53 protein-coding genes and 1 pseudogene (2 of these 54 running past the window's edge) are annotated in these 55574 nt (G+C 72.4%); 27 read left to right on the top strand and 27 right to left on the bottom strand.

The window, feature by feature from the left end:
- Positions 1-1041, bottom strand: partial view of an MFS transporter gene (locus tag ACGFRF_RS21915; RefSeq protein WP_393742334.1) — the 5' portion only. 612 nt of this gene lie to the left of the window's left edge; the window shows 1041 of its 1653 coding nt (coding positions 1-1041); the start codon lies at positions 1039-1041; its stop codon lies beyond the left edge, outside the window.
- A 194-nt stretch (positions 1042-1235) separates the two neighbouring features.
- Here ACGFRF_RS21915 and cpt point away from each other — a divergent pair, with 194 nt between their 5' ends.
- Complete coding sequence (gene cpt, locus ACGFRF_RS21910; protein ID WP_393742690.1) at positions 1236-1757, top strand: chloramphenicol phosphotransferase CPT; 522 nt, start codon at positions 1236-1238, stop codon at positions 1755-1757.
- A gap of 52 nt (positions 1758-1809) precedes the next feature.
- Here the strand turns inward: cpt and ACGFRF_RS21905 are convergent, their stop codons facing one another.
- The 4 genes from ACGFRF_RS21905 to ACGFRF_RS21890 all read right to left on the bottom strand — a co-directional run bounded on the left by ACGFRF_RS21905 (position 1810) and on the right by ACGFRF_RS21890 (position 5737).
- Complete coding sequence (locus ACGFRF_RS21905) at positions 1810-2547, bottom strand: YoaK family protein (RefSeq protein ID WP_393742332.1); 738 nt, start codon at positions 2545-2547, stop codon at positions 1810-1812.
- Positions 2528-3049, bottom strand: coding sequence for a DoxX family protein (locus ACGFRF_RS21900; RefSeq protein ID WP_393742330.1), 522 nt, complete (start codon positions 3047-3049; stop codon positions 2528-2530). The genes ACGFRF_RS21905 and ACGFRF_RS21900 overlap by 20 nt, the downstream gene beginning before the upstream one ends.
- Before the next feature lie 44 nt (positions 3050-3093).
- Entirely contained in the window at positions 3094-3756 is a 663-nt protein-coding gene (locus tag ACGFRF_RS21895) for a hydrolase (protein ID WP_393742328.1), read from the bottom strand.
- Between the two features lie 94 nt (positions 3757-3850).
- Positions 3851-5737, bottom strand: a complete 1887-nt coding sequence (locus ACGFRF_RS21890; RefSeq protein ID WP_393742326.1) for an amidohydrolase — start codon at positions 5735-5737, stop codon at positions 3851-3853.
- A gap of 312 nt (positions 5738-6049) precedes the next feature.
- Here ACGFRF_RS21890 and ACGFRF_RS21885 point away from each other — a divergent pair, with 312 nt between their 5' ends.
- Positions 6050-7021, top strand: coding sequence for an alpha/beta hydrolase (locus ACGFRF_RS21885; RefSeq protein WP_393742324.1), 972 nt, complete (start codon positions 6050-6052; stop codon positions 7019-7021).
- 20 nt (positions 7022-7041) lie between these two features.
- The gene (locus ACGFRF_RS21880) at positions 7042-7761 is read left to right on the top strand and encodes an alpha/beta fold hydrolase (RefSeq protein ID WP_393742322.1); all 720 of its coding nucleotides are present in this window, start codon (positions 7042-7044) and stop codon (positions 7759-7761) included.
- A 271-nt stretch (positions 7762-8032) separates the two neighbouring features.
- Here ACGFRF_RS21880 and ACGFRF_RS21875 read toward each other — a convergent pair whose 3' ends face one another.
- Positions 8033-9127, bottom strand: a complete 1095-nt coding sequence (locus ACGFRF_RS21875) for a CPBP family intramembrane glutamic endopeptidase (protein ID WP_393742320.1) — start codon at positions 9125-9127, stop codon at positions 8033-8035.
- 142 nt (positions 9128-9269) lie between these two features.
- Here ACGFRF_RS21875 and ACGFRF_RS21870 point away from each other — a divergent pair, with 142 nt between their 5' ends.
- On the top strand, positions 9270-10019 hold the full coding sequence (locus tag ACGFRF_RS21870) for an SDR family oxidoreductase (protein WP_393742318.1): 750 nt from the start codon (positions 9270-9272) through the stop codon (positions 10017-10019).
- Positions 10020-10170: 151 nt separating this feature from the next.
- Here the strand turns inward: ACGFRF_RS21870 and ACGFRF_RS21865 are convergent, their stop codons facing one another.
- Complete coding sequence (locus tag ACGFRF_RS21865; RefSeq protein ID WP_393742316.1) at positions 10171-11235, bottom strand: YihY/virulence factor BrkB family protein; 1065 nt, start codon at positions 11233-11235, stop codon at positions 10171-10173.
- A gap of 76 nt (positions 11236-11311) precedes the next feature.
- On the opposite strand from ACGFRF_RS21865, the gene ACGFRF_RS21860 reads away from it, so the two are divergent.
- A complete protein-coding gene (locus ACGFRF_RS21860) occupies positions 11312-11911 on the top strand; it encodes a YdeI family protein (protein WP_393742314.1) in 600 nt (199 codons plus the stop codon).
- Positions 11912-11924: 13 nt separating this feature from the next.
- On the opposite strand, the gene ACGFRF_RS21855 is transcribed toward ACGFRF_RS21860, so the two are convergent.
- The 5 genes from ACGFRF_RS21855 to ACGFRF_RS21835 all read right to left on the bottom strand — a co-directional run bounded on the left by ACGFRF_RS21855 (position 11925) and on the right by ACGFRF_RS21835 (position 19589).
- Complete coding sequence (locus ACGFRF_RS21855) at positions 11925-13349, bottom strand: phytoene desaturase family protein (protein WP_393742312.1); 1425 nt, start codon at positions 13347-13349, stop codon at positions 11925-11927.
- 479 nt (positions 13350-13828) lie between these two features.
- Entirely contained in the window at positions 13829-16357 is a 2529-nt protein-coding gene (locus tag ACGFRF_RS21850) for an ATP-dependent Clp protease ATP-binding subunit (RefSeq protein WP_393742311.1), read from the bottom strand.
- A 223-nt stretch (positions 16358-16580) separates the two neighbouring features.
- Positions 16581-16958: an NUDIX hydrolase gene (locus ACGFRF_RS21845; RefSeq protein ID WP_393742309.1), complete on the bottom strand. Its 378-nt coding sequence runs from the start codon at positions 16956-16958 to the stop codon at positions 16581-16583.
- Between the two features lie 102 nt (positions 16959-17060).
- A complete protein-coding gene (locus ACGFRF_RS21840; protein ID WP_393742307.1) occupies positions 17061-17942 on the bottom strand; it encodes a diacylglycerol kinase family protein in 882 nt (293 codons plus the stop codon).
- A 54-nt stretch (positions 17943-17996) separates the two neighbouring features.
- Positions 17997-19589 carry an FAD-binding oxidoreductase gene (locus ACGFRF_RS21835; RefSeq protein ID WP_393742305.1) on the bottom strand — a complete coding sequence of 531 codons (1593 nt, stop codon included), beginning with the start codon at positions 19587-19589 and terminating at the stop codon, positions 17997-17999.
- 122 nt (positions 19590-19711) lie between these two features.
- On the opposite strand from ACGFRF_RS21835, the gene ACGFRF_RS21830 reads away from it, so the two are divergent.
- Together ACGFRF_RS21830 and ACGFRF_RS21825 are read left to right on the top strand one after the other, a co-directional pair.
- Positions 19712-20311, top strand: coding sequence for a TetR/AcrR family transcriptional regulator (locus ACGFRF_RS21830; protein ID WP_393742303.1), 600 nt, complete (start codon positions 19712-19714; stop codon positions 20309-20311).
- Positions 20308-21891, top strand: a complete 1584-nt coding sequence (locus ACGFRF_RS21825) for a glycerol-3-phosphate dehydrogenase/oxidase (protein ID WP_393742301.1) — start codon at positions 20308-20310, stop codon at positions 21889-21891. The genes ACGFRF_RS21830 and ACGFRF_RS21825 overlap by 4 nt, the downstream gene beginning before the upstream one ends.
- A gap of 299 nt (positions 21892-22190) precedes the next feature.
- Here ACGFRF_RS21825 and ACGFRF_RS21820 read toward each other — a convergent pair whose 3' ends face one another.
- Complete coding sequence (locus tag ACGFRF_RS21820; RefSeq protein WP_393742299.1) at positions 22191-23642, bottom strand: WGR domain-containing protein; 1452 nt, start codon at positions 23640-23642, stop codon at positions 22191-22193.
- A 241-nt stretch (positions 23643-23883) separates the two neighbouring features.
- Between ACGFRF_RS21820 and ACGFRF_RS21815 the strand changes: the two genes are divergently transcribed.
- Complete coding sequence (locus ACGFRF_RS21815; RefSeq protein WP_393742297.1) at positions 23884-24333, top strand: spore-associated protein; 450 nt, start codon at positions 23884-23886, stop codon at positions 24331-24333.
- A gap of 318 nt (positions 24334-24651) precedes the next feature.
- Here ACGFRF_RS21815 and ACGFRF_RS21810 read toward each other — a convergent pair whose 3' ends face one another.
- The 4 genes from ACGFRF_RS21810 to ACGFRF_RS21795 form a co-directional block, all read right to left on the bottom strand.
- Positions 24652-25341: a DUF6882 domain-containing protein gene (locus ACGFRF_RS21810; RefSeq protein ID WP_393742295.1), complete on the bottom strand. Its 690-nt coding sequence runs from the start codon at positions 25339-25341 to the stop codon at positions 24652-24654.
- Positions 25342-25445: 104 nt separating this feature from the next.
- Positions 25446-26414, bottom strand: coding sequence for a threo-3-hydroxy-L-aspartate ammonia-lyase (locus tag ACGFRF_RS21805; RefSeq protein WP_393742293.1), 969 nt, complete (start codon positions 26412-26414; stop codon positions 25446-25448).
- 29 nt (positions 26415-26443) lie between these two features.
- The gene (locus tag ACGFRF_RS21800) at positions 26444-27067 is read right to left on the bottom strand and encodes a transcriptional regulator (RefSeq protein ID WP_393742688.1); all 624 of its coding nucleotides are present in this window, start codon (positions 27065-27067) and stop codon (positions 26444-26446) included.
- Between the two features lie 126 nt (positions 27068-27193).
- Positions 27194-27571 carry a VOC family protein gene (locus tag ACGFRF_RS21795; protein ID WP_393742291.1) on the bottom strand — a complete coding sequence of 126 codons (378 nt, stop codon included), beginning with the start codon at positions 27569-27571 and terminating at the stop codon, positions 27194-27196.
- A 268-nt stretch (positions 27572-27839) separates the two neighbouring features.
- Here ACGFRF_RS21795 and ACGFRF_RS21790 point away from each other — a divergent pair, with 268 nt between their 5' ends.
- Together ACGFRF_RS21790 and ACGFRF_RS21785 are read left to right on the top strand one after the other, a co-directional pair.
- The gene (locus tag ACGFRF_RS21790; RefSeq protein ID WP_393742289.1) at positions 27840-28637 is read left to right on the top strand and encodes an SAM-dependent methyltransferase; all 798 of its coding nucleotides are present in this window, start codon (positions 27840-27842) and stop codon (positions 28635-28637) included.
- Between the two features lie 233 nt (positions 28638-28870).
- The gene (locus ACGFRF_RS21785; protein ID WP_393742287.1) at positions 28871-30349 is read left to right on the top strand and encodes a glutamate--cysteine ligase; all 1479 of its coding nucleotides are present in this window, start codon (positions 28871-28873) and stop codon (positions 30347-30349) included.
- Positions 30350-30781: 432 nt separating this feature from the next.
- Here ACGFRF_RS21785 and ACGFRF_RS21780 read toward each other — a convergent pair whose 3' ends face one another.
- Entirely contained in the window at positions 30782-31174 is a 393-nt protein-coding gene (locus tag ACGFRF_RS21780; protein ID WP_393742285.1) for a winged helix-turn-helix transcriptional regulator, read from the bottom strand.
- Positions 31175-31304: 130 nt separating this feature from the next.
- On the opposite strand from ACGFRF_RS21780, the gene ACGFRF_RS21775 reads away from it, so the two are divergent.
- Positions 31305-31943: an FMN-dependent NADH-azoreductase gene (locus tag ACGFRF_RS21775; protein ID WP_393742283.1), complete on the top strand. Its 639-nt coding sequence runs from the start codon at positions 31305-31307 to the stop codon at positions 31941-31943.
- 518 nt (positions 31944-32461) lie between these two features.
- On the opposite strand, the gene ACGFRF_RS21770 is transcribed toward ACGFRF_RS21775, so the two are convergent.
- Together ACGFRF_RS21770 and ACGFRF_RS21765 are read right to left on the bottom strand one after the other, a co-directional pair.
- On the bottom strand, positions 32462-33223 hold the full coding sequence (locus ACGFRF_RS21770; RefSeq protein WP_393742281.1) for a cache domain-containing protein: 762 nt from the start codon (positions 33221-33223) through the stop codon (positions 32462-32464).
- 37 nt (positions 33224-33260) lie between these two features.
- Entirely contained in the window at positions 33261-34001 is a 741-nt protein-coding gene (locus ACGFRF_RS21765; protein ID WP_393742279.1) for a FadR/GntR family transcriptional regulator, read from the bottom strand.
- 109 nt (positions 34002-34110) lie between these two features.
- Between ACGFRF_RS21765 and ACGFRF_RS21760 the strand changes: the two genes are divergently transcribed.
- The 11 genes and pseudogenes from ACGFRF_RS21760 (at position 34111) to ACGFRF_RS21710 (ending at position 41940) form a co-directional block, all read left to right on the top strand.
- Positions 34111-35142 carry an ABC transporter ATP-binding protein gene (locus tag ACGFRF_RS21760; protein ID WP_393742277.1) on the top strand — a complete coding sequence of 344 codons (1032 nt, stop codon included), beginning with the start codon at positions 34111-34113 and terminating at the stop codon, positions 35140-35142.
- Between the two features lie 35 nt (positions 35143-35177).
- Positions 35178-36389: an ABC transporter substrate-binding protein gene (locus ACGFRF_RS21755; protein WP_393742275.1), complete on the top strand. Its 1212-nt coding sequence runs from the start codon at positions 35178-35180 to the stop codon at positions 36387-36389.
- Positions 36390-36392: 3 nt separating this feature from the next.
- Positions 36393-37286, top strand: a complete 894-nt coding sequence (locus ACGFRF_RS21750) for an ABC transporter permease (protein ID WP_393742273.1) — start codon at positions 36393-36395, stop codon at positions 37284-37286.
- 48 nt (positions 37287-37334) lie between these two features.
- Positions 37335-38150, top strand: a complete 816-nt coding sequence (locus tag ACGFRF_RS21745; RefSeq protein ID WP_393742271.1) for an ABC transporter permease — start codon at positions 37335-37337, stop codon at positions 38148-38150.
- 10 nt (positions 38151-38160) lie between these two features.
- Complete coding sequence (locus ACGFRF_RS21740; RefSeq protein ID WP_393742269.1) at positions 38161-38844, top strand: maleylpyruvate isomerase N-terminal domain-containing protein; 684 nt, start codon at positions 38161-38163, stop codon at positions 38842-38844.
- Between the two features lie 101 nt (positions 38845-38945).
- Positions 38946-39227, top strand: coding sequence for a hypothetical protein (locus tag ACGFRF_RS21735; RefSeq protein WP_393742267.1), 282 nt, complete (start codon positions 38946-38948; stop codon positions 39225-39227).
- Positions 39228-39420: 193 nt separating this feature from the next.
- Positions 39421-39585, top strand: coding sequence for a hypothetical protein (locus tag ACGFRF_RS21730; protein ID WP_189979214.1), 165 nt, complete (start codon positions 39421-39423; stop codon positions 39583-39585).
- 2 nt (positions 39586-39587) lie between these two features.
- On the top strand, positions 39588-39860 hold the full coding sequence (locus tag ACGFRF_RS21725) for a DUF4190 domain-containing protein (RefSeq protein ID WP_393742265.1): 273 nt from the start codon (positions 39588-39590) through the stop codon (positions 39858-39860).
- A gap of 59 nt (positions 39861-39919) precedes the next feature.
- Entirely contained in the window at positions 39920-40657 is a 738-nt protein-coding gene (locus ACGFRF_RS21720) for a YqjF family protein (protein WP_393742263.1), read from the top strand.
- Positions 40654-41322: pseudogene (locus ACGFRF_RS21715) on the top strand (hypothetical protein); the annotation flags it as partial. The gene ACGFRF_RS21720 and the pseudogene ACGFRF_RS21715, both read left to right, overlap by 4 nt.
- Positions 41323-41394: 72 nt before the next feature.
- The gene (locus tag ACGFRF_RS21710; protein ID WP_393742686.1) at positions 41395-41940 is read left to right on the top strand and encodes a hypothetical protein; all 546 of its coding nucleotides are present in this window, start codon (positions 41395-41397) and stop codon (positions 41938-41940) included.
- Positions 41941-42018: 78 nt separating this feature from the next.
- On the opposite strand, the gene ACGFRF_RS21705 is transcribed toward ACGFRF_RS21710, so the two are convergent.
- The 3 genes from ACGFRF_RS21705 to ACGFRF_RS21695 all read right to left on the bottom strand — a co-directional run bounded on the left by ACGFRF_RS21705 (position 42019) and on the right by ACGFRF_RS21695 (position 45349).
- Positions 42019-43047: a cytochrome d ubiquinol oxidase subunit II gene (locus ACGFRF_RS21705; protein ID WP_393742261.1), complete on the bottom strand. Its 1029-nt coding sequence runs from the start codon at positions 43045-43047 to the stop codon at positions 42019-42021.
- Positions 43048-43123: 76 nt separating this feature from the next.
- A complete protein-coding gene (locus tag ACGFRF_RS21700) occupies positions 43124-44542 on the bottom strand; it encodes a cytochrome ubiquinol oxidase subunit I (protein WP_393742684.1) in 1419 nt (472 codons plus the stop codon).
- Positions 44543-44929: 387 nt separating this feature from the next.
- Complete coding sequence (locus ACGFRF_RS21695) at positions 44930-45349, bottom strand: CBS domain-containing protein (protein ID WP_393742259.1); 420 nt, start codon at positions 45347-45349, stop codon at positions 44930-44932.
- A 280-nt stretch (positions 45350-45629) separates the two neighbouring features.
- Here ACGFRF_RS21695 and ACGFRF_RS21690 point away from each other — a divergent pair, with 280 nt between their 5' ends.
- Positions 45630-46511, top strand: a complete 882-nt coding sequence (locus tag ACGFRF_RS21690; protein WP_393742682.1) for a DMT family transporter — start codon at positions 45630-45632, stop codon at positions 46509-46511.
- 182 nt (positions 46512-46693) lie between these two features.
- Here the strand turns inward: ACGFRF_RS21690 and ACGFRF_RS21685 are convergent, their stop codons facing one another.
- Complete coding sequence (locus tag ACGFRF_RS21685) at positions 46694-47308, bottom strand: TetR/AcrR family transcriptional regulator (RefSeq protein ID WP_393742257.1); 615 nt, start codon at positions 47306-47308, stop codon at positions 46694-46696.
- A gap of 94 nt (positions 47309-47402) precedes the next feature.
- Between ACGFRF_RS21685 and ACGFRF_RS21680 the strand changes: the two genes are divergently transcribed.
- Positions 47403-48224, top strand: coding sequence for an NAD(P)H-binding protein (locus tag ACGFRF_RS21680; protein WP_393742255.1), 822 nt, complete (start codon positions 47403-47405; stop codon positions 48222-48224).
- A gap of 257 nt (positions 48225-48481) precedes the next feature.
- Entirely contained in the window at positions 48482-49729 is a 1248-nt protein-coding gene (locus ACGFRF_RS21675; protein ID WP_393742253.1) for a hypothetical protein, read from the top strand.
- Positions 49730-49918: 189 nt separating this feature from the next.
- Here ACGFRF_RS21675 and ACGFRF_RS21670 read toward each other — a convergent pair whose 3' ends face one another.
- Entirely contained in the window at positions 49919-50401 is a 483-nt protein-coding gene (locus ACGFRF_RS21670; RefSeq protein WP_393742251.1) for a carboxymuconolactone decarboxylase family protein, read from the bottom strand.
- A 120-nt stretch (positions 50402-50521) separates the two neighbouring features.
- Between ACGFRF_RS21670 and ACGFRF_RS21665 the strand changes: the two genes are divergently transcribed.
- Positions 50522-51502 carry a pirin family protein gene (locus ACGFRF_RS21665; protein ID WP_393742249.1) on the top strand — a complete coding sequence of 327 codons (981 nt, stop codon included), beginning with the start codon at positions 50522-50524 and terminating at the stop codon, positions 51500-51502.
- A 178-nt stretch (positions 51503-51680) separates the two neighbouring features.
- Here the strand turns inward: ACGFRF_RS21665 and ACGFRF_RS21660 are convergent, their stop codons facing one another.
- Entirely contained in the window at positions 51681-52154 is a 474-nt protein-coding gene (locus ACGFRF_RS21660; RefSeq protein WP_393742247.1) for a hypothetical protein, read from the bottom strand.
- 564 nt (positions 52155-52718) lie between these two features.
- Positions 52719-53873 carry an ROK family protein gene (locus ACGFRF_RS21655; RefSeq protein WP_393742245.1) on the bottom strand — a complete coding sequence of 385 codons (1155 nt, stop codon included), beginning with the start codon at positions 53871-53873 and terminating at the stop codon, positions 52719-52721.
- 368 nt (positions 53874-54241) lie between these two features.
- Here ACGFRF_RS21655 and ACGFRF_RS21650 point away from each other — a divergent pair, with 368 nt between their 5' ends.
- Positions 54242-55574 carry the 5' portion of a fibronectin type III domain-containing protein gene (locus tag ACGFRF_RS21650; RefSeq protein WP_393742243.1) on the top strand. The gene runs 755 nt beyond the window's last position, so only the first 1333 of its 2088 coding nucleotides appear in the window; it begins with the start codon at positions 54242-54244; the stop codon falls past the right edge of the window.

The raw sequence follows: 55574 nt of genomic DNA, 5'->3' as shown, positions 1-55574 counted from the left end.
CGTCTGCACGGCCGCGTTGAGGGTGGACAGCACGCCGATCCAGGCGACCCCGGCGGGCAGCAGCACCAGCACCACCAGCCACGGCACCCGGACCGTGGCCAGCACCGCCAGGACGCCGGCGAAGACCAGCGCACCGGCGGTGAGCGTGCCGCCGGCACCGAGCGCGCGGCGGGCGCGGGGCAGCACGAACGCCCCGGCCACGGCTCCCGCTCCCACCGCCGCCAGCAGCAGCCCGTACCCGCCCGAGCCGAGGCCGAGGAAGCGGTACGCGCTCAGCGGCAGCAGCGACCACAGGGCGGCGCCGCCGGGGACGAACAGCAGCGTGCGCAGCAGCACGCGGCGTACGCCGGGCGCGTTCCACACATAGCGGCGGCCTGCGTACAGCGCGGCCAGCAAGGGTTCGTCGCCGACGCCGGCGGGCCTCGAGGAGGGCGCGGGCCTCCACAGCAGCAGGACGGCGGCGATGCCGAGGTACGAGACCGCGTTGAAGGCGAACACCCAGCCCACGCCCGCCACCGCGACCACAGCCCCGCCGATCGCCGGTCCGACGGCCCGGGCCAGGTTCATGTTCACCGCGCCCAGTGCGGCCGCCTGCCCGAGCCGCCGCCGTTCCACCAGCTCCGGCTGGATCGCCTGCCAGGCCGGGCCCATCAGGGCGGTACCGCAGCCCAGCAGGAAGGTCAGGGCGAGCAGGAGCGTCGGCGTCAGCGCGCCGGTGAACGCCAGCACGGTCAGCACGGTGGAGACCGTGAGCATCGCGCCCTGCGCGGCGAGCAGCACCGAGCGGCGGTCGAAGCGGTCGGCGACCACGCCGGCGGGCAGGGCCAGCAGGACGACGGGCAGGCTGGACGCGGTCTGCACGAGCGTCAGCAGGGCCGCGTCGCTTCCGATCAGCAGCCACTGTGCGCCCACCGTCTGCATCCAGCTGCCGACGTTGGACACCAACTGGGCGATCCACAGCGCCCGGAACACGCGGGCCGCGAGGGGCGCCCAGGGGGACTCCGACGGGGTGGTCGGCGATGGTGAGGAGGCGGCGCTCATACCGGTCCAGGGGGGTGCGGGGGCGGGAGGCGGGTGCGTCCGCCGATGCTGACCGTAGGCGGGCGCGCACGCGGGAAGTTGACCGGGAGCGCACCGGTTGTGGCCCCACAGCGCCCGGGCACCAGTGCGGTGCCCGCCGAAACACGTTTCCCGCCGTCGGGGAGTCGGCCTACTGTGGCGGCGTGACGCCTCAGATGATCATTCTCAACGGTGGTTCCAGCTCCGGGAAGTCCGGGCTGGTGCGGTGCCTGCAGGCCGTACTGCCCGGTGCCTGGCTGGCGTTCGGGATCGACTCGCTCGTCGACGCGCTGCCGGTGAGGATGCGGACGGCGGACGAGGGCATCACGTTCGCGGACGACGGCGCGGTGAGCGTCGGAGCGGACTTCCGCGCCCTGGAGGCCGCCTGGGCCGAGGGCATCGCGGCCATGGTCCGGGCGGGCGCTCGGGTCATCGTCGACGACGTCTTCCTCGGTGGGGCGGCCTCCCAGGAGCGGTGGCGGAAGGCCGTGGGCCCACTGGCCGTCCTGTGGGTCGGCGTCAGGTGTGACGGCGCGGTCGCCGCCGGGCGTGAGATCGCGCGAGGGGACCGGCCCCAGGGCATGGCCGCGGCACAGGCGGACCTGGTGCACCGGGGAGTCGTCTACGACCTGGAGGTGGACACGACGCACACCGAGTCCCTGGTGTGCGCGCAGCTCATCGCCGACCGGGTCGGCTGACGACGGACCGGGGTGCGGCGGGACGGGCGCGGTGCCCGCATCCGCGCCGTCCTCAGGGGTGCGGACGCGCCCAGTCCGCGGCGCCGGCCGAGAGGCGGTGGGTGGTCACCGAGGTGAGCGCGAGGCACAGCAGGGCCAGGCCCAGCGTGAGGACCACGTGGCCGTGCAGGATCAGCAGGGCTCCGGCGAGGGCGCCGGTGAACATGGCGAGGACGGACAGGATCCGCCGTCCGGGACGAGGTGTCTCGCCGCCCGCCGCGGAGGAGTCCGCGGCCAGCCCGGTCAGCGTCAGGGTCAGCACGGTCGTGGTCAGGTCGGGCACGCCGAGGCGGCGGGCGACGGCGTTCTGCAGCCCCATGCCGAGGCCCAGGAACACGATCAGCGTGTACTGGACGCCGGTGGTGACGCGGCCCCCGGTCCAGGCGGCCACGGCCACCGTGACGGCGACCAGGACCGCCTGGACGCCGGTGGCCGTCCGGAGCAGGTGCCCGCGGTGCGCCGCGAACCGTGTGCCGAGCCGGCCTCCGGCGAGCGCCCCGGCGAGGAACGCCGCCAGCGACACGACGGAGGCGAGCGCGGACAGGTTGGCGGCGCCCGCCAGCGCGAACCCGAGGAAGACGACGTTGCCGGTCATGTTGGCGACGAAGACGTGCCCGAGCGCGAGATAACTGACCGCGTCGACCAGGCCGGTGACCACCGTCAGGGCCAGCATCAGCGGGGGCAGCGGACCGTGCCGGTCCCCCGCGGGCGGTACGAGCGTACGGGCCGCGTCAGTCAGTAGCCGGCGCATACGGCGTCCCTTCGGCCGGGGTGGACACACGGTGCAGCAGCGCCCGGGCGAGCAGGCCGCTCGTCGGGCCGATCACGATCGCCGCCAGGCCGATCCACACCGGCCGGCCGGTGATGCCCAGCGCCCCGTCGAGGGACCACCGGCCGGGCCCGGTGAGGGCCAGTGCCGCGCAGACGACGAGGACGAGCGGGTACTCGTAGCCGTCGTTCTGCACCCACAGCCCGTGGGAGCGTTTGACGGTGCCCGCGACCGTCATCACGCCCATGGCGGCCGTCGCCGCGAGGGGCGTGAGCAGCCCGGCGGTCAGGAACAGGCCGGCGCCGATCTGACTGGCTCCCGCGACGACGGCGGTGAGCCGGCCGCCGCGGAACCCGTCGTGGCGGAACTCCTCGGTGCCGCCCGCCAAGCCATGGCCTCCTAGGTGGAAGCTCACCTTCTGCACTCCGTGCCCGGCGATGAGCAGTCCCACCACCAGCCGGAGGACCAGCAGTCCCGTGTTCATCTTCTCCTGCCTGTTCCTGACGGGGTGTGCCGAGGTCAGCGGGCTCAGCCGGCCGCGTGCTCGCCGATGAAGGCCTGCGCGTAGACGAGGCCGAGGCCGTAGGTGCCGCCGTGCTCCTTCACCACGTCCGTCACCGGAACGTAGGTCTCCGAGCGGGCCCAGTCGCGCTGCAGCTCCAGCAGCACCTGCACCCAGGTGACCGGGACCGCGCCGGCCTGGATCATGCGCTGGACCGCGTGTTCGTGGGCCTGCGGGCTGACACCGCCGGAGGCGTCGGTGACGACGTACACCTCGTAGCCCTGGGAGAGGGCGGAGAGCGTGGGCAGGACGACGCACACCTCGGTCCACAGACCGGCTATCACGAGCTTCTGCCGGCCGGTGGCCTTGACCGCCTCGACGAACGCGGGGTCCTCCCAGGCGTTCATGGTGGTGCGGTCGATGATCTTCTGCTCGGGGAAGACGCCGGCGAGCTGCGGCATGATCGGCCCGGAGAAGGACTCGGCGGCCACGGTGCTCAGCACGACCGGCACGTCGAACACCTTGGCGGCCTTGGCCAGCCCCAGGGTGGAGTTGATGATCGCGGTGCGGTCGCCGCTGCCGGTGCCGAAGAACATCTGCGGCTGGTGGTCCACGAACAGCACGGCGCAGTTGGCCGGGGTGAGCAGGTCGGGGCTGGGAGCGGAGGTGACCTCGTTGACGTCGACCATGGCAGGGCCTTTCGGGTGAGTGAGTGGTCCGCGGGGCGGCACTGAGGAAGCAGGGGTGGGGCGGAGGGTCGCCGAGGGTGCTGGGGCAGGGGTCTCAGAGGACGAAGCAGGGGTCGAAGGGTGTGTCCGCGGCGTCCTCGATCAGGCCGCGCCGGACGCGCCAGGCCCGGTGCCGCTCCGACTCGGCGACGGCCTCACCGATCAGTTCGGCCTGGCGGACGCCCGCGGAGCGTGCGGCACCGGGCCGGGACGCCTGGTAGCCGCCGTAGTGCGCGACCGGGCTCCAGCCGGGGCTGACGGGCGGGAGTTCCTCGTCGAGGCCCTCGTACTCGGCGGCGCCGTACACGATCCGGCCGCCGGTGACGGTGAGCAGGGACTCGATGTGCGCGATGTCCGGCTCGGGCACGGTGAAGTAGTCGTCGGACAGCACCGCGAGGTCCGCGTAAGCGCCCGGGCGCAGCACGCCCTTGACCTCGTCCTCGCCGGTGAGGACGGCGCCGGCGCGGGTGAACATCTCCAACGCGGTCGTCCGGTCGACCCGGTTCGCCGGCGGGCGCAGCGGAAGGTCACCGACGGTACGGCCGCTGACCAGCCAGTGCAGGGCGACCCAGGGGTTGTAGGTGGAGACCCGGGTGGCGTCCGTGCCGGCGCCCACCGTCAGGCCGCGTTCCAGCATCGCGCGGATCGGCGGGGCGTCGGCGGCGGCTCCGGGGCCGTAGCGGCGCAGGAACGCCTCGCCCTGGAAGGAGAGCCGGTTCTGCACGGACATCGCGCCGCCGAGCGCGGCGATCCGGTCCAGGCTCGCCGGGGACACGGTCTCCGCGTGGTCGAACAGCCACCGGTTGCCGGCCGGGAAGAGCCCGTCCGCGGCCAGTTTCTCGAAGACGGCGAGATCCCGGTGGATGGTCTCGTCGTACGTGGCGTGCAGCCGGAAACCCCAGCCGTTCTCCATCAGCAGGCGTACCGCTTTCTCGAACTCGGTCTCGTAGCCGGGTGCGAGTTCGGGGCGCGGCTGGCCGAAGTTCTCGAAATCGGCGGCCGCCCAGGTGAGATTCTCGCCCGCGCCGTTGAGCCGTAGCCAGGCGTCGCCGTCCTCGGGACGGGCGATGTCGATCCAGCGGGCGAGGTCGGCCAGTTCCTGCCCGGCGGTCTGCGGGAAGAGGTGATAGGCGATCCGCAGTGACAGCTGGCCGGATTTGGCCAGTTCCCTCACGGTGCCGTAGTTCTCGGGAAAGTTCTGGAATCCGCCTGCCGCGTCGATGGCGGAGGTCAGTCCGAACCTGTTCAGTTCGCGCAGGAAATGCCGGGTGGAAATTCTCTGGTCCTCGCCCCGGAGTACCGGCGCTTTCGCCAGGGTCGAGTACAGGATCAGGGCGCTGGGCGCGGCCAGCAGCATGCCCGTGGGCTCCCCGTCCCGGCCGCGCACGATCTGCCCGCCCTTGGGATCGGGTGTGTCCCTGCCGTATCCGGCGGCCTTGAGTGCCGCGCGGTTGAGCACGGCCGACTGGTACAGGTGCAGGACGAAGACCGGCGTGTCCGGGGCGGCCGCGTTCAGCTCGGCCACGGTGGGCAGCCGCCGTTCGGCGAACTGCTCGGCCGACCAGCCGCCCACCACCCGCACCCACTGGCCCTTGGGAGTGCGTGCGGCCTGCTCGCGCAGCATGGCCAGGCCCTGGCGCAGCGTGGGGACGCCGTCCCAGCGCAGCTCGAGTACGTAGTTCAGGCCGCCGCGGATCACATGCAGATGGGCGTCGTTGAGCCCCGGAACCACCCGTCGGCCGAGGGCGTCCACCACCCGCGTGTCCGCGCCGACGTGCGGGGCGATGTCCTGGTCGTCGCCGACGACCGTGATGACCCCGTCCCGGACGGCGATCGCCCCGGCCTGCGGGCGGCCCGGGTCGCCCGTGTGGACCTTGGCGTTGCGGACGACCAGGTCCGCGGGATCGTCGGTGGCTCGGGGCACGAGTCCACCGGCCGGCATGGATGACACGTTTTCAGGACCCCTTCGGGACGAACGGAGAATGCACGGGCCGACGGCGGGCCGCTGTGCCGTCACGTTAGGTCCGGCGGTTTCCGTCGTGTTTCCTCTCCGCGCACCGGGTCGTTTCCCACAGTGCACCGGGTCTACGGCCCGGAGAATCCGTGCACTGCGGGTACACCGGCTGTACGCTCACGGGCAATTGCCCTGCGCTCGGCCGGTTTACGGTGGCGTTCAGCGGCGCCGGACCAGTCAGTGACAAGTCCGGCTCGTGTGCCGGATCTTCCGGCAGCCCAGGGAATACAAGGAGAATCGATGTCCGATGTCGTAGCGCCGGTGAGTCCGGTACTGGAATCCGCCGCAGCCGAGTTCGCGCAGGCGACCGCCAATCCGCCCTATCTGTTCGACCTGCCGCCGGCGGAGGGCCGTAAGGCGGTCGACGAGGTGCAGTCCGGCGACATCGAGAAGCCGGCCGTCGACGAGGAGTGGATCACCGTCTCGGGCGGCCCCACGGGCAGCGTCCGGGCGCGGATCGTCAAGCCGGCGGGCGCCACCGGCACCCTCCCCGTCATCCTCTACATCCACGGCGCCGGCTGGGTCTTCGGCAACGCCCACACCCACGACCGCCTCGTGCGCGAACTCGCCGTCGGCGCGGAGGCCGCGGTCGTCTTCCCCGAGTACGACCTCTCCCCCGAGGCCCGCTACCCGGTCGCCATCGAGCAGAACTACGCCGTCGCCCAGTGGGTCGTGGAGCAGGGTGCGGCCAAGGGCCTCGACGGCGCGCGGCTGGCCGTGGCCGGTGACTCCGTCGGCGGCAACATGACCGCCGCCCTCACCCTGATGGCCAAGGAGCGCGGCGGTCCTGCCCTGGTCCAGCAGGTGCTGTTCTACCCGGTCACGGACGCGAACTTCGACACGCCGTCCTACCACCAGTTCGCCACCGGCTACTTCCTGCGCCGCGACGGCATGCAGTGGTTCTGGGACCAGTACACGACCGACGAGGCCGAACGCGCCCAGATCACCGCGTCGCCGCTGCGCGCCACCACCGAGCAGCTCACGGGTCTGCCCCCGGCGCTGGTCATCACCGGTGAGGCCGACGTGCTGCGCGACGAGGGCGAGGCGTACGCCAACAAGCTGCGCGAGGCCGGTGTCCCCGTCACCGCGGTCCGTTTCCAGGGCATCATCCACGACTTCGTGATGCTCAACGCCCTGCGTGGCACCCACGCGGCCGGGGCGGCCATCGATCTGGCCGTCCGAACCCTGCACACCGCCCTGCACACGGCCTGAGCCCAGGAAACAGCACCCCTATGAGCACCTCCACTCCCACCGTCGTCCTCGTCCACGGCGCGTTCGCCGACGCCGCCGGCTGGTCCGGGGTCATCGAGGAGTTGCAGCGCGACGGCATCCCCGTCGTCGCGCCGCCCAACCCGCTGCGCGGCCTCACCTCCGACGCCGCCTACGTCGCCTCCGTGGCCGCCCAGATCGACGGCCCCGTCATCCTGGTCGGCCACTCCTACGGCGGTGCGCTCATCACGGTCGCCGGCACCACGGAGAACGTCGTCGGGCTCGTCTACGTGGCCGCCTACGCCCTGGAGGAGGGCGAGAGCCTCGGTGAGCTGCAGGGCCGCTTCCCCCTCTCGCCGCTCGTCAGCAACCTGAAGCAGTGGACGTACCCCGTCGCCGGCGGGCAGGACGCCGTCGAGGTCACCATCGCCGCGGACGCCTTCCCGTCGGTCTTCGCCGCCGACGTGGCCCCCGAGGTCACCAAGGTGCTCGCGGTGACGCAGCGGCCGCTCGCCGCCGCGGCCTTCGAGGAGACCGCCTCCGCCGCCGCGTGGCGGACGAAGCCGTCCTGGGCGCTGGTGGCCGGCGCGGACCAGGCCATCAACCCGGAGGTCGAGCGCTTCGGTGCGAAGCGGGCCGGGGCGACCGTCGTGGAGCTGGAGGGCGCGTCCCACGCGGTCGCCGTGTCCCGGCCCAAGGAGGTCGCCGACCTGATCCGGGACGCCGTCCGCGCGACCGTCTGACGACCCGTACGGAGCCCGGCTCGCCCTTCCGCCGGTGCGGGAGGGCGAGCCGGGCTCCGTGCGCGACTTCTCGAGGAAGTCCGTGTCCCACGCTCTGTCCACGGTGCCGCTCGCCGCCACCGAACGGGCGGAGCGCCGGCACGACGCGGTGGCCCGCTCGACGTCGCCTCCCTGGAGACGCTTCCCGGGCGAGGCGGGCCTGTCCGGGCATCGGGACACCGCGGGCGTCGTCGTCCTCCTCCAGGACAGCCGGGCGCCGATCGGCGGTTGTTCAGCTGTGGTCGGCCTCTCCCCCTGCGCCCGGATGCCCGGGAGGGCCGTACGGACCCGGTGCCGGCCGCTCCGCCCAAGGCGGCGGCACGGGCACACCCGGCACCTGCCGCCCCGCCCAGGACTGCGGCACCGGTGTGCCCGGGTAGGGGCCGTACGGGACGGCGTAGGCGGGCTGCGGTACGGGCGGCAGCGGAGCCGGGGCCGTGCGGTCCAGTGGGCGGCGGCGCAGCCACCACGCCACGGCCGCCGTGTACAGGACGATGCCGACGACGTCGAGCGCGACGACGTCCCAGGCCGCGTCCGCCGCCGTCTCGTCGCTGTCCAGCCCGCCGACGACGGCGGCCGCGAGGCCGAAGGCCAGCAGGTTGTTGACCGTGTGCAGCCCGATGGACGCCTCCCGGCCGCCGGTCCGCCAGGTCAGCCAGCCCGCCGCCGCCCCGAACACCACCAGGTCGGCGAAGCCCCACGGCGTGCCCCAGCCGTGGGCGGCGGCGAACAGGACGGCCTGGGGCGGGAACGCCACCCACGGCGAGCGCAGGAAGGCGCCCACGGTCTGGGTCAGCCAGCCCCGGAAGACGTACTCCTCGGCGGCGGCCTGCAACGGAACCAGGACGACCAGCATGGCCAGGGCCGGGCCGAAGACCGACCAGCCCGCCCAGTGGGGCTCCGGTTCGCCGTCCGCCGGCAGCAGGAGCATCGCGCCCGTCGTCAGCACGACGATCGGCACGGCCATGAGCACGCACCGGACCAGCCAGCGCCACCTCACCCTCCCGGCGACGGAGGAGATCGTGCCCGCCGGGCGGCGCCCGATCCAGCGCACGGCGAGCAGCACGACCGGTATGGCCGCGGCGAGCATCAGCAGGTCCACGGCGGTGCCCGGCACGGGCCCGAACTCCACTGCTCCGTCGGCGTCCTCGGGGTATCCCCGGCTGGTGCCCACGGCTGAGGTCACGACATCGAGGACCAGCACGCCGATCACGTAGAGCACGACCACGACCAGGGTCCCGACCAGCGGGCGCCACCAGCGGTAGCGCGTCGAGAGGCGGGCCAGGCGGTGGTACGGGAGCGGCTCGGGAACCGGTGCATGCGTCATGCCGCCAGCCTGCCCGGAGCGCCCCGGCACCGTCGTCCGCCCATGGCACGACCGGTGTCTCAGGGGTTCCGCTTCCCGGGCGGTCCAGGTCGGCGTCCGTTCGCCGCCAGCGTTGCCCGCGGCCGCCCGCTGGAATGAGCACATGCACTCACAAGAGATCCTGAACGGGAAGAAGGCCCTGGTCACCGGCGGCAGCCGGGGTATCGGTGCGGCGACGGCGTTGCGGCTGGCGCGGGAGGGCGCGGACGTGGCCGTGACCTATGTGCGCGGCAAGGACGCGGCGGAGGAGGTCGTACGGGCCGTGGAGGCGTTGGGACGGCGGGCTGTCGCCCTCCGCGCGGACTCCGCGGACGCCGGGGAGGCGGCGGGCGCGGTGGGGCGTGCGGCGGAGGCGATCGGAGGGCTGGACGTACTGGTGAACAACGCGGCCGCCGGGCTGATGGGGCCGCTGGAGGACATGTCCCTCGCCGACGTCGACCACCTCCTCGCCGTGAACGTCCGCGGAGTGTTCCTGGCGTCCCAGGCCGCCGCCGCGCTCATGGCGCCCGGCGGGCGGATCATCACCGTCGGCAGCTGCGTCACCCGGCGCACACCGGGTCCCGGCGCCACCTTGTACGCGATGAGCAAGTCGGCCGTCACCGGGCTGACAAGGGCCCTGGCCCGGGAACTGGGCGGGCGCGGGATCACGGCGAACGTCGTGCACCCCGGCCCGATCGACACCGACATGAACCCCGCGGACGGCCCCCACGCGCACGGGCAGGCGGCCATGACCGCGCTGGGCCGCTTCGGCACGGCCGAAGAGGTGGCCGCCACGGTGGCCCATCTCGCGGGACCGGAGGCGGGATACGTGACGGGCGCGGAGTTCTCGGTGGACGGCGGGTACGGCGCGTGACCGGACGCGGGACGTCACCGGGCGCGGCACGTCACCGGGCACGCGGGGCACGGGGCATAACCGGGCGCGGGGCGTGACCGCGGCGCGGGGCCCGCCGGAGCCTCGGCCCGGCGCGTCCCGCGCATGTTCGTTCCTCGGGTGGGCGGGGACGTCACGTCTCGTCCAGCCGGCGTACGTCCTCTTCGTCCCACTTCCTGGTGTCGCGCGGCTGGGTGTAGGGCTCGGCCCGTGGCGGATGCCCGCCGGCGATGGCCCGCTGTCGCACGGTCTCCGCGTCGAACTCCAGGCCCAGCAGGATCGCCAGGTTGCTGATCCACAGCCAGACCAGGAAGACGATGACGCCGGCCATGGTGCCGTAGGTCTTGTTGTAGGAGGCGAAGTTCGCGACGTAGAACGCGAAGCCCGCGGAGGCGATCATCCAGACCAGCAGGGCGAGGAGGCTGCCCGGGGTGATCCACTTGAAGCCCTTGACCTTGGCGTTCGGCGTGGCCCAGTACAGGATCGCGATCATCACCGTGACCAGGAGGACCAGGACCGGCCACTTCGCGATCGACCACACGGTCAGCGCGGTGTCGCCGATCCCCAGGGTCTGTCCGGCACGGCGGGCGAGGCCGCCGGTGAACACCACGATGAGCGCGCTGGCCACGGCAAGCACCATCAGCACCACCGTGACGCCGACGCGCACGGGGAGGATCTTCCACACGGGGCGGCCCTCCGGCATGTCGTAGACGGCGTTGGCCGCGCGGATGAAGGCCGCCACGTACCCGGACGCCGACCACACCGCCAGCACGATGCCGACCAGAGCCATGACCGATCCGATACCGGCGCCGTTCTGCAGCTGCTGCACGGCCCGGGTGATGATGTCCCGCGCGGAGCCGGGTGCCAGGTTCCGCAGGTTGGCCAGTACCTTGTCGGTGGTGGACCTGCCGGCCATGGCCAGGATGGACACCAGCACCAGCAGCGCCGGGAACAGGGACAGGACGCCGTAGTAGGTCAGCGCGGCGGCCCGGTCGGTCAGCTCGTCGTCCCGGAACTCGCGCAGCGAGCCCTTGAGCACCGCGCCCCAGGCCCGCCCGGGCAGCTTCGTGGGGGTGTCCGGCGCGGCCCGCTCGACCTCCTGATCGGGCCCGGCCTCGTCCGGTGTCGGCACACGCGGCGCTGGACCCTCGTCGCCGCCTTGATGCTCTTTACGCCGTGGAAGGTGCAGCTTCGCCATACCGCACCGAGTAACCCGGCCGCTCCGCCTCAAGCCACCGCAGTGGTTGTTGACCCGGTCACGGGTGTGGACTTTCATGAACGCCATGTCTGAGGGAGCGCAGAAGGCGGCGGAACCGGTCCTGTCCTTCGCCACGCGGGACGCGTGGGAGGAGTGGCTGGAGGAGAACCACGAGGCGGTCCCGGGCATCTGGTTCAAGATTCCCAAGCGTGCCTCCGGACTCCACGGCGTCGACTACGCGACGGCGCTGGAGTCGGCGCTCTGCTACGGCTGGATCGACGGGCAGAAGAAGCAGCTGGACGAGCGGCACTGGCTGCAGCGCTTCACCCCGCGGCGGCGGGGCAGCAAGTGGTCGAAGGTGAACCGGGAGAAGGCCATCGCTCTGATCGCGCAGGGGCGGATGCGTCCCGCCGGTCTGCGGGAGGTGGAGAACGCCAAGGCGGACGGCCGCTGGGAGGCGGCGTACGCGGCGCAGAGCGAGGCCACGGTACCCGACGACCTCCAGGCGGCCCTGGACGCGGCACCGGCGGCCCGCGAGTTCTTCGCCACCCTGGACGGCCGCAACCGGTACGCGATCCTCTACCGGGTCGGGGACGCCAAGAAGCCGGAGACACGGGCGGCCCGCATCGAGAAGTTCGTCGCCATGCTCGCGGAGCAGCGGAAGCTCTATCCCTGACGGTACCGGGCCGTCAGGGGACGCGGGCCCCCAGGTGACGCAGGGCGGCTGCCGCCGCTCCGGCGCCGCACATGCCGTGGGCGCCGGGTCCGGGTGGGGTGGCGGCGGAGCAGAGGAACACTCCGGGCAGGCCGGTGGAGTACGGCTTGAGGGTGGGGCGGGCTCCGAGGACGAGCTGGGGGACGGTCTTGGCTCCGGTCATGATGTCGCCGCCCGCGAAGTTGGGGTTGGCAGCGGCGATGTCGGCGGGGCGGGTGACCCGCGTGCCGAGGATGCGGTCCCGGACGCCGGGGGCGAAGCGTTCGAGCTGCCGCAGGACCGCCTCCGTGGCGTCCTGGTCGTAGCCGTACGGGACATGGGCGTAGGCCCAGACCGGATGCACGTCGCCGACCGACCGGGACGGGTCGGCGAGGTACTGCTGGCCGACCAGGACGAAGGGACGCTCGGGCATACGGCCGGCCGCCACGTCCTGCTCGGCCCGCGCCACCTCGGCGAGCGGGCCGCCCAGGTGCACGGTGCCGGCGCGGCGGGCGTGCTCGTTCCGCCAGGGGATGCCGCCCTCGACGGCCAGATCGATCTTGAAGGCCGCGGAGGCGCGGCGGAAGCGCCGATAGGCGGCGCGCACCCGGCGCGGCAGCCGGTCGCCGTAGACGGTGGCGACCTGGCCGGGGTCGAGGTCGAGGAGGGTCACGTCGGCGGGCGGGATCTGCCGGTGGTCGGTGATGCGGACGCCGGTGTGGATCGTGCCGCCGTGCCGGCGCAGCACCCTCTCCATGCTGCGGGCGATGGCCTGTGACCCCCCTTCGGCGACGGCCCATCCGGCGGCGTGGCCGGCGGCGAGGATGCCCAGTCCGATCGCCGAGGTGAGCGGGCGGTTCAGGGGGCGGAACGCGTGCGCGGCGACCCCGGCCCACAGCGCCTGCGCCTGGGGAGTGGTGAAGAGGCGGGCGAGGACGGTGGCGGGCAGGGGGGTCGGCAGGCCGAAGCGGGCGAGGAGCAGCGGGTGCGACGGGATGCGCAGGAGAGGGCGCAGCACGTCCTGGGCGAGGGCGTCCCAGTGGTGTGCCGAGGATGCGACGAGTGCCCGGTAGCGGTCGCCGTCGGCGCCGAGCATGCGGGCGGTCTCCTCGACGGAACGCAGCAGGACCCCGGCGCTGCCGTCGTCGAGCGGGTGGACGCAGTCGATGTCCGCCGACCGCCAGCGCAGCCCGTGGCGTTCGAGGTCCAGTGCCCGCAGGGCGGGAGAGGTGACGGCCATGGGATGGATGGCCGAGCAGTGGTCGTGCAGCAGGCCCGGCCGGATGGCCTCGTAGCTCCGGGTGCCGCCGCCGGTCTCGTCCGCCGCCTCCAGCAGCGTGACCTCGAGCCCTGCCGTGGCGAGGAGGGCCGCGGCGGCGAGGCCGTTGGGACCGCCCCCGACGACGACCGCGGACGTCATGACGCGGCCTGCGCGCACGGCAGTCCCGGAGCCGGACCGTCGGTGGACGCGGAGAGTGCCTGGCCGGGTGGCGTCATCGATCTCACGGGTAGGAGTCTGCCGGTGAAGCGGCCGGCCCTCCAAACGGACGACCGGCGCTTTCGCGGGTACCGCGTCCGTGCTCCGCGCGTCCCGGAGGACGTGGGGAACACCGGCTCGCGGGCGGGCTGTTCGACGCGGTGGCCCGGGTGCAGCCGCACCGTGCGGCAGAAGTTCCCGCAGCCTGGCCCGTCTTGGCGCGGCGACGCTCAGGACTGGGGACGGCGGCCGTGATTCGCGGCGTGGTTGCGGCGGGACTTCTTCTTGCGACGTCGCTTCGAGGACATGGGCGCCTCCTGGGGGGAACAGGTGGAGTACCTCCGGTTCCGGGGTCGGACCCGGAGAATCACGACAAACACCGTATCTCCGGATGTTTCGGACCACTACCGGAGGCACCTCGGTCACATCGCGCCGTTCTCCGCGCTGCCGGTGCCGGACGGTTCGCCGGAGCTGTTCTTGTGGACGAAGCAGTGCAGTGAATCGTCCCGCACGTCGGCGACGATCGTGTCTCCGGGGTCGGCCTCGCCGCCGAGCAGCAGTGTGGCGATGCGGTTGTCGAGTTCCGCCTGGATCGTGCGGCGCAGCGGACGGGCACCGAACTCGGGCTGGTGGCCGTGTGCGATGAGCAGTTTCTTGGCCGCCTCCGTGACCTCGAGCCGCAGACCCTGGGCGTGCACCCGGTGCTTGCTCCGGTCCAGCAGGTGTTCGACGATCTGCCCCAGGTCCTCCTCGGTCAGGCCGTGGAAGATGATGATGTCGTCGATGCGGTTGAGGAACTCCGGCAGGAACCGGGACCGCAGGTCCTCCATCAAGGCGTCCTTGAGTTCGGACACGTCGCCCTTGTGGTCGAGGATGCGGTGCGCGCCGATGTTGGACGTCATGATGACGATGCAGTGCCGGAAGTCGACGGTACGGCCCTGGGCGTCGGTCAGGCGGCCGTCGTCGAGGATCTGCAGCAGCGTGTTGAAGATGTCCGGGTGGGCCTTCTCCACCTCGTCGAACAGCACCACGCTGTACGGCTGACGGCGCACCTTCTCGGTGAGCTGGCCCGCTTCCTCGTAGCCGACGTATCCGGGAGGGGCGCCGACCAGCCGGGCGACGGTGTGCTTCTCCTGGAACTCGCTCATGTCGAAGCGGACCATGCGGTCCTCCTCGCCGAACAGCAGGGCGGCGAGGGTCTTGGCGAGTTCGGTCTTGCCGACGCCGGTGGGACCGAGGAAGAGGAACGATCCCACGGGCCGGTTCGGGTCGCCCATGCCGGCGCGGTTGCGGCGCACGGCCTGGGAGACCGCGGTGACCGCCTCGTCCTGGCCGACGATCCGGGCGTGCATCTCCTCCTCGAGTCTGAGGAGTTTCTCCTTCTCGCTGGCGGTGAGCTGGGAGACCGGGATGCCCGTGCGGCGCGAGACGACGTCCGCGATGTCGGCCGCCGTGACGGAGACGACGCCCTCGCGGCGCTCCTCGATCCCGGCGAGTTCGCCCTCGACCTGGGCGATCTCCTGCTTCAGTTCCGAGGCCTTCTCGAAGTCCTCGGCGGAGACGGCCTGTTCGAGTTCCCTGCGGAGCCCGGCGATACGGTCCTCGCGGCTGACGACCTCCGTGGAGCGGCCGGCGCTGCGCAGCCGCACCCGGGCGCCCGCCTGGTCCATCACGTCGATCGCCTTGTCGGGCAGGAACCGGTCGGTGACGTACCGGTCGGTCAGTTCGGCGGCGGCCACCAGCGCCGCGTCGTCGAAGCGGACCTGGTGGTGCGCCTCGTAGGCGTCGCGCAGGCCTTCCAGGATCTGCACCGTCTCCTCGACGGTGGGCTCCGGGACCATCACGGGCTGGAACCGGCGCTCCAGGGCGGCGTCCTTCTCGACGTACTTGCGGTATTCGCCGATGGTCGTGGCACCCACGACATGGAGTTCACCGCGCGCGAGTGCGGGCTTGAGCATGTTGCCGGCGTCCATGGCGCCCTCGCCCGTCGCTCCGGCACCGACGACCGTGTGCAGTTCGTCGATGAACAGGATGATCTCGCCGCCGGCCGCCTGGACGTCCTCGATGACCTTCTTCAGCCGCTCCTCGAACTGTCCGCGGTACTGCGCACCGGCCACCATGCCCGACAGGTCCAGGGCGACGACCCGCTTGCCCTTCAGGCTCTCGGGGACCTCGCCCGCCACGATGCGCTGGGCCAGCCCCTCGACGATGGCGGTCTTGCCGACTCCGGGTTCGCCGATGAGCACGGGGTTGTTCTTGGAACGCCGGGACAGGATCTCGACGGTCTGCTCGATCTCCTCGGCCCGCCCGACCACCGGGTCGAGCCTGCCGGCCTTCGCTTCCTCGGTCAGGTCCCGGCCGAACTCGTCCAGTGTGGTGGCCGGCTTCTTCCGTTCCACGGCCGGTCCCTCGCCGCGGGGCGCCTGTTCGGTGAGGGTCGCGAGACGCTTCGTGTCCAGGCCCTCGGCGCGCAGCAGCCGGGCGGCGCCGGTGTCGTCGTCGCCCAGCAGGGCGCTCAGGATGTGCTCGGGGCCGATGTAGGACACGCCGGAGGCCTGTGACTGGACGTAGGCGGCACCGAGGGTGCGCTTGGCCGCCGGGGTGAGGCCCGGCGGCGCGGAGGGCTCCCCGGATTCGCGCGGGAGCACCTTGAGGATCTCGGAGGCGAGGCGGTCGGGGTTGACGCCCACCTGGCTGAGGAGCCTGCGCGACGGGGCGACCTGCGTGGCCGCCCAGAGGAGGTGTTCCGTGTCCAGGTCCGGGGTTCCGTCCTCGACAGCCCGTTGCGCGGCCAGGTTGAGCAACTGCTGCGAGGACTCCGTCAGCAGCCGTCCGATGGGCACACGCTGCACCGCGGGTGGCGAGGACGCCGGCGACATGCCGAAGAAGCGGTTCAACAACTCACTGAACGGATCCGAGGAACCGAACGGTGCACCGAACGACATCGACATGACAGCTCCAGGTGCGCGGGGGTCCGTAATCACTGAACCCCGCTGCGGACGGCCTCGCAAGCCGAGCCCGTTGCCTCGGTTCGAGTCCGCGCCACCGGGTGGGCGGCACCGCGCAAGCGGGAGGAGGTCCATGTGCCACCGGTCCGGAACGGTCCGTGCCGCTGCTGACAGCCGCCGACGGCCTGGCGCGCCGTACGACGGCCACGTGGGCGGGCCGGTGCTGTCACACCGGCGTGTGTCCCCGAAGGTACTCAAGCACGGCCGCCGGGAGTGCGGCGTCGGTGGTCTCCGCCAGGGCGGACCAGCGCAGCCGCTCCGGCGTGAGGCTTGCTCCGTCCGACGGGGACTCGCTCAGCAACTGGCACACGACCGCCGGCACTCCGTCCGCGGGCGCGGCGCCATGCGGTCCCAGCGTCTCCGTGCCGTCGACGAGGTAACCGGTGAGTTCGTAGACGATGCGCGCCGCGGTGGCCTCCGGCGACTCGGCCGGTTGCGGTCTGCCCGACGGCAGTTCCCAGCCGTCGTTCCCCCGCACCAGCAGCAGCCGTCCGTCGTACAGAACGACCGCCCGCACCACGCCCTCGGCGTGCTCCCGTGTCATGACCGCACGTCCCTCCCCTGATCACCTGCCGGTTCCCTACCCAGGGGCGAGCGGTGACGCACCTCCGATTCCGCGGGAGCGGGACGCGCGCCGACGGCACCGTCAGTACAGCACCGGCAGGTCTCGGGGGCGTACGCGCACCGTCACCGGCAAGGTGGCCTCCACTTCGCCGTCGGCGCCGTAGGGGACGGGCCGGGTGGCCTCGATGCGGATCTCCATGCCGCGCAGGACGCGCACTTCGGGACGGTGGATGTGGGCGCCGGTCCTGAGTTCGTTCATGAGGGCGAAGAAGAGCCGGCGTGGGGCCTCGCGGATCATGACGATGTCGAGCAGTCCGTCGTCGACCCGTGCGCCTGGGGCGATGAGCCGCCCGGAGCCGTAGTAGGGGGAGTTGGCGGCGACGACGGTGTAGCCGCGGTGGCCGTGCTCCTCGCCGTCGACGGTGACGCGGTAGTCGGCCGGCCGCCAGGTGGTGACGGCGCGCAGTCCGCCCGCGTAGTAGGAGGCGGCGCCGCGCAGCAACCGGGCGTTGTTGGCGTGCCGGTTGGCCAGCGCGTCGACACCGGCGTAGACGCTGCCCAGGACCACCGTGCGCCGGTGGACGGCCGACTCCACCTCGATGGTGTCGACCGCCCTGGGCTCGGCGTGCAGCAGGATGCGGGCGAGTGCGGCCGGGTCGGCGGGCAGGTCCAGTGCGCGGGCGAAGTCGTTGCCGCGTCCGGCGGGTACGAGGCCCAGGACCGTTCCGGTGCCGCTCAGCGCGCCGCCGATGCCGCCGGTGATCCCGTCGCCGCCGACGGCGAGGACGATCCTGCCGCGCTCGCCGGCCCGGAGCGCGATGTCCTGGGCGTGGGCGAGGCTGTGGCTGTACTCCGTCTCCAGCTCGGCTCCGGCCTCGCGCAGCAGACGGGCCAGGTGGAGCAGGGTCGCCGCCCCGGTGGAGCCGCCCGCGGTGGGGTTGACGACGGCGGTGAACTGTCGCATCGGTGTGCCTCCGAGGCAGGCGGATCCGTGGGGTCGGTCCGGGGATCTGGTGGGTCAGTCGGTGGGCAGCAGGACACCGGGGTTGAGCACGCCCTCGGGGTCCAGGCGGCGCTTCACGGCGCGCAGGGCGGAGATGCCGAGCGGGCCGGCTTCGCGGACGTACCAGTCGCGGTGGTCGGTGCCGACCCCGTGGTGGTGGGAGATGGTGCCGCCGGCCGCCAGCACGGCCTCGTTGGCCGCGTGCTTGGCGGGGGCCCAGTGGGCCACCGGGTCCTCGCCCTGGGCGCTGACGACGGTGAAGTACAGCGAGGCGCCGTTCTCGTACACGTGGGAGATGTGGCACATCACCAGGGGCGGGGTGCCCGAGTGGGTGAGGGTGTCGGTGAGCGCGGTGCGGACGGCCGCGTACAGGTCGGGGACGCGGGACCAGAAGGCCGCCGTCTCCAGCGTCTCGGCGAAGGCGCCCGCGTCGAGCAGGGCGTCGCGCAGGTAGGGCGCCGAGTAGCGGCCGTGCGCCCAGCGTTCGCCCGGTTCGGCGCCGGCCAGGGTGCCGCCGCAGGCCGTCAGGACGGCCGCCGCCTGCTCGCGGCGCTGCGCGGTGTCCTCGGCGGTGCCCTCGTAGCCGGTGATCGCCAGGCATCCGGCGTCGCTCTGCGCCACGTCGGCGCCGATCGCGTCGGGTTGGGCCAGGCCGATGAGTGTCTCGGTCTCGTCGGACAGGCGCAGTACGGTCGGCCGGGGGCCGTCCTGGGCGAGCCTGCGCAGCGCGGCGGCCCCCTCCTCGAACGAGGCGAACCGCCAGCCCTCGTACACCCGTACCTGCGGCACCGGGCGGATCCGTACGGTCACGGAGGTGATGACGCCGAAGGCGCCCTCGGAGCCGAGGATCAGCTGACGCAGGTCGGGTCCGGCGGCGGAGCGGGGGGCGCGGCCGGTCTCGAGGGTGCCCTCGGGGGTGGCGAGGGTGAGGCCGAGCACCATCTCGTCGAAGCGGCCGTATCCGGCGGAGGCCTGTCCGCTGGAGCGGGCGGCGGCGAAGCCGCCGATGGTGGCCCACTCGAAGGACTGCGGGAAGTGACCGAGGGTGAAGCCGTGTTCGGCGAGCAGGGCCTCGGCCTCCGGGGCGCGCAGGCCGGGCTGCAGGACGGCGGTGCGCGAGACGGGGTCCAGGTCGAGCAGGCCGTTCATGCGGCGCAGGTCCAGGGCCACGAACGCGCTGCGTTGGGGGGCGAGTCCGCCCACGACGGATGTGCCGCCGCCGAAGGGAACGACGGCCAGACCGTGTGCGGCGCACGCGCGCAGCACGGCGAGGACGGCGTCGTGCGAGGCGGGCAGGACCACGGCCTGGGGGACGTCCGAGAAGTCGCCGGCGCGGATGCGCAGCAGGTCGGGGGTGGACTTGCCGCGGGTGTGCCGGATGCGGCTCTCCCCTTCCGTGCGGACGTGTTCCTCGCCGCCGACGGCCTCGGTGAGTGCCCGCAGTGCGGCGGCGCCGGCCGTGGGGGCGGGCAGGCGGATGTCTTCGAGGGCGAGCGCGGGTGTGCTGCGCGGCTTGACGCCGAGCAGGTCGCGCAGCAGTGCCGTCACCGTGTCGGGCAGCGGTGCCGCCTTGGCCGGGTCGCCCCAGCCGTTCCACAGCATGTCCATTGAACGGTCGTCCTCACAGGTCGGTGTGCTCGGTTCGCGCGGGGGCTCCGCGGCCGTGCCCCCGGGCGACGGAGGGCGGTCCGCGGCTTCCGCCCGATCACCGGGGCGTTACACTGTGACACATGGCGCCTATTCGTCACAACGGTTCGGACAGCGATCATGTGCTCGACGCCGTACGCGACTGCGTGCTGGCCGTCGGGGTACGCCGCACGACCCTCGCCGACGTGGCCCGCCGCGCCGGCGTCTCCCGGATGACGCTGTACCGGCGCTGGCCCGACCTGCGGGCCCTCGTGGGCGATCTGATGACCCGTGAGTGGATCGACGTGGCCACCCGGGCGATCCCCGAGCCCGCCCCCGGCACCCGTACCCGCGCCCGGATCGTCGACGGACTGGTGGCCGGGGTCGAGGCGTTCCGGGCGCACCCGCTCTTCCGCAAGATCGTCGACGTCGATCCGGAACTGCTGCTGCCCTATGTCCTCGACCGGCGGGGAGCGAGCCAGGAGGCCCTGCTGGCACTGCTGGCCGACGCCCTGCGCGAGGGTCACGCGGACGGCTCCGTACGCCCCGGCCACGCCGAACGGCAGGCCCGCGCACTGCTGCTGACCGTGCAGTCCTTCACGCTGTCCCTGCGCACGATGACCGACGAGGACGACCCGGAGCTGGACTCGGCCGCCTTCCTCGGCGAGTTGCGCACCCTTCTGGAGAGGACCCTGACGCCATGAGCCACACCGAGGCCGCACCCGGCTCGTCCCTGAGCGCACCCCGGCGTACCCGGGAACTGGCCGAGGCCGCGGACGGCAGGGTCGCCGACGTCCTGGTCGTCGGGCTCGGCGCCACGGGGGCCGGGGTCGCCCTGGACGCGGCCGCCCGCGGACTGGACGTCGTCGCGGTGGACGCCCACGACCTGGCCTTCGGCACCTCCCGGTGGAGTTCGAAGCTCATCCACGGCGGGCTGCGCTACCTGGCCTCCGCGCAGTTCGACGTGGCGCACGAGAGCGCCGTCGAGCGCGGGGTGCTGATGACCCGTACGGCACCGCATCTCGTGGCCGCGCAACCGTTCGTGCTGCCGCTGACCCCCCTGGTGTCCAGGGCGCAGGCCTCGCTGGCGTGGGCCGGCCTCCGGGCCGGGGACGTGCTGCGGCTGGCGGCCCGGACGCCGCGGCAGGTGCTGCCCGCCCCGCGCCGGCTCTCGGGGGCGGAGGCGCGGCACCTGGCGCCCGCGGTGCGCGCGGCCGGACTGCGGGGCGGACTGCTGTCCTGGGACGGCAAGGTGACCGACGACGCCCGTCTGGTGACCGCCCTGTCCCGGACGGCCGCCGCGCACGGCGCCCGGGTGCTGACCAGGGTGAGGGTGCTGGAGCTGACCGGGACGGGCGCCCGGATCCGGGACGAACTCACCGGCGAGGAGGGCGAGATCAGGGCCCGTGCCGTGATCAACGCCACCGGGGTGTGGGCGGGCGCCCTCGTCGACGGCATCCGGATCCGGCCCTCCCGCGGCACCCACCTGGTGCTGCGCTCGGAACGGCTCGGCGCCCTGCCCGCCGGTCTGCACCTCCCGATCCCCGGCGAGACCAACCGTTTCGTCCTGGTCCTGCCGCAGGGTGACGGGCGGGTCTACGTCGGCCTCACCGACGAGCCGGTCGAGGGCGGGATACCCGACGTGCCGGAGGTCCCGGAGACCGACATCGGCTTCCTGCTGGACGTGCTCGGCTCGGTCCTGGACGCGCCCGTGGTCCGGGACGAGGTCGTCGGCGCCTTCGCCGGGCTGCGCCCACTGCTGGACACGTCCGGGCACGAGGGCACCGAGGGGGCACCGGCCCGCACCTCCGACATCTCCCGCCGGCACGCGGTACTGACCTCGTCCGAGGGTGTCACCACGGTGGTCGGCGGCAAGCTCACCACCTACCGGCGGATGGCCCAGGACGCCGTGGACGCCGCGGCCGAGGCCCGGGGCCTGCGCGCTGCCCCCTCCCCCACCGCCGCGCTGCCGCTGGTCGGCGCCGCCGCACCCGAGCGGCTGCGTTCCCTGCCCGCACCGCGCCACCTGATCCACCGCTACGGCACCGAGGCCATGGCGGTCCAGTCGCTCGCGGCGCAGGACCCCGCTCTCGCGCAACCGGTGCTGCCGGGCCAGCCGGTCACCCGGGCCGAACTCCTGTGGGCCGTCCTGCACGAGGGCGCCCTGGACGAGTCGGACCTCCTGGACCGGCGCTCCCGCATCGGGCTGGTCCGGGAGGACCGCGCCGAAGCGCTCGCCACCGCACGGGAGGTGCTGGGCCAGGCAGCGGCCGCACACCCCTGACATGGCGGTGGGGCAGGTTCCTGCACGGCCGAGGACGGTCTGCCCGCACCACGCGGGCGAGCCCGGCCGGCACCTCTCCTACCGGCAGACGGTGGCCGGCGGTGCGCCCGCGACCGATCGGGCCGTGGAGGACGGTGTGAGGGCCCTGTCCACGGACGGTCGCCCGGTGAGGTCGGTGGAGACAGCGGCCCGGAGGGCGGGCGCCCGTCCGTACCGGATGGAACCGGCCGGGGAAGACACCGCCGCCGGTGAACGGGCGGTGTCCCACCGCTTGCCGGGGGCGGCAGGGTGATGGGCCGTCACACCAGGCGCCGGATGTCGCCGCGGACCCGGTAGAAGCCGCCCGCCGCCGGGTGCAGGGCCTCCACGACGTAGCGTGCGCCGGGCTCCCGTATCACGCGCGGGAACTGGACGTTCCACCCGTGCTCGTAGCCCTCGGACACCACGTGCACCCGCACCCGGCCGGCCTCCTGGATGCACTCGACCACGATCGCTCCGGCCGGAGCCCGGGTCACGGTGGCCACCGCGCCGACGGCCGTGGCGGGCGCGTACGTCGGCGGTGCGGCGGCCAGTTTGACGTCCCGCACGACCGGTACGGTGCCCTGCTGGGCCGCTGCGACGGCCGCCTCGCTCGCGTCCACGCACACCAGTGAGCCGTCCGTGGTCACCAGGTACAGGCGTCCGTCGCGGTACTGCATCGACAGCGCCGAGCCACCGCCCGTACCGAGCTTCCACAGCCGCGTACCGTTGCGGTCGAAGCAGTACACGGAGGAGGCCGCGTCCCCGGCGAAGACGAACCGCCCGCCGGGCGAGGTGGCGCACGAGTACACGGCGCTGTCGCAGGCGTACGTCGCCTCGATCGCCCCGGTCGCCTTCGACAGCCGCTGGACCACGCGGTGCGCGGTGCCCGCGTACACGGCGTCGTCCTCCTGCCAGCCGAAGAGGACACTGCCCCGGGTGGGCGTGTGCCACAACTCGCCGCCGCCGTCCGGGGCGTAGGCGGTGACGCCCGTGTGGTGGCCGTGGTAGACGGCCCGGTCGTCGGCGCGGACCATCCAGGCGTGCTCGCCCCGGCCGCGGCGGGACCACTGGTGTTCGTCCTCGTGGTCGATGACCGTGAGCCGGCCTTCGCGGTCCGAGACGTCCAGGACGCCCTCGTGGATGTCCAGCCAGAAGATGTCGACGTCGGCGGCGATGTCGTACGCGGCGAACGGCAGCTTGGAGGAGAGGTCGTAGACCTTGCCGTCGTCGCAGCCCGCGTAGATCCAGAAGTCGTCGGCGACCAGGCACTTCACTCCGTCCGGCAGGCTGAAGCGGGCCAGGACGGCGCCCTCGTGGTCCAGGGTGTAGACGTCACCGGCCTGGTTGCCCACCCAGCAGCGCTCGTCGTCGACATGGATGCCGAACGCCGCGGAGCCGGTGCGGAACCGCCACAGCACGGGGGCCACGGCCCGCGCGGTGGACGGGGCGGAGCTGACCTGACGGCGGGTCACCGCGCGTGGGGCACGCTGCCCCTGGACGGCCGGCGCGTATCCCTTGCGCACCTTCTCCCCCACCTTCTTCGCGGCGGCGGCCTGAGCCTTCTCCACGGTCGGGAACGTCGTCGTCTGGGTCTGCCCGGCGGCGCCTATCCGCCCGTACCGCACCGTCACCACCTGGCCGTCGACGGTGACCTCGTAGAACTTGTGGGCGCCACCGCCTTCCTGCGACAGCTCCAGATACGTCGTCGACACCGTGGACGCCGTGGACATGGCAGACCCCTCCCCAGGGCGGACCCGCGGCCGTTCCGGCAGGTCCTCACTGCTCGAACCGTAAGGGGAGCCACTGACAACGGCCGGTGCCGAGGAGCCGGTCACCGGGCGGCGGCCACGGCTGTCGACGTCCTGCCCGCGCGGTCTCGTGGGTCTCTTGCGGGCGGGGCACAACCATTTCGATTCCTCGCGGGTCACACCAGACAGGAGCAAGTAACTCCAAGTCGCACAAGGGGGAAATATGAGATTCGCTCGTTCCGCCCTGGCCGCCGCCGCGTTGGCGGCTGTGTCGGTGGGGACCACGACCGCCTTGGCCGGGCCCGCCTCCGCCGCACCCAACACCACACCGCAGAAGGTCTGCGGGAGCGCGTACAAGACCGTGAACTCGGCGCCCATCGGCTCCCTGGGCACCGTCTACCTGACGTACAACTCCTCGAACGGCAACAACTGCGTCGCGACCATCCGCAACAACCCGGGTACCGCCGTGACCATGTCCGCATGGATCTACATCCCCGACACCGAGCAGGGTGACGAGGACTACGGGCAGTACACGTCGTACGCGGGGCCGACCTACGTCTACGGCAAGGGGCACTGCGTCGACTGGGGCGGTCACATCCGCAACGTGTACGTGCAGGTGTCCGGCTCCAACTGCGGCGCGCTGAAGGAACAGCGGGTCACCTTCACCCGCTGACCGGCCGTTCCTCTGCGGCCGTCACGCACCTCGCGCGGTCGACGTTCGCCAAGCGCGAGTCGGGCCCCGTCCCCGGAACCGCACCGGGGGCGGGGCCCTTGCCGCAGCACGCCCACCGCGACGGTGGCGTCCGACCGCCCGGCGGACGAAGGTCAGGCCAGGGCGACCAGACCGCGCTGGTCCTCGCACCACAGGCCCTCGTCCGCCTCCGCCTCCGCGTCCGCGTCCGCGTCCGGCAGCAGCGGGCGCGCGCCGGCGCGCAGCTCGACACCGCGTAACGCCGGTGCGCGGTACGTCGGTCGCGCCCTGCGGCGAGTGTCAGGGCAGCACCTTCACGCCGACCTTCGCGATCCGTCCGGCCGCGTCGAAGTCGACCTCGGCCGCGCTGCCGCCGGGCAGGTCGGCGACGATCCGGCCGGCCTCGGCACGCTGGGGCAGGCCGTGGTGGTCGAAGTAGCCGCCTACGACGTGCCGGGCGGAGCGGCCGATCAGTCCGGCTCCGGTGAGCAGGGTCCGCGGCAGGGTGACCGGGTCCAGTCCCGCGCGCGGGACCTGTGGGTCGTCGGGGAGGAAGTACACCTGTGTGTCACCTCCGGCGGGAACGCCGATGTACCCGGGCGCTTCGGCCACTCCCATGCCGGTGAAGGCGAGCATCTCCGCCGCGCGCCGGGGGTCGTCGAAACCGGACAAGTCCAGTATCTCCGCAGTCAGTTCGGCGATCCCGTGGGTCCGCCCGTACCGCTCGACAGCAGCGGTCGGGGCCACGACCTCCGTGCCGCGCAGACCCGGGTTCGCCCACCCCCACATCCAGGACCGCTCGGCCCTGTCGTACGTGCCCAGCACTGCCACCCGCAGCTCCAGCTCGCCCTGCCGGTACGTACAGGTGGGCAGATCGGCACTCCACGGCCCCTCGGGCAGGAAGCCGGTCAGCACCTCGAGCTGCGCCGCGCCCCAGGCGGCATGCCGTTCGGCCTCCAGCAGGAACGCGTCGGTGAATTCACTGATCATGTCCCGACCTTATGAGGCGGCCCCGCTCACTCCTGGCGCAGGGTCGTATGCCCTTGGCCCGCGGCGGGCGGCCCCAGGGGCGTGCTGCCCGGCGTCACGGCCGGTCAGCCGCCGCTGACGAGTTGGGTGAACCTCTGGGTGTCGATGTTGCCGCCGGAGGCGATGATGCCGACGCGGGGCGGCAGGTCGAGGTGGCCCGTCAGCAGCGCGGCGAGGCTCGTGGCGCCGCTCGGTTCGAGGACGATCTTCAGTCGTTCGAAGGCGAAGCGCATGGCACTGACGATCTCGGCATCGCTGACGAGGGTGATGGCGTCCACGAGTCGCTGGTTGATGGAGAAGGTGATCTCACCCGGGGTGGGCAGGGCCTGCCCGTCCGCCACGGTGTGCGGAACCGGCACGGTGACGCGCGCACCGCTCTCCAGGGAGCGCTTGGTGTCGTCGCCCGCTTCGGGTTCCACACCGATGATCCGCATGCCCGGTTGCAGTGTCTTGGCCGCGACGGCGCTGCCCGCGATGAGGCCACCGCCGCCCACGGGTACGACGAGTGCGTCGAGCGGGCCGGTCTCTTCGAGGAGTTCGAGTGCGGCGGTGCCCTGGCCGGCGATGACATGCGGATGGTCGTAGGGCGGGATGAGGGCCAGGCCGCGGTCCGCGGCCAGCGCCTCACCGAGCGCGGTGCGGTCCTGGGTGTAGCGGTCGTAGGTGACGATCTCGGCGCCGTACCCGGCCGTGGCCTCCCGCTTGGAGCGGGGGGCGTCCTCGGGCATCAGGATGACGGCGCTGGTGCCCAGCTCCCGGGCGGCCAGGGCGGTGGCCTGGGCGTGGTTGCCGGAGGAGTAGGCGGCGATGCCCTTGGCCAGTTGCTCCGGGGAGAGCCGGGCGGCGGCGTTGTAGGCGCCGCGGATCTTGAAGGCGCCGACCCGTTGGAAGTTCTCGCACTTGATGAACACCTGGGAGCCGACGCGGGCGTTCAGGGTGCGGGAGGTGAGGACGGGGGTGCGGTGGGCGACGCCCCGGAGGCGTGCGGCGGCCTCACGGACGTCGTCGAACGTGACGGGCAGGGCGGCGGCCATGGCGGTGTCCTCTTTCGGCGTGTCGGGCTTCACTTCGCGTAGTTGTAGACCGTCGCCCGGGAGACGCCGAGCAGGTCCGCGATGGTCTGTGCCGCGTCCCGCGAGTCGAAGTGGCCGTCCCGGTGGAGCTGCCGTACGAGCGCCTTCTTGTCCTCGCGGCTCAGCGAACGGGGGGTGGCGGCGCGCCGGGCGGACAGTTCCTGCACCGCCTGACGCAGCTCGCGGGCGCCGCGGTCCCGGAGCGTCTCGAGGGGCTGGTCACGGTGCTCGGTCTGCGTGGCCACGAGGTTCGACAACGTCAGCGTCACGGCGGACAGCACGGAGACGTCGAGGTTCAGACAGAGCGCCGCGATGTACTCCCCGGCGGCGTTCTTGATGCCGATGGACGTGCTCTTCGCCGGGCGGCCGTCGGGGAAGTGGTTGGGGTAGTTCTGGATGACGCCGGGGTACTCGGGGTCGGCGATCCGGGCGAGCCCCAACTCGGTGGCGGAGTCGCCGACCTGACGGCCCGACAGGTTGTTCTCGATCGCCCGGATCGCGTGCTCCGGGTGGCGCAGGTCGTGCAGCACCACCTCGCACAGCCCCGGGAACATACGGCCGAGAGCGACGGCGATCTTCTCGGCTTCACGGACGAGGTGCTCGTCCGCGTCCACGGCGGCGGCGTCGCCTTGCCGCCTTCGCCGTACGTCGGCCGTCGTGCCGCCCACCCCGCCCCCTTGGACTTGTTTTCCATTTCTGGACTGGAAGGCTAAGCAGTCCGCCGGGCGCTGTCCAGTGGTTCAGCCGCCGACCCGCTCCGCCGCGCTGCGCTCGACGCACAACTCGTTGCCCTCGGGGTCGTGGAGCGTCACCCAGCCCGTTCCGTCCGGCCGGCGATGGTCGCCCTGGAGCGTGGCACCGAGGGCGAGCAGGCGCTCCACCTCCTCGTCCCGGGTGCGGTCCTGGGGCTGGAGATCCAGGTGGACACGGTTCTTCGTCGTCTTGGGGTCCTCGACCCTGACGAAGAGCAAGACGGCGGTCGCGGTCGTGACGAGGGCCTCGGGGTCGCCCGGAAAGTCGTCGGCGGCGAGCGAGCCGTCCAGGACCTGGGCCCAGAACGTCGCCAAGGCATGGGGATCGGCGGCGTCGACGGTGATGTGGCGAATCAGGGAAGTCATGTGCGCCACTCGATCATGTCTCTTCCCCGTGGTCCAGAGACGTCCGGCCCGCCCCGCGCGGCATCGGGGTCACCGGACGGCGCGTCGGCCACATCGGACACGTTCTCCCGGTGCCGGGAGTCGGTCTGCGACCACACAGCCGCCTCGGTGACGCTGTCGGAGCTCCCAGAGCCGGGAAACCACTGGCGCGGCAGCGGTAGTTGATGTGGGAAGCTTTGGCCAGCCGTTCGCGGACCGAGGCCGTGACGGTCGCCGAGAGGAGCGCAGCGTGACACAGGACGGCGTCCAGGCCGTGAACATCGACACCAGCAAGCCGCACCCCGCGCGGATCTACGACTACCTCCTGGGCGGCAAGGACAACTACGAGGTGGACCAGCGGGCGGCCGACGAGCTGGCCGCCGCGGCACCCGAGGTGCGGATCGGAGTGCGGGCGAACCGCGCTTTCCTGCACCGGGCCGTCCGGTACGTCGTCGGCAGCGGGGTCCGGCAGATCCTGGACATCGGCACCGGGCTGCCCACCTCGCCGAACGTGCACGAGGTCGCCCAGGAGGCGGCAGCGGACGTACGCGTCGCCTACGTCGACAACGATCCGATCGTCGCCGCGCACGGCAACGCGCTGCTCAGCCGCTCCGGTACGACCAGCATCGTCCTGGGCGACCTGCGAGACCCGCGTTCCGTGCTGGACCACCCCGACGTCCGCAAGGTCATCGACTTCGACCAGCCGGTCGCCCTGCTTCTCGTGGCCATCCTCCATTTCCTGACGGACGCGGAGCAGCCCGCGCAGGTCGTCGCCGCGCTGCGGGACGCGCTGCCGGCCGGCAGCTACCTGGTGCTGTCGCACGCCACGGACGACTTCGCCGACCGCAGCGCCGCGCAGGCCGTCTACAACCGGGCCACCGCCTCCCTGAACCTCCGCTCCCGCGCCGAGGTCGAGCGGTTCTTCGACGGCTTCGAGCTGGTCGAGCCGGGCCTGGCCCAGGTCCCGTTCTGGCGCCCGGACACCCCACCGCCGCCCCGGTCCGCGGAGATCGGCTTCTACGGCGGTGTGGCCCGCAAGCTCGCCTGACCGAACCACCGCGCCGGCGCGCCCAGCCCAGGAGCGGGGCGCGCCCTCCGCGCCTCGGCAGCCCTGCGCCGCGGATCTCCGAGCCGGCCGTCACCGAGCCGGCCGTCACCGTGTCGGCCGGTCACGCCCGCGCGTCCGGAGATCACCTGTGGCGGGCGGGACCCGCATGGTGCGGGTCCCGCGATGGTGCGACGCTGTGTGGAGAGGTGTCCGACGGGAACCCTGGAGGGCCGATGGGACGGGACGTCCCGGCGCTCGTCTTCACCCGCGAGGACCGCCGCCGGTACCGGGTCAAGATGCAGGAGTGCCTCGACACGCTGGCGCAGATGCTGCGCGAGGCGCGGTTCGAGTCCGAGCGGCCGCAGGTCGGCCTGGAGATCGAACTGAATCTGGTCGACGGCGCCGCCGAGCCGGCGATGCGCAACAGCGATGTGCTGGAGGCGATCTCCGACCCCGCCTGGTCCACCGAGCTGGGCCGGTTCAACCTGGAGATCAACGTCCCGCCCCGACGGCTGACGGCGGGCGGCCCCGACGCGTGGGAGTCGGAGATCCGGGCCGCGCTCAACCACGCCGATGAACGGGCCCGATCCGTCGGCACCCGGCTCATCATGATCGGCATCCTGCCCACGCTGCGGCAGGACGACATCGGCGAGGGAGCACTGTCGGAGAACCCCCGTTACCGGCTGCTCAACGACCAGGTCTTCGCTGCCCGGGGCGAGGACCTGCGCATCGAGGTGGACGGCGTCGACCGGCTGCGGACCTACGCGGACACCATCACCCCGGAGGCCGCCTGCACCAGCACCCAGTTCCATCTGCAGGTGTCGCCGGAGGAGTTCGCCGCGTACTGGAACGCGGCACAGGCGATCGCCGGGGTTCAGGTGGCGCTGGCGGCGAACGCGCCCTTCCTGTTCGGCAAGGAGCTGTGGCACGAGACCCGCATCCCGCTGTTCGAGCAGGCCACCGACACCCGCCCGGAGGAGATCAAGGTGCAGGGGGTGCGCCCCCGCGTGTGGTTCGGGGAGCGGTGGATCAACAGCGTCTTCGACCTGTTCGAGGAGAACCTGCGCTACTTCCCGGCCCTCCTCCCCCTGTGCGACGAGCAGGACCCGGCGGAGACGCTGGACCGCGGTGACATCCCCGAGCTGGGCGAACTGACCCTGCACAACGGCACCATCTACCGCTGGAACCGCCCGGTCTACGCCGTCGCCCACGACGTACCGCACATCCGGGTGGAGAACCGGGTGCTGCCCGCCGGGCCGACCGTCGCCGACACCCTCGCCAACGGCGCCTTCTACTACGGGCTCACCCGGGCGCTGGTGGAGGAGGACCGGCCGGTGTGGTCGCGGATGTCCTTCGCGGCCGCCGAGGACAACCTGCACACCGCCGCCCGGCACGGCATCGACGCGCTGTTGTACTGGCCCGGGATGGGCGAGGTTCCGGTGCCGGAGCTGGTCCTGCGGCGGTTGCTGCCGCTCGCGCACCGCGGTCTCGAGCACTCCGGGATGGACGCCGCGTGGCGGGAGCCGCTGCTCGGGATCATCGAGCAGCGGTGCGTGACCGCACGCAACGGAGCGGTGTGGCAGAAGGAGATGTTCCACCACCTCGACGCGTTCACGCAGGTCGGCCGGCACGAGGCGCTGCGGCGGATGACGCAGTTGTACATCGACTACATGCATCTCAACGCCCCGGTGCACACCTGGCCGGTCGACTGAGCCGGCTCAGGCGCGCGGTACCTGAAGGGTCACCGCCCGGTCGAACGCCGAGTCGCGGTTCTTCGCGAACTCCTCCTTGGTGAAGACCGGTTCGGTCCGCTGCGGTGAGACACCGGTGCCGTACCTCCCCGACGGCACGCTGTTCGGCCTGCCCGACGAGAAGTACCTGACCCGCACCGGCCGCACCTACGAGGTGTAGCGGGGCGCGTCGGCGGGAGCCACGGGCACGGGTTCGGGGCGGGTGTGCCGGGCGGCGTCGGCCGGATCGTTCCGGGCTCGTTCCGCATACGCCGTGCAGGGGGACGCGCGCGGACACCGAGCGGTGGCTGATCCGCCAGCGCCAGCCGTCAGCCGTCAGCCGTCACGGGTGGGTACACAGTGCCGTCTTAGGCGGCGGGCCGCACTGCACCGGGCCTGCGCCGCCGCGCCCCGCTATGCCGTCGCGTCGGCCGGTCGCTTCCGCCCCACGCCGGCACACGGCTCGGCCTCGGGCAGGTGGGTCTTCGCCCACTCCCCCAGTTCCCTCAGCGCGGGTTCCAGTGCGGCTCCGGCCTCGGTGAGCCGGTACGAGACGCGCAACGGCGGGCCCTCGTCGACCTCGCGCAGGAGGAGGCCGGCGGCGCCGAGTTCCGCGAGCCGGTCGGACAGCATGCGCTCGCTGATGCCGGGAATGGCGCGCCGCAGGTCGGCGAAGTGCGCGGGCTGGTCCACCAGGACGGCCACGATCGGGCCGCTCCAGCGCTTGCCGAGCAACTGAAAGACACGGGTGATGCCGTCATCCACCCGTTTGCACGCCGCACCGTCGTGGTTCTCGTCCACCGCCATGTGATCAGGGTACTACCACGCGATAGGGGGTGAAAAAAAGTAAGTACCTATGTTAAACCTAGTTACGTACGAAACCCCGGCCCGACGGCTCCGGCGTCGGGCTGCCCCCTTCCGTCTTCTGGAGACACCCATGGCCACCCTGCTGCACATCGATTCCTCCGTGTTCCCGGCCGAGGCGTCGGCCTCGCGCGCCGTGACGGCGGCCTTCCGCTCGCACTGGCAGGAGCAGCACCCCGACGGCACGGTCGTCCACCGCGACCTGGCGGCGCGGCCCGTTCCGCACATCACCGCCGACGCCCACACCGCCGGCTTCGCCGACCCGGCCACCCACACGCCCGGGCAGGCCGCCGCCTTCGCCGAGCGGGCACGGCTCATCGAGGAGCTGGAGCAGGCCGACGCGGTGCTGATCGGCGCCCCGATGTACAACTTCACGATCCCCTCGACCCTCAAGGCCTGGCTGGACAACGTGATCCTCTTCGGCCGCACCGCGGGCGAGACGCCGTCCGCCAAGGGCACCCCGGTGACCGTCATCGCCAGCCGCGGCGGCTCCTACGCGCCGGGCACCCCGCGCGAGTCGTACGAGTACGTGCAGAACTACCTCACGGCCGTCCTCGCCGACACCCTCGGCCTGGAGCTCGACTTCATCGTCCCGGAGCTGACCATGGCCCCGCACAACCCGGCGATGGCCGAACTGGTCCCGCTGTTCGAGGCCTCCCGTGCCCGCGCCTTCGAGGAGGCGGCCGCGCAGGCCAAGCGACTCGCGGCCTGAGGCCGCTCCCGGCCCGGACACCGCACCGCCACGTGGCCCGGGTCGCGGGCCACAGCACCGCGAACCTCGCGCCCGCACCGAGTCCTCCGGCCGCGCTCTATCACCACTTCGAGCGCGGCCTGCCGGACGTCGTCGCGCAGGTCGCGGACGACGTCGTGGACGAACTGGTCGACGAGCTGAACCGGGCCGCCGCCCGTTGTCCGAGGGACAACTACGGGATGCGCATGATCGCCCCCAGCCGGGTCCTGCGGTCCTGGGCGATCGGCCGCCGACGGGGGTTCTGCCTCCTCTTCGGCACCCCGACGCGGGCCGCCGGGGAAGCGCACGCCGTCCTGACGACGCGCTGGATCCGCCGGCCGGCCGGTGTGTGGGGCCCGGCCTTCGTGGACCTGTGGGCGGCCCGCCGCTACCCGGTGCCGCCCGAGAGCCTGCTGGACCGCCGCCTGCTGGGCCAGATGCGGGACTACGTGGCCGACACGGGCGTCGATCGTGCCCCCGGGCCCGTGGCACCCGTGTGTTCAAGCCAGCACGAGCACCAGCGGAACGCCCCGGCACGGGACCAGCCGCATGCCGTCGTGCGTGGCGGACCGGCCCTCGGTGAGGAGGGCGCCGAAGTCCGGGCCCTTGGTGAGGGAGCCGGCCAGGTGGGCGGGGTCGGCGGAGGCGGTGACCCGGCCCCGGGCGTTCACCAGACGGGCGGGTCGGGGCAGGCGCCGCAGCAGTGGCAGGACGGCCGCTTCGAAGTGCCGCAGGTACACGTCGGCGGCGGCCACTCCGGCGAACCGCCCCTGCATGTGGACCGGTTCGGACAGGGTCAGGCTGTACTCGTCGGAGCAGAGGTAGTCGACGTACGGTCCGGCCACGGCCCGGCGCCCGGTGTCGCGGGGCAGCGTGAACCAGTCCCAGTGGGTGTAGTCGGAGTACGCCGACCGGCCGGGATCGAGGTCCAGGTGGAGCGGGCGTACGTCGCCGTCGGCGCCCGACTGCCACCACTCCAGCCAGGCGGGTACGTCGGCCAGCAGGCCGGGTGCGGCGACGAAGCCGACACCGGAGACGAGTTCCTCACGGATCAGGCGCAGGTGCAGTCCGGGGCGGAGGGCGGCGAGGTCGGCGCTGGCGGGCCGCCGACCCTGCGCGGCCACCCGGTCGAGCAGGACCGTCGTGTCCGTACGCGTGGCGGCGACCGTCTCGAAGACGGCCTCCAGCGCGCCGCCCACCTGCCCGGCCACCCATGTCTCCGGCTCCGTGTCGAGGGTGGCGAGCCCGGGGCTCCAGCCCATGGTGTCCTCCAGCGGACGGGAACCGGACGCGGCGCGGTCAGAGGGTGAGGCGTACGGCGACGAGCCGCGCCGTCGACTCCCTGACGCACCGCTCGGCCAGCGTTCCGGCCGTTTCGTGGGCCCCATCTTGCACGGCGGAGATGACGGAACGGTGTCGGTCCGCAACTTCTTCACGATATGCGTCGTCGGCCAGGACGAGGCACAGCAGGGCGCCGACCTCGCTCTGCAGCGCGACCTGTTCGCGGGTGAGCCGGGCGGACTGGGCGGCGGCCGCGAGTTCGACGTGGAAGCGGCCGTACAGGCGGCTGCGCGCGGCCGCGTCCTCGGCGTGCGCCGACTCTTCGGCGGTACGGCGCAGTTGCTGGAGGTCGTCGAGTTCGGTGCGCTGGGCGGCGAGACGGGCGGCGGCGCCGGACAGGGCGGCCCAGTGGTCGCCCAGATCGCGCAGTTCCTCGGTGCTCCAGCAGCGCAGCCGTGCCTTGAGACGGTCGTCGGCGGGGACCTCGGGGAGGGCGACGAAGCTGCCGCCGCCGCGGCCCCGGCGGGTGGTGACCAGGCCCTGTTGCCGCAGTGCCATGAGCGCCTCGCGCAGGGTGACGGTGGAGACACCGAGCTGTCCGGCCAGCTCGGTCTCGCCGGGGAGTTGCTCGCCGTCGGCGAGGAGGCCGAGTTCGATGGCGTCGCCGAGGCGGCGGACGACCGCGTCCACGCGGGCCCGGTTGTCCACCGGGCTGAAGACGGCCTTGCGGGCGCCGCCGTCGATCTCGTGCTGTCTCACGGCCACCACCTCGTGCGTTGACTCAAGCTTTACCTTAAGGGGCTCTTGAGCTTTGAACTATGACTTCATATGTTTACGGGAACGTACAGCGCGCCAGAAAGGTTCCCGTATGGAGGGAATTGCGGTCCGGCTGCGGGACCTGCGGAAGTCGTTCGGCGAGACGACCGCCGTGGCCGGGGTCGACCTGGAGATCCGGGACGGGGAGTTCTTCTCGATGCTCGGCCCGTCCGGGTCCGGGAAGACGACGGTCCTGCGGCTCGTCGCCGGGTTCGAGTCACCGGACCAGGGGCGAATCGAACTCGCCGGGCAGGAGGTCACCGGCCTCGCCCCGTTCGAACGGGACGTGCACACCGTCTTCCAGGACTACGCCCTCTTCCCGCACATGACGGTCGAGCAGAACGTCGCGTACGGATTGCGGATCCGCAAGGTGCCGAAGGCCGAACGCCTCGTCCGCGCCCGCAAGGCGCTCGCCGAGGTGCGCCTCGAGGGCTACGGCCAGCGGCGCCCGGCCCAGCTCTCCGGCGGCCAGCGCCAGCGCGTCGCACTCGCCCGCGCACTCGTCGGCCGGCCCCGGGTCCTGCTGCTGGACGAGCCGCTCGGCGCCCTCGACCTCAAACTGCGCGAGCAGATGCAGGTCGAACTCAAGGCGATCCAGCGGGAGGTGGGCATCACCTTCGTCCTCGTCACCCACGACCAGGAGGAGGCCCTGACGATGAGCGACCGCATCGCCGTCTTCGACCAGGGCCGCATCGCCCAGGTCGGCACGCCCGCGGAGATCTACGAACGCCCGGCGACCCCGTTCGTCGCCTCCTTCGTCGGCACCTCGAACCTGCTCGACGGAGAGGCGGCCCACCGGATCACCGGCGCCCCGGGCACGTACAACATCCGGCCGGAGAAGATCCGCGTCCTGAAGGAGTCCGCCGAGGCGGACGAGCCGGGGCACGCCACCGCCACCGGCACCGTCGCCGAGGTCGTCTACCTCGGCGACGCCACCCGCTTCCTGGTCGACCTCGACGGCGGCGGCCGGCTCACCGCCCTGCAGCAGAACCTGGAGACCTCCTCCGAGGACGTCGCCGCCTACCGCGGCACCCGGGTCCGCCTGCGGTGGCACCGCCGGCACGCCGTCCGGCTGCCCTCCTGACCGCCCCGTCCCGCTCCCCGCTCCCTCGCGTCCCCATGGAGAACGACGTGCGTCTCAACCGAATCCCCCGGGCCGCCGCCGCGGCCGCCGCCCTGCTGCTCGCCGCCGCCTGTGGTTCCTCCGGCGACTCCGGCGGTCCCTCCGCCACGGGGCTCAACCCGCCCGACCTCAAGGCCCCGGCCAAGCTCGGCGAGACGGAGGGCCAGGTCAATCTGATCGCCTGGGCCGGCTATGTCGAGGACGGCTCCAACGACCCCGAGGTGGACTGGGTCAGCGACTTCGAGAAGCGAACCGGGTGCCAGGTCCACTCCAAGGTCGCCGCCAGCTCGGACGAGATGGTCAAGCTGATGAAGACCGGCGAGTACGACGCCGTCTCCGCCTCCGGGGACGCCTCCCTGCGCCTGATCGCCTCCGGTGACGCCGCCCCCGTCAACACCGATCTGGTCCCCCACTACAAGGACGTCTTCAGCGGATTGAAGAACGGCGCCTGGAACTCCGTGCGGGGCACGATGTACGGCATCCCGCACGGCCGGGGCGCCAACCTGCTGATGTACAACACCGAGAAGGTCAAGCCGGCGCCCACCTCATGGTCCGCCGTCTTCGACGACGCCGCACAGCACAAGGGTCACGTCACCGCCTACGACTCGCCGATCTACATCGCCGACGCGGCCCTGTATCTCAAGGCCACCAAGCCGGAGTTGAAGATCAAGGACCCGTACGCCCTCGACCAGAAGCAGTTCGACGCGGCCGTGGCCCTGCTCAAGCGGCAGAACGGATACGTCGGCGAGTACTGGAGCGACTACCTGAAGGAGGTCTCCGCCTTCAAGAGCGGCGACTCGGTCGTCGGGACCACCTGGCAGGTCATCGCCGGCCTCGCCGCCTCCGAGGGCGCCCACGTCAAGGCGCTGGTCCCGAAGGAGGGTTCGACCGGCTGGTCCGACACCTGGATGGTCTCCGCCAAGGCCAAGCACCCCAACTGCGCCTACAAGTGGCTCGACTGGATCGTCTCGCCCAAGGTCAACGCCCAGGTCGCCGAGTACTTCGGCGAGGCCCCGGCCAATTCCAAGGCGTGCGCGCAGACCAGTGACAAGAACTTCTGCACGGTCTACCACGCGGCCGACGAGACCTACTGGAAGAAGATCGCCTTCTGGAACACGCCCATCGCGCAGTGCCTCGACGGCCGCACGGACGTGAAGTGCGTGCCGTACGCCAAGTGGGTGCAGGCCTGGACCGAGATCAAGGGCTGAGCCGTGCCGACCGATGTGACGACCGCCGCCGGCCGGGGAACCGTCCGGTGGCTCGCCGGAACGCTGCACCGCAGACCCCGGCTGCGGCTGACCCTCCTGCTCACCGCCCCGCTGCTGTGGCTGGCCGTCCTGTACCTCGGCTCGCTGGCGGTCCTGTTCGTCTCCGCGTTCTGGACGACCGACTCCTTCACCTCCCAGGTGGTGAAGGTCTGGTCGACGGACAACTTCCATGAGCTGTTCACCACCCCGGTCTTCCGCCGGGTGGTCCTGCGCAGCGTCGGCGTGGCGCTCGCGGTGACGGCACTGTGCGCGGTGATCGCCTTCCCGGTCGCCTTCTACACCGCGCGCGTGGCCAGGCCGCGACGGCGTCCCCTGCTCGTCGTGGCGATCCTCACCCCGCTGTGGGCGAGTTACCTGGTCAAGGTGTACGCCTGGCGGCTCATCCTCTCCCAGGGCGGACTCGCCGACTGGATGCTCGCGCCGTTCGGGCTGGGCGGCCCCGGCTACGGCCTGCCGGCCACGGTCCTGACCCTGACCTATCTCTGGCTGCCGTACATGATCCTGCCGATCCACACGGCCCTGGAACAGTTGCCGGCCAACTTGCTCGACGCGTCGGCCGACCTCGGGGCGCGGGCCGGGCGGACCTTCCGCTCGGTGGTCCTGCCGATGGTGCTGCCGTCGGTCGCGGCGGGTTCGGTGTTCACCTTCTCGCTCAGCCTCGGCGACTACATCACCGTGCAGATCGTCGGCGGCAAGACGCAGCTGATCGGCAACCTCGTGTACTCCAACATCGAACTGAACCTGCCCATGGCCGCCGCGCTGGGCACCGTGCCCGTGGTCGTGATCGTCCTGTACCTGCTGGCGATCCGCCGTACGGGCGCCCTGAACAGCCTGTAGCCCGCCCGCCCCGGTACGCCCCCCGCCCGCCTGGAGAAGAAGAGCGTCATGCATCTCAGCCGCACCGCGCGCATCGCCCTGCGTCTCGGCGCCGGGCTCGGATTCGCGGTGATCTACGTCCCGCTCCTGCTCGTCCTCGTCAACTCCCTCAACCCCGACCGCAGTGCGAGCTGGCCGCCGCCGGGGCTCACCCTGCACTGGTGGTCGGCGGCAGCGCACAACTCCGGTGCCCGCGAGGCGCTGTGGGTCTCGGTGAAGGCGGGACTGGGCGCCACCGCGATCGCGCTGGTCCTCGGCACCCTGGTCGCCTTCGCCGTGGCCCGGCACCGCTTCTTCGGCCGCGACACCGTCTCCTTCGTCGTCGTCCTGCCGATCGCACTGCCGGGCATCGTCACGGGCATCGCCCTCAACTCGGCCTTCAGTACCGTCCTGGAGCCGCTCGGCGTGGGTCTCGGACTGTTCACGGTGATCGTCGGGCACGCCACCTTCTGCATCGTGGTGGTGTTCAACAACGTGGTGGCGCGGCTGCGGCGCACGACGGGCTCGTACGAGGAGGCGGCCATGGACCTCGGCGCGACCACGTTCCGCGCGTTCGCCGACGTCACCTTCCCGCTGGTCCGCTCCGCGCTGCTGGCCGGCGGCCTGCTCGCCTTCGCCCTGTCCTTCGACGAGATCGTGGTCACGACGTTCACCGCGGGGCCCGGCATCCAGACCCTCCCCCTGTGGATCTTCGACAACATGACCCGCCCGCAGCAGGCACCCGTGGTGAACGTCGTCGCCGCCGTCCTCGTCCTGCTGTCGGTGGTCCCGATCTACGTCGCCCAGCGCCTGTCCGCGGACACGGCGACGTCGAGCCGCGTGTGATGATGACCGGATGGTGATCACACAGACCCCGACGAGTCCGGCGCTCACGCTGCGCGCCGCCTACGCGGCCGCCTCGGCTGTGGTCTCGGCACTGGGCGACGAGGAATCGTGGCTGCCGACCGGCTGCACGGGCTGGGCGGTCCGCGACCTGGTCTTCCACTGTCTGCAGGACGCCCAGCGCGGACTGGTGGCCCTGCACACGCCGTCGGACGAGCCCGTCGACCGGGACGCGGTGACGTACTGGCGGGACTGGCGGCCGGACTCCGCGGGAGCGGCGAACGGCCGCCGCTGGGCGCGGGTGAACGGGAGCATGTTCCTGGACTTCGGCCAGTTGCGGGAGCTGTACCTGGAGACGTTGTCGGCGGCCGTGCACGCGGCGCAGACGGCCGATCCCGACCGGCAGGTGGCCACCCAGGGGCACGTGCTGACGGCCGGCGACCTGATCACCACGCTCGCGGTCGAGGCGACCGTCCACCACTTGGACCTGACCGTCCGGATGCCGCTCGCCCCGGCACCCTCGCCCGAGGGCCTGGCCGCGGTGCGCGCCACGCTGGACGGGCTGCTCGGCCGGCCCGCCCTGCCGGAATGGAGCGACGACCACTACGCGCGCGTGGGCACCGGGCGGGCCGCGCTCACCGGCGCCGAACGTGCTGCCCTGGGTGCGGCGGCGGACCGCTTCCCGCTGTTCGGCTGAGGGCCTCCACGCCCCGGCCGCACGCCCAACACGGGGACACGCGCCGGCGACACCTGCGCGGTGCGGGGCATGCCGGTCAGCTTGATGGAAACCTGCGCCCCATGAACAACCCTCCCAGCATCAACAGTTACGTCGACCGGGTCACGGCCGGCCCCGGCGGGGCGATGACCGACGAGGTCGGCGTCATCACCGGTGATCTCACCGTCGCGACCATCCTCCTTTCCGACGGCCACAGTGTGCGCGTCGCCATCCAGCATTTCGGCAGCGACACCTGGTACACGCTCGCCGGGAGCCCCGCCCCGGTGCCGGCCGGCCAACTCGCGGCCTACCACCGGGACCTGCTGGGCCGCATCCGCCGGGGCGGCGGGACCCGCGCCACCTGAGCCGGGACCGACGCCCCTGCCGGACCGTCAGGAACGGCTGCGTGAGACGGCCGTGGCGGGTAACCCGCGATGTCATGAACGCGTTGAGGAAGCGGCCACAGCAGCCGCTGCACAGGCAGCCGGGGAAACGACCGACGGCACCGGCGAGGAAACCGCCGTCCGTGGCCACCGCCACCGCAGCGGGGAGGTAGGCGTGCTCTTCCTGGTCGTCGCCCTGCTTCTGCTGGGCCTCGTCGTGGGAGCGGCCGCCTATCTCCCCTGGCCCCTCACGCTGGTGCTCGGCTCGCTCATCGCCGTCTGGCTCGTCGTCTTCGCGGGACGCGAGCGGCGGCGCCGCAACCGGACGAGGAGGGCCTGACCATGCGGCTGACCGCTCCACCCTCACGCCGGACGGGCCGGCAGGACACCGAAGGCATGGCCGTGGCCTCCTTCGTCCTCGGACTCGTCGGGCTGCTCGTCCTCAACCTCGTCCTCGGTCCCATCGCCATCGTGCTGGCCGTCATCGCCCTGCGCCGGGACACCCCACGCCGGTTCCGCGCGCTCCTCGGGCTGGGACTGGGCGTCGCGGACCTGGTCGTGCTCGCCCTCCTGGCGTCCGCCGACGGAACGGCTTCCTGGTCCGTGTGGGGCTGAGCCCTCCGGGACACGGGCGTGCCGGGTTTCGGCGCCCTCCTCCGGGGGAGTCGGTGCGCGTGGTCTCGTATGGACCCCAGCAGCGTGTGCACGTCCCCGCGCTGCGGGCCGACTGGCTGACCCAGACGTTCGTGCACTGGGCCTACTCCCCCGATCAGGTCCAGCGGCTGCTGCCGGGGGGCATCGCCGTGGACACGTACGACGGGGCGGCGTGGGTGAGCCTCACGCCGTTCGTCATGGCCGGTGTGCGCCCGCCGGGGTCGCCCGCGTCCCTGCCGTCCTTCGCGGAGACCAATCTGCGCACCTATGTGCGGGGCCCGGACGGCCGGGACGGGCTGTGGTTCCTGTCCATCGAGGTGGCCTGCCCGGTGATGCTCGCCGCCCGCACGGTGGGGGTGCCGTACCACGTCGGCCGCCTGGAGCTGGCGCGGCACGAGGGTTCGGTGGCCTACAGCGGCGTCCGGCGGGGCGGCGGGCCCCGCTACCGCCTGGCCGTCCGTCCGGGCGAGCCGATCCCGCCCACCCGCGTGGACGTGTGGCTGACCTCGCGCTGGCGGGCCTTCACCCGGCAGCTCGGCGCGGTCTGGGAGACGCCCGTGGAGCACGCGCCCTGGCCGCTGCGCGAGGCGCGCCTCGAGGCGATGGAGGAGACCCTCACCCGCGCGGCCGGACTGCCCGCACCCACGACGGAGCCGGTCGTGCACTTCTCGGACGGGGTCCGCAACGTGCGCCTGGGCGTCTCGCACCCGGGGCGGCGCCGCGCCCAGGGCGGCCACCGCGCCGCCCCGGGCGGATGAACCCGCCCGTGCCGGGCCCCGCTCGGGCCGCTCGGCCGAACCCGCCGGTACCGAACCCCGCCGGAGCCGCTCGGCTGCGCTTCGACGGCTGGATCGCCGGTATCGGGACGGCGTCGGGCACCCGCGTGGTGCTCGGCCACTGGGCCCGCTCCCCCTTCGGTGCGTTCAGCGACGTGATGCTCGAACGGGAGGACGGTCACCGTCTGCTGTTGGCCCCGACCCGGCGCACGGCGGACTTCATCGCCGGTACCTACGCCTTCGACGAGGTACGGGTCGTACCGGTACGGGTCCGCATCACCGCGCACCACTGGACGGTCACCGCGGGTTCGCTGCTCGACCTGCGCCTCAGCGTGGGCCGCAGGAGTCTGCCCGGGCTGCTGCTGAAGGCCGTCCCCGGAGCGCTGGCCGCCCGGACCGGCTGGACGACGGTGACCGATCCGGCCGCCCGCGTGCTGTTCGGGGCGCGGACCCGCGGGAGCGCCGGTGGCGGCCGGCGCGAGTGGTACGGCGCGCGCGACCTGCACCGGATCACCGCGGCGAGCGCCGTCCACGAAGGGCGGGACCTCGGCGCCCTCGCCCCCGTCGAGCCCGCCGTGCGGTTCGGTTTCGGCTCGACGCCCCGCACACCCTGCCTGGTACGCGTCACGACGACGGTGAGTGCGCCGCGCGCGGCCGGATGCCGTGGACGTCCGCATCCCGAGCCACGAAAGCCATGGAAGCCACGAAGGAGGCGCGTCATGAACGGCCCTGCACGGTCCGGTACGCCCGAGCCCACCGGCAGCCCCGACATGAAGCTGCTCGGTATCTATCTCAACGACCACCTCGCCGGCGCCACCGCGGGCACCCAGCGCGCAGGTCACCTGGCACGCGTCTCCCGCGGTTCCGCGCTCGGCCGTGCCCTCGGCCCCGTCGCCGCCGAGATCGACGAGGACCGGGCGGCGCTGCTGGACATCATGCGGAACCTGGACGTCCCCGTGCGCCGCTACAAGGTCTGGGCGGGCTGGGCGGCCGAGAAGGCGGGCCGGATCAAGGGCAACGGCCGCCTGGTGCGGCGCTCTCCGCTCAGCACCGTGCTGGAACTGGAAGCGCTGCGGCTGGGCGTGGAGGGCAAGGCGGCCGGATGGGCCACCCTGCGGCGCCTCACCTCCGCCGACGAGCGCCTGGATGCCGCGCAGCTCGACACGCTCCTCGACAGGGCCAGACACCAGCAGGACACCGTGGAGGAGTGGCGCGCACGCGCGGCCGAGGCGGCCCTGCGCACGGCCGACCGGAACGCCGCATGACCCGGTGATCAGCACGCCGAACGGCCTGGCCGACGGGGCGCTGCGCGCAGCCGGCGCCGTGGCCGCGTGACCCCCTGATCAGGGCGCCGTCCCCCCTCGCTCGGTCGGTGCCTCGGGGGTGCTCGCCCGCTGGAAGGTGCCGTACAGCAGCCACAGGGCCGGGATCAACAGGACGGCCCCGCAGGCGAGGGAGATCAGGCATGCGGAGAGCACGGCCGGGCGGGAGGCGGCCTGGTCGACCGTGAGGCTGCCGACGAGCATCGCCGGGTACTGGGCCGCGCCCCAGGCCCACACGATCGCGGCGACGGCCGCCGCCGCGGCCGCGCGTGCCGCGACGTAGCGGCGCGTCGCCAGCAGGCCGAGGCCCACCACACCGCTGACCGCGCTCAGCACCACCAGCGGCAGCGCCCGGTGGGTGAGCCCGTGGAACAGTTCCGGGGCGTCGGCGTGCAGCACCGCCGTACCGGCCAGGGCGACGGCGCCGCTGGCCGACCCGGTCACCATGGCCCGCAGCGCGAAGTGACGCGCCAGGTCCCCCTCGCCCTCGCGGGCCACGTCCGCGCACAGGTAGACGGCGGCCAGATGGGAGCAGGTCAGTACGGCCAGGACGCCGCCGAGCACGGACGTGGGGTTGAGCCAGCTGGTGATCACGTTCCCCTCGGCGAGTCCGGCCGGCACCCGGCCGGAGGCCACGCCGCCGGCGACGGCGCCGAGGAAGAACGGGGTGACCAGCGAGGAGACGGCGAAGAAGATGCCGAAGAGCCGTTGTTGCCACAGCTCGGTGCTCGCCTTGCGGAAGGCGAAGGCGGCGCCGCGGGCGATGATGCCCAGCGCGGCGAGGGTCAGCGGCACGTAGAGGGTGGACATGACGGCCGCGAACACCGGCGAGAAACAGGCCCACAGCAGCACGATGACGAAGATCAGCCAGACGTGGTTGGCCTCCCAGACCGGACCGATGGTGTGCTCGATGAGCCGCCGCTGTTCCTGGCCGCGGCGGGTGCCCCCGGCCAGCAGGTCCCACACCCCGGCGCCGAAGTCGGCGCCCGCGAACAGGGCGTAACAGGTCAGCCCGACCCACATGACGGCGAGGGCGGTGTCGGTGAGCACGGGACCTCCAGGGACGTTCGCGGGGCTGGTGCCGAAAGACCGAGGGTGGCGGATCGACGAGCGGCCGGCGGCGCGGTCAGACCACGGGATAGCCGCGCACGTCCGCCTCCTGGGGTGCGACCGGGATGTCGGTGCCGCGGGCCATCCGGCGCAGCACGTACACCGTGGCGACGGTCATCGCCGCGTACACCACGAGCACCAGCCACAGTCCCGCCATCAGTCCGGGTGCCGGGTTCACCGCGTCCCGTACGCGCATCACCCCCCACACGATCCACGGCTGCCTGCCCAGTTCGGTGACGCTCCAGCCGCTCTCCAGGGCGACCACGGACGCCGGACCCGCGAGCGCGACCAGTGCGAGCAGCAGCCGGCTCCCACGCCGGTCCAGGAGGCCGCCGCCGACGCGCCGGGTGCGCCACCAGGTGAGCAGCAGCCATACGCCGAGGCCGAGCAGGAAGAAGCCGATGGCGACCATGAGGTCGAAGGCCCAGTGGACGCCGGTGACCGCCGGCCACTGGTCGTGGGGCACCCGGTCGAGGCCCTGGACCACCGTGCCGGGACGGTAGCCGACCAGCAGGGACAGTCCGCTGGGAATCTCCAGACCGTATTCCAGGCCCCTGTCGCCGGCGACTCCGCCGAGGGTGAGGGGGACGTGCGAGCCGGTGCGGTAGACGCCCTCGATGGCGGCCAGCTTGGTCGGCTGGTAGTCGGCCAGGAAACGGGCCGCCCAGTCGCCGACCACGATCTGGAAGGGGGCCGCCACCGCGCCGACGGTGAACGAGAGGGCGAACCCGGCCGTGTGGTAGGGGTCGCGGCGGCCCCGCAGCAGGGCGACGGCGTAGACGGAGGCGGTGAGGAAGGCGGCCACCATGAAGGCCGCGAGGATCATGTGCACGGTCTGCGGCGGGCTGGCGGGGTTGAGCATGGCCGCCCACGGGTCCACGCCCACGATCTTGCCGTCGCGCAGGGTGAAGCCGCGGGGCTGGTTCATCCAGGCGTTGGCGCAGACGACGAAGAAGGCGGAGGCGACGCCCGCGACGACGATGGGGATGCCGGTGAGCAGGTGTCGGCGTGGCGGCAGCCGGTCCCAGGCGTAGAGGTAGATGCCGAGGAAGATCGCCTCGATGAAGAAGGCGATGCCCTCCAGCGCGAAGGGCAGCCCGATGACCTGGCCGAACCGCCCCATGAGGCCGGGCCAGAGCAGCCCCATCTCGAAGCTGAGGATGGTGCCGGAGACGGCCCCCACCGCGAACAGCACGCCCATGGCCCGGGCCCAGTGCCGGGCCAGGAGTCGCAGGGCCGGGTCGTCGCGGCGGATGCCGAGCCACTCGGCGAGGAGGGTGAGGGCGGGCATGCCGACACCGAGGCAGGCGACGATGATGTGCCAGGCCAGCGAGAACCCCATCTGGGCGCGGGCGGCCGACAGATCGCCTTCCGTCGCGGCGTGGGCGAGGTTCACGCCGGACCAGAGCTGGTGAACGGGGGTGGCGACGTCTATCACGAGGGCACTCTCCCGGTGGGCCGGAGGATCACGACCGTGGCTCGGGCTCCGGTTTCCGACGCCGGTCCACGGCCTCTCCGAGGTACCCCCGGTCGCCTCGGCGAACACCCCGAAGGGGGCGGGAGTGCTCTCCTTGGCGTAGTGCCCCGTCGGCACCGGGGTCGGGCCCGTCGGCCACTCGACGGAACACGCACACGGCGGCTCCACCTTGACCCGCATCTGCCCCCTGAGGCCCCTGCCTCGTACACGCCGAGCGGCCGGATACAGGGCCGTACGCCGACCTCGGCGTCAGCTGCGTCGGGACCGCGGGCGCAGGGACCTCGTACGCCGTGTACGCGGACGACCTGGCCGTCTCCCGAGCTGTCGGGTGGCCGCGCCCGGCGGTCACCGGGTGGGGCCTGCCGCGCTGATGAGACCGAGCGTGGACTCGGGGTCGTACTCCACGGCCACATCGCCCAGGGCGACGATCCCGACCACGCGCCCGTCCTCGACGACCGGCAGCCGGCGCAGCGCCTTGCCCCGCATCAGCTGCACGGCACGGTCCACGTCGTCGTCCGGGGCGACGGTGACCAGCTCGCTGCTGCACGCCTCGGCCACCGTCCGCCCGCTGACGTCGCCGCCCTCGGCCAGGATCCGCACGGTCAGGTCCCGGTCGGTGACCAGTCCGCGCAGCCGGTCGCCGGCGCAGACCAGGACCGCGCCGATGTCCTCGTCGCGCATACGGGCCGCGACCGCGCACACCGGGGTCTCCGGCGCCACCGCGACCGGATTGCACGTCATGATCTCGCGGACCGCCTGAGCCATGCACTCCTCCAAGTCCCTCGCCCGACCGGGCTCGTCGGGCAGGTACCCCGGATTCGGCCGTATCGCTCGTCCGGACCCCTGCCCGCGTGCCGTGGGACCGGCTCGACGCGGGCGCCACCGACCCTCCCGTCGGCCCACCGACGCCCGCAGCACGGCACGAGCGGCGGCCGGGCGGTCATCCTGTCCCCACGGCTGCACCGGGCATGACGCCGCCGCCTTTCGTAAGGTGAAGGTGCCCGATCCTCCTCCCGGAGGTCTGCCCGGCAGGCGGGAGACGGTCGTGATCGAACTGGCCGCGGCGTTCGCCGTGGCGGGAGCGGCGAGCAACGCCGTGGGCACCGCGTTCCAGCGCAAGGCGGCCTCGGCCAGCAGCAAGGGCGGGATCCGGCTGCTCGCGGAGCTGGTGCACCGGCCCATCTGGATGATCGGCATGGCCGGCGTGATCTGCGCGGCGCTGTTCCAGAGCCTGGCCCTCGTCAACGGCCCGCTGGCACTCGTCCAGCCACTGTTCATCCTGGAGTTGCCGTTCGCGCTGCTTGTCGCGGCCCCGCTGATGCACCGGCGGCTGCCACCGTCGGGCTGGTGGGGTGTCGGTGGCTGTGTGGCGGGCCTCGCCGTGCTGCTCATCGCGGCCGCCCCGCACGGCGCGACCGATCACGCGCCCCTCGCCCGGTGGATCCCGGCCCTGTTCCTGTGTGTCGGCGTGATGGTGGTGGCCGTTCTCCTGGCCGGCCGGGGACGCCCGCCCTCCCGGCGCGCCGCACTGCTGGCCACCGCCTCCGCCACGGGCAACGCCCTGACCGCCGCGCTGCTGAAGTCCGCCAGCGGCACGTTCGCCGACCAGGGCTTCACGGCGTTCCTGCGGTCCTGGCAGACGTACGGGTTCGCGCTCGCCGGCGTCGCCTCCGTGCTCCTGCTGGAGAACGCGCTGCAGGCCGGTCCACTCGCCGCGGCCCAGCCCGCGCTGACCATCGGTGACGCCGTGGTGAGCCTGACGCTCGGTATCGCACTCTTCGACGAGCGGATCCGCACCGGATGGTGGCTCGTGCCGGAGGCCTGCGGCGCCGTGCTGATCGTCCTGGGTGTGCTGGTCCTCAGCCGGGCCGTCCAGCGCATCGTCGTGCTGCCGGTCCCGGCCGAGGAACAGCACCAGGCGACGTGAGGCCCGCTCAGGGGGCGGTGACGAGCGGCGGCTCTCCCCAGTCGGACGTCAGTGCGTCCCGCAGCGCGTGGGCCGGGGCCGGGGCCGGCCCGATGATCTGAAGCCCTGGGCGCGGTGTCCCCGCCGACGGGCCGGCCCGTCACCTGTCCGGGCCGGCCCGTCCGGTTGCCCTGCCGCCCGTCCTACCGTCCGGCGATCCGGTCGATCCAGGACTGGAGCCGTTCGCCCTGCGCGGCCATCAGATCCGGGTCCCGGAGGGTATGGGTGAGGACCGACATGCCCTGGTAGGCCGCGACGAGCTCGACCGCGAGGGCGGGGGCGTCGGAGCGGCCGAGCTGGGCGAACTGGGACTCCACCCAGTCGAGCAGGGCGCGCATGACCTTCGCGGAGGCTTGGCCCAGATCGTCGTCGCGCTTGTCGAGTTCGGTGGCGAGGGTGCCGAAAGGGCAGCCGAAGCGGGCTGCCGTCTCTCGCTGCTCGACCCAGCCGGCGACGAGCGCCTTCAGCCTGGCCGCCGGGTCCGGGAGCGCGTCCAATCGGGCGGTGAGCGCGCCGAGCCGGTCGCAGTGGGCGTCCACCGCGGCTTCGACCAGCTGGTCCTTGGTCTTGAAGTAGTAGTAGACGTTGCCGAGGGGCACCTCGGCCGTGCGGGCGATGTCGCCGAGGGTGGTCTTCTCGACGCCCTGCTCATGGAAGACCTGGACGGCCGCGTTCACCAGGCGCTCGCGCTTGCCACCCCGCCGGGGTCGTCTCGGCCGCGGCGCCTCGACTGCCGCGGCGGATTCTGAGTCAGTCACCTGACTGAGGATAGTCAACGGATGGACAGAGGCAGGCGGCGCACACTATCGTCCCGACTTAGTTAGTCAGCTAACTTACTCGGGAGGGAATCTCATGATCGTTGTCACGGGCGCCACCGGGAACGTCGGGCGGGCACTGGTCGCCGAACTGATCGCGGCCGGGGGGGCGGTGACCGCCGTCGCGCGGCGGATCGGGAACGAGGACGTTCCGCGGGGCGTACGGGCCCTCGCGGCCGATCTCGGGCAGCCGGGGAGCCTCGCCCCCGCACTGGAAGGCGCCAAGGCCTTGTTCCTGCTGGTGGCGGGCGAGGATCCGGTCGGCGTGCTGCGCCAGGCCGCTCTGGCCGGGGTCACGAAGGTGGTGCTGCTGTCCTCGCAGGGCGTGGGCACCCGACCGGAGGCGTACACGCACGCCGCGGCCTTCGAGGCGGCCGTGGCCGGATCAGGGCTGGGCTTCACCGTCCTGCGCTCGGGCGGGATGGCGTCCAACGCCCTCGCCTGGGCGGAACCGGTCCGTCGGCACCGCATCGCGGCCGCACCCTTCGCCGACGTGGCCCTGCCGTTCGTCGATCCGGGCGACGTCGCCGCGGTCGCCTCGGCCGTACTGCGTGAGGACGGCCACGACGGCGCCACATACACACTCACCGGCCCGGCGGGCACCACCCCACGGCAGCGGGCCGCCGCGATAGCCGAGGCGCTCGGCGAACCGGTGACGTTCGTGGAGCAGAGCCGCGAGGAGGCCCGGGCGCAGATGATGCGCGTCATGCCCCGTGCGGTCGCCGAGGGCACGCTGGCCATTCTCGGGGAACCCACCCCCGAGGAGCGGGCGGCCGGCACGGACGTGGAGCGCCTGCTCGACCGCCCCGCCACCCCGTTCGCCGCCTGGGCCGCACGCAACATCGCCGCGTTTCGCTGAGCCGAGCCGCCACGCATCCCTCCGCGCCGCCGTCCCCCCACCGCCCCCAGGTGCGCACCGCCGGCATCCGCGCGCGAGCACCCGCCGGCGCCTGGCGGGCACGGCACTCCGGGACGGCCGCCGCGGAGGAAAGTCGCGCACGCCACGCCGTACCAAATCAGCTCATTCATCTTCTTATCCGCTCTATTGTTCCCGACTGAGAGGCCACCGATCGAGGAGCACGAACGTGTCCTGGCCGGGCGCGGGTCGGGAGGGCGATGAGTGGGATCAGCCGACGGGGCGTGGCGCGCCTGGGCCTGGGCGCCGGTATCGGTGTGGCCGCCGTCTCGTTGGCCGCCCGCGGAGGACAGGACGATCCCCTCGCGGGTGCCGGGGCCCTTGGCGCGCCGGGTGGGCCGCCCCGGCTGATCGGCGACGGCTCGACGTCGTACACCGGACGGCAGCCGCACCAGCCGGACCCGCCGACGGCGCTCGAACCCGGTCAGACCCCGCCGCAGTTCGTCGTGTTCTCCTGGGACGGTGCGGGCGAGATCGGCACCGGCCTGTTCGCGCGGTTCCTGGAACTCGCCCGCGCCCAGGGCGCACACATGACGTTCTTCCTGTCCGGCCTCTATCTGCTGCCGGAGGAGAAGAAGCGGCTGTACCGGCCGCCGAACAACCCGGCCGGCGCCTCCGACATCGGCTACCTGACCGACGCGCACCTGAAGGAGACGCTCAGGTACGTGCGGCAGGCCTGGCTCGACGGCCACGAGATCGGCACGCACTTCAACGGGCACTTCTGCGCCGGCCCGGGATCGGTGGCCGACTGGACACCGGCGCAGTGGCGTTCGGAGATCGAGCAGGCGCGCGCGTTCGTCAGGTCCTGGCGCACCCACACCGGTTGGCGCGACGAACCGCCGCTGCCCTTCGACTACGACAGGGAACTGGTCGGCGGCCGCACCCCCTGCCTGCTCGGGCAGGAGAACCTGTTGCCGGTCGCGCGGGAACTGGGCTGGCGCTACGACGCCTCGTCACCGGGCGGCCTGCAACGCTGGCCGCGGAAGCGGCGGGGCGTCTGGGACCTGCCCCTGCAGAGCATCCCCTTTCCCGGGCACACCTTCGAGGTGCTCTCCATGGACTACAACATGCTGGCGAACCAGTCGAAGACCTCGACGCGGGCGCCCTCGTACAACTACCCCTACTGGCGCGCCCAGGCGGCACAGGCCTACCTGGCCGGGTTCGAGCGTGCGTACGAGACGAACCGGGCGCCGCTGTTCATCGGCAACCACTTCGAGGTGTGGAACGGCGGCATCTACATGGACGCGGTCGAGGAGGCCCTCCAGCGGATCGCCGGCCGGAAGGACGTACGTCTGGTCTCCTTCCGGCAGTTCGTCGACTGGCTCGACGCCCAGGACCCGGGCATCCTCGCCAGGCTGCGCACTCTGCAGGTCGGCGAGAAACCGGACGGCGGCTGGTCCGGATTCCTGCGCCCCGCGAAGGGCGCGTACGGCACCGTGGACCGGTGAGCCGGCCGCTCGCCGGAGCGGTCCCCGCGGCGAGACCCGGGCCCCGCGAGCCGCGCTCACCGCCTGCGCGGAACGCTGGGCGACCAGCGTCGACACGCCTCATGCCACGTCTGACCGGTACGGCCGGCCGCCGGGACGTCGGCCACCCTCAGCCGGCCCGGCAGACCTGCCGGCTGGAGGAGCCGGCCGTCACTGCTCCGGGCGGACCGGATGCCTGCTCATGATCGAGACCCGGTTGAAGGCGTTGATGGTGACGGCCACCCAGATCACCGCTGCTATCCGGTCGTCACTGAGCACCTCGCGTGCGGCGGTGTAGGCGGTGTCCTGCGCGGCGCCGTCCGCGGCCGCGGTGGTCGCCTCGGCCAGCGCCAGGGCGGCCCGCTCGGCGGGCGTGAACAGGTCGGTGTCCCGCCAGGCGGCGAGCACGCCGAGGCGCTGGGGCGTCTCGCCCGCCCGCAGCGCGGCGCGGGTGTGCACGTGCAGGCAGTAGGCACAGCCGTTGATCTGCGACACGCGGAGGTTGACCAGCTCGACCAGGACGCGGTCCAGGCCGGCGTCGGCGGCGGCCGCCCGTACCGCCTCGGACGTCTGCACCAGAGCGTGGTACGCCTTGGGGCTCTGCTTGTCGATGTAGATCCGCCGGGGGGTACCGGGCGGGACGGGACTGGTCAAGCTGGACTCCTCCGGGTGCCGCCGCCCCCTCGCCCCCGCGGGTGCGTGGAGCCGGATTCGGGGCTATGATCAGGCGCAATTGTTGAATTTGAAACTATCACGGATGGGAGGTGGGCTCTGGTGAGCAACACCGAAGCGAGGCCCGCCGAAATGCGGTGCGGCTCCCCCGCCGAGGGAAGCCTGCCGGACACGGCCGCGCGGGTGGAGATCCTGACTCCCCGCGACGTGCCGCTCGGCGGCCCCCGCGCGATGACGGTACGGCGCACGCTGCCCCAGCGGACCCGCTCCCTGATCGGTGCCTGGTGCTTCGCCGACCACTACGGCCCCGACGACGTCGCCCGCAGCGGCGGCATGGACGTCGCCCCGCACCCGCACACCGGGCTGCAGACCGTGAGCTGGCTGTTCAGCGGGGAGATCGAGCACCGGGACAGCCTGGGCAGCCATGCCCTCGTACGGCCCGGCGAGCTGAACCTGATGACCGGCGGCCACGGCATCGCCCACTCCGAGGTCTCCACGCCCCGCACCACCGTGCTGCACGGAGTCCAGCTCTGGGTCGCGCTCCCCGGGGAACACCGGCACACCGAGCGGGACTTCCAGCATCACGTGCCCGAGCCGGTGCGCCTCGACGGTGCCGTGCTGCGGGTCTTCCTGGGCTCCCTCGCCGGAGCGGTCTCGCCCGTGCGGACCTTCACCCCGCTGCTCGGCGCCGAGATCGTCCTGGAGCCGCAGGCCACGCTCACCCTGAGGGTCGACCCCGGCTTCGAGCACGGCGTCCTCGTCGACCAGGGCGACGTCCGCGCCGCCGGCACCCTGCTCCGGCCGGCCGAACTGGGCTATGTGCCCGACGGCGGTGACACCCTCACCCTCACCAACGATTCGGACGGCACCGCCCGTCTCGTACTGCTCGGCGGACCGCCCTTCGGGGAGGAGATCGTGATGTGGTGGAACTTCATCTGCCGGTCGCACGAAGAGGTCGTACAGGCCCGCGAGGACTGGATGAAGGGGGACCGATTCGGTGAGGTGCAGGGCTACGACGGGGATCCGCTGCCCGCGCCGGAACTGCCGCACGTACCGCTGAAACCGCGGGGAAGGGTGCGCTGAGCCGAGGGAAGGGGTGCGCTCAGAAGGGTGCGCTGAGCGGAAAGAGTGATCGCGATGCCGAGGACCCCGTGGGCCCCGGCTGCCGGCGCCGCCCCGGGGCCGGACCGCTCAGCTCGTGGGGCCCCGGCGGGTCCGCCGGGGCCCGATGTCCCGCCCGGCCGGGTTCAGCGACGGCGGATCAGCCGCACCGGATCTCCCCGGTGTCGAGGCGGTAGGTCACCCCGCCCCGGACCAGCGAGCCGGTCACGTGGATGCACTGACCGGTCGAGTCGAACCAGGTGTAGAGCGGTCCGGCGTAGTAGTGGTAGTTGACCGGGTGCTCCCGCGGCGGGTCGGAGGCGTAGTCGCCGCTCTCGTCGAAGAGGTACAGCGTGATGTTCGATGCCAGGCCGTCGTAGGGGCTGGACCAGAACTTCACGCAGTTCCGCTTGGTCGAGGAGTTCCAGTAGGTGCGCGCGTAGCCGCCGCCGTTCTGCCCCGAGGGGCTCTTGGCCCAGTACGTCCTGCCGTCCCAGCTGCCGCTGCACTCCGCTGCCGTGGGGGCGGCGGCCGCCTCGGCCGGTGCCGCCTGTGCGGTGGGGGCGGCGACCAGGCCGAGCATCAGCGCCATGACGCCGAGGCCCAGCAGCCGTGTTCTCCGTAGACGCTTCATCCGCGACTCCTGTGGTGAGATGCCGTCAGCCCGGGCCGTACTCGGCATGCTCCGCTTCGTGCGGGGTCGGCACCCGGCGTTTCACGAAATCTCCGCCTGATTCCGCCGCCGCACCCTTTCGACCGGCGGCACGGCGCCCGCCCCGACACGAGACGGCCCCGGCCGGCACGCTCGCCGACCGGGGCCGGACCCGCGGTCATGTGGTGGTGAAGGGCGGTCGCCTACGCGGCGAAAGGCTCTGCGGGGCTTCAGCCGAACGATCGTCCCCGCAGGCAATAGGTGAGGCCCGGGGACACTGTCCCCTTCACCACCACGTTCTTCCCAACCACAGCCGGCCGGCGAACATTCCCTCCGCCCCTGCGGCGGCGCGCCGTACGGCACGGCCGACCTGGGCCCCGGGCCGGCGCGCGGTGGCAGTCTCACCGGGCTCCAGGTCCGACGTGCGGGAGCTTGGGGCTGTGCATGCCGGCTGGTTGACGAGACCGTGGCCCTGACCGCGCAGTGGCGCACGCCGCGCGTTCCCGGAGGTACTCCGGCGCCGCTCTCGCGTCGAGGGGAGGGGGCCTACCTGGTGGGGGCGAACACGCATTGGGCCGCGACCGCGGCGCCGCCACGGGCCCATTCCTCGAACGGCAGCGGGCGGACCACGAGATCGCAGTCCGCGGCGGCGCCGAACGCGTGGTCGGCGAAGGCCCGCCGGATGCGGTCGGCGAACAGATCGTAGGAGGCCACCCCCTCACCGGAGATGATGATCCGTTCGGGGCCGATGAGGTTGGCGACGCAGGCCAGCGCCAGGCCCATGACATGGCCGGCGCGGGTGAAGACCGCCCGGACGGTGGGGTCTCCGGCGTGTGCGAGGCGCACCGCGTCGTCCATGGTCAGTGTGGGGTCGCCGGTAGCCTGCCGGACCTGTTCGGTGATCGCGGGGGTGGAGGCGACCGCCTCGACGCAGCCGGTGTTGCCGCAGGTGCAGACGCGTTCGACGCCGCTCACCGGGAGGTGTCCGATCTCGCCCGCCACGCCGTGCGCCCCGGAGACGACCCGGCCACCGATGGAGAGCCCCGCGCCGATGCCGGCGCCGACGGTGACCAGGGCGAAGGTCGACAGGCCGGCGCCGGCGCCGAACCACTGCTCGGCCACGGTCAGGGCCCGTACGTCGTTCTCGATGACCGTGGGGATACGGGTGGCCGACTCGACCAGCTGGGCGAGCGGCACCCGGCGCCAGTCGAGGAAGGGTGAGTACTGGACCGTACCGAGCTGTCCGTCCACGTCGCCCGAGATCGTGACGCCGATGCCGTGGAGCCGGGCGGTGCTCTCCATGCCCGCGGCCCTCCGCAGCTCCTGCGCCAGTCGGGCGATCGCCAGTACGACCGTGCCGACGTCCCGCGAGTCGAGGGAGACCCGCAGGGAGGCCAGGGGCTGGGCGGTCAGGTCGGTCAGCACGCCGATCAGCTCTTCCGCGGTGACCTTCACCCCGGCGAACCGGGCGCGTTCGGCCCGTACGGCGATCAGTGTCGCCGGACGGCCGTTGACCCGCTCCGTGGCGGGCCTGCCCACCTCGGTGATCCAGCCGTCGTTCATCAGCGGGGTGGCCACCTTGGTGACGGCTCCCGGCGTCAGCCCGGTCCGCCGTCCGATGTCGGCCCGGCTCAGCGGACCGTGCTGGAGCAGGGTCTGGAAGACCAAGGCGGCCGCGGGAGGCTGGTCGGCGAGGGTCATACGGGGACCTTACCTTTCCTTTGGAAACTAAGACAAGGAGCGTTTTCGTCCTATGTATGGGTCGGAAACCGCAGGTCGTGCGGGGTCATCAGGCGTGTGAGCCGGTCCGTGGCAAGGAGACATCGGATATCTCCCTTTGCCGACTATGTTGACGCTGGAAGGAAACCGGGCCTACATTCACCGCACTCCTCGTCGGGGCGGACGGGACGGTTACGCGCCGGAGAGGAGTGTGGCCCCCACCCACTCCCCCGTTGGTCTCAGCGATCCCCTCGGTGCTGTTCCGGGACGACCACCACCGAGAGGCTCCCGGCATCCTCGATCACTCAGGCGGAAGACCGCCTGCAGTCGCGCCCTGACGGAGTACCTCCATGACTCGTCCAGCTCGACCCGCACGTCTCAGAACGTTCACCTGTGTCACCGCGCTCGCGGCGGCGCTCGCCGTGCCCGCCGCCGCGCGGGCCGCCACCCCCGCGGACGCCCCCGCGGACGCCCCCCGTCTCCAGGCCACCGGCACCACGGCCACGGACGTCGTGGCGGCCAAGCCGTACATGGGTTTCAGCACCTGGAGCCTCGAATCCACCAACTTCCCCGGCTACGGCGGGGAGAACTGGCTCACCGAGTCACATGTCCTGCAACAGGCCGACGTCCTGGCCGCGAAGCTGAAGTCCCACGGCTACACCTACGTGAACGTGGACGCCGGCTGGAACGTCGACAACGGCAAGAACGTCTCGGACGACTACGCCCGCCCGACCGCGGACCTCAAGAAGTTCCCGCACGGCATGAAGTACGTCGGCGACCAACTGCACCGCAAGGGGCTGAAGTTCGGCCTCTACCTGGCGGTGGGCCTGTACCAGGACTATTACAACGACGGCAGGACGCCCATCTTCGACGCGCCCGGCTGCACCACCAAGGACATCGTCTACCCGGACCTGCGCACCACCAGCGGCTGGGACAACGTCTCCTACCAGCTGAACTTCGCGAGCCCCTGCACCACCAAGTACATCCAGTCGATCGCGGACGAACTGGCCTCCTGGGGCGTGGACTTCCTCAAGATCGACGGTGTCGGACCGGGCTCCAACCAGGGTGACGACGCGCACAACAACGTCCCCGACATCAAGGCGTGGCACACCGCGCTGCACAACACCGGCCGTCCCATCGAGTTCGTCCTGTCCTGGTCGCTCAGCCACAACCAGGCCGACGTCTGGAAGGCCAACTCCAACGGCTGGCGGGTCGACACCGACGTCGAGTGCTACTGCGACACGCTCGTGACCTGGAACAACTCGGTCAAGCAGCGCTGGAACGACGTCGTGCAGTGGATCCCGGACGCCGGGCCCGGCCACTGGAACAACCTCGACTCCCTCGACGTCGGCGTCGGCGTCATGGACGGCATCAACAACGTCGAGCGGCAGAGCTACATGACGCTGTGGGCCATCGAGTCCGCTCCGCTGTACGTCGGTGACGACCTCACCAAGCTCGACCCCTACGGCCTGAAGCTGCTCACCAACGACGAGGTCATCGCGGTCGACCAGGCGGGGAATCCGGCCAAGCCGGTCAGTCAGGACACCCCCCAGCAGGTGTGGTACGCCCGCAACACCGACGGCAGTTACACCGTGGCCCTGTTCAACCTCGGCAAGGGCTACGCCGATGTGACCGCCGACTTCAGCGACCTCGGTATCAGCGGCAAGGCCGCGGTCCGCGACC

This window comes from Streptomyces sp. NPDC048521, from assembly GCF_043199855.1.
Classification (GTDB): Bacteria; Actinomycetota; Actinomycetes; order Streptomycetales; family Streptomycetaceae; genus Streptomyces.
This window is presented reverse-complemented; position numbering and strand designations above follow the sequence as displayed.

Excerpts from the sequence above, each read along its gene's own strand:
- cpt (WP_393742690.1), top strand. The coding sequence starts at position 1,236 with ATGATCATTCTCAACGGTGGTTCCAGCTCCGGGAAGTCCGGGCTGGTG.
- ACGFRF_RS21905 (WP_393742332.1), bottom strand. The coding sequence starts at position 2,547 with ATGCGCCGGCTACTGACTGACGCGGCCCGTACGCTCGTACCGCCCGCG.
- ACGFRF_RS21900 (WP_393742330.1), bottom strand. The coding sequence starts at position 3,049 with ATGAACACGGGACTGCTGGTCCTCCGGCTGGTGGTGGGACTGCTCATC.
- ACGFRF_RS21895 (WP_393742328.1), bottom strand. The coding sequence starts at position 3,756 with ATGGTCGACGTCAACGAGGTCACCTCCGCTCCCAGCCCCGACCTGCTC.
- ACGFRF_RS21890 (WP_393742326.1), bottom strand. The coding sequence starts at position 5,737 with ATGCCGGCCGGTGGACTCGTGCCCCGAGCCACCGACGATCCCGCGGAC.
- ACGFRF_RS21885 (WP_393742324.1), top strand. The coding sequence starts at position 6,050 with ATGTCCGATGTCGTAGCGCCGGTGAGTCCGGTACTGGAATCCGCCGCA.
- ACGFRF_RS21880 (WP_393742322.1), top strand. The coding sequence starts at position 7,042 with ATGAGCACCTCCACTCCCACCGTCGTCCTCGTCCACGGCGCGTTCGCC.
- ACGFRF_RS21875 (WP_393742320.1), bottom strand. The coding sequence starts at position 9,127 with ATGACGCATGCACCGGTTCCCGAGCCGCTCCCGTACCACCGCCTGGCC.
- ACGFRF_RS21870 (WP_393742318.1), top strand. The coding sequence starts at position 9,270 with ATGCACTCACAAGAGATCCTGAACGGGAAGAAGGCCCTGGTCACCGGC.
- ACGFRF_RS21865 (WP_393742316.1), bottom strand. The coding sequence starts at position 11,235 with ATGGCGAAGCTGCACCTTCCACGGCGTAAAGAGCATCAAGGCGGCGAC.
- ACGFRF_RS21860 (WP_393742314.1), top strand. The coding sequence starts at position 11,312 with ATGAACGCCATGTCTGAGGGAGCGCAGAAGGCGGCGGAACCGGTCCTG.
- ACGFRF_RS21855 (WP_393742312.1), bottom strand. The coding sequence starts at position 13,349 with ATGACGTCCGCGGTCGTCGTCGGGGGCGGTCCCAACGGCCTCGCCGCC.
- ACGFRF_RS21850 (WP_393742311.1), bottom strand. The coding sequence starts at position 16,357 with ATGTCGATGTCGTTCGGTGCACCGTTCGGTTCCTCGGATCCGTTCAGT.
- ACGFRF_RS21845 (WP_393742309.1), bottom strand. The coding sequence starts at position 16,958 with ATGACACGGGAGCACGCCGAGGGCGTGGTGCGGGCGGTCGTTCTGTAC.
- ACGFRF_RS21840 (WP_393742307.1), bottom strand. The coding sequence starts at position 17,942 with ATGCGACAGTTCACCGCCGTCGTCAACCCCACCGCGGGCGGCTCCACC.
- ACGFRF_RS21835 (WP_393742305.1), bottom strand. The coding sequence starts at position 19,589 with ATGGACATGCTGTGGAACGGCTGGGGCGACCCGGCCAAGGCGGCACCG.
- ACGFRF_RS21830 (WP_393742303.1), top strand. The coding sequence starts at position 19,712 with ATGGCGCCTATTCGTCACAACGGTTCGGACAGCGATCATGTGCTCGAC.
- ACGFRF_RS21825 (WP_393742301.1), top strand. The coding sequence starts at position 20,308 with ATGAGCCACACCGAGGCCGCACCCGGCTCGTCCCTGAGCGCACCCCGG.
- ACGFRF_RS21820 (WP_393742299.1), bottom strand. The coding sequence starts at position 23,642 with ATGTCCACGGCGTCCACGGTGTCGACGACGTATCTGGAGCTGTCGCAG.
- ACGFRF_RS21815 (WP_393742297.1), top strand. The coding sequence starts at position 23,884 with ATGAGATTCGCTCGTTCCGCCCTGGCCGCCGCCGCGTTGGCGGCTGTG.
- ACGFRF_RS21810 (WP_393742295.1), bottom strand. The coding sequence starts at position 25,341 with ATGATCAGTGAATTCACCGACGCGTTCCTGCTGGAGGCCGAACGGCAT.
- ACGFRF_RS21805 (WP_393742293.1), bottom strand. The coding sequence starts at position 26,414 with ATGGCCGCCGCCCTGCCCGTCACGTTCGACGACGTCCGTGAGGCCGCC.
- ACGFRF_RS21795 (WP_393742291.1), bottom strand. The coding sequence starts at position 27,571 with ATGACTTCCCTGATTCGCCACATCACCGTCGACGCCGCCGATCCCCAT.
- ACGFRF_RS21785 (WP_393742287.1), top strand. The coding sequence starts at position 28,871 with ATGGGACGGGACGTCCCGGCGCTCGTCTTCACCCGCGAGGACCGCCGC.
- ACGFRF_RS21780 (WP_393742285.1), bottom strand. The coding sequence starts at position 31,174 with ATGGCGGTGGACGAGAACCACGACGGTGCGGCGTGCAAACGGGTGGAT.
- ACGFRF_RS21775 (WP_393742283.1), top strand. The coding sequence starts at position 31,305 with ATGGCCACCCTGCTGCACATCGATTCCTCCGTGTTCCCGGCCGAGGCG.
- ACGFRF_RS21770 (WP_393742281.1), bottom strand. The coding sequence starts at position 33,223 with ATGGGCTGGAGCCCCGGGCTCGCCACCCTCGACACGGAGCCGGAGACA.
- ACGFRF_RS21760 (WP_393742277.1), top strand. The coding sequence starts at position 34,111 with ATGGAGGGAATTGCGGTCCGGCTGCGGGACCTGCGGAAGTCGTTCGGC.
- ACGFRF_RS21755 (WP_393742275.1), top strand. The coding sequence starts at position 35,178 with ATGGAGAACGACGTGCGTCTCAACCGAATCCCCCGGGCCGCCGCCGCG.
- ACGFRF_RS21745 (WP_393742271.1), top strand. The coding sequence starts at position 37,335 with ATGCATCTCAGCCGCACCGCGCGCATCGCCCTGCGTCTCGGCGCCGGG.
- ACGFRF_RS21740 (WP_393742269.1), top strand. The coding sequence starts at position 38,161 with ATGGTGATCACACAGACCCCGACGAGTCCGGCGCTCACGCTGCGCGCC.
- ACGFRF_RS21735 (WP_393742267.1), top strand. The coding sequence starts at position 38,946 with ATGAACAACCCTCCCAGCATCAACAGTTACGTCGACCGGGTCACGGCC.
- ACGFRF_RS21725 (WP_393742265.1), top strand. The coding sequence starts at position 39,588 with ATGCGGCTGACCGCTCCACCCTCACGCCGGACGGGCCGGCAGGACACC.
- ACGFRF_RS21710 (WP_393742686.1), top strand. The coding sequence starts at position 41,395 with ATGAACGGCCCTGCACGGTCCGGTACGCCCGAGCCCACCGGCAGCCCC.
- ACGFRF_RS21695 (WP_393742259.1), bottom strand. The coding sequence starts at position 45,349 with ATGGCTCAGGCGGTCCGCGAGATCATGACGTGCAATCCGGTCGCGGTG.
- ACGFRF_RS21680 (WP_393742255.1), top strand. The coding sequence starts at position 47,403 with ATGATCGTTGTCACGGGCGCCACCGGGAACGTCGGGCGGGCACTGGTC.
- ACGFRF_RS21675 (WP_393742253.1), top strand. The coding sequence starts at position 48,482 with ATGAGTGGGATCAGCCGACGGGGCGTGGCGCGCCTGGGCCTGGGCGCC.
- ACGFRF_RS21660 (WP_393742247.1), bottom strand. The coding sequence starts at position 52,154 with ATGAAGCGTCTACGGAGAACACGGCTGCTGGGCCTCGGCGTCATGGCG.
- ACGFRF_RS21655 (WP_393742245.1), bottom strand. The coding sequence starts at position 53,873 with ATGACCCTCGCCGACCAGCCTCCCGCGGCCGCCTTGGTCTTCCAGACC.